60 protein-coding genes, 2 tRNA genes and 1 riboswitch (2 of these 63 cut by a window edge) are annotated in these 56,141 nt (G+C 61.4%); of the genes, 49 read left to right on the top strand and 13 right to left on the bottom strand.

Translation table 11 applies throughout. From position 1 onward, the window contains the following. The 6 genes from HH303_RS17195 to HH303_RS17170 form a co-directional block, all read left to right on the top strand. Positions 1-1,326, top strand: partial view of a molybdopterin-dependent oxidoreductase gene (locus HH303_RS17195; protein ID WP_169626602.1) — the 3' portion only. 984 nt of this gene lie to the left of the window's left edge; 1,326 of the gene's 2,310 nt are visible here — the last part of the coding sequence; the start codon falls outside the window, past its left edge; its stop codon occupies positions 1,324-1,326. Positions 1,327-1,399: 73 nt separating this feature from the next. Beyond that, entirely contained in the window at positions 1,400-2,656 is a 1,257-nt protein-coding gene (locus tag HH303_RS17190; RefSeq protein WP_169626601.1) for a hypothetical protein, read from the top strand. A 21-nt stretch (positions 2,657-2,677) separates the two neighbouring features. Further along, complete coding sequence (gene recO / locus HH303_RS17185) at positions 2,678-3,412, top strand: DNA repair protein RecO (RefSeq protein ID WP_319637447.1); 735 nt, start codon at positions 2,678-2,680, stop codon at positions 3,410-3,412. Next, a complete protein-coding gene (locus tag HH303_RS17180; protein ID WP_169626600.1) occupies positions 3,409-4,032 on the top strand; it encodes a DUF1007 family protein in 624 nt (207 codons plus the stop codon). The genes recO and HH303_RS17180 overlap by 4 nt, the downstream gene beginning before the upstream one ends. A gap of 32 nt (positions 4,033-4,064) precedes the next feature. Then, positions 4,065-4,991, top strand: coding sequence for a nickel/cobalt transporter (locus HH303_RS17175; protein WP_169626599.1), 927 nt, complete (start codon positions 4,065-4,067; stop codon positions 4,989-4,991). A gap of 345 nt (positions 4,992-5,336) precedes the next feature. Further along, positions 5,337-7,424 (top strand): sodium-translocating pyrophosphatase, encoded by a 2,088-nt coding sequence (locus HH303_RS17170; protein WP_169626598.1) that lies wholly within the window; start codon positions 5,337-5,339, stop codon positions 7,422-7,424. A gap of 74 nt (positions 7,425-7,498) precedes the next feature. Here HH303_RS17170 and HH303_RS17165 read toward each other — a convergent pair whose 3' ends face one another. Next, on the bottom strand, positions 7,499-7,945 hold the full coding sequence (locus HH303_RS17165; protein ID WP_169626597.1) for an outer membrane protein assembly factor BamE: 447 nt from the start codon (positions 7,943-7,945) through the stop codon (positions 7,499-7,501). 148 nt (positions 7,946-8,093) lie between these two features. Between HH303_RS17165 and HH303_RS17160 the strand changes: the two genes are divergently transcribed. The 23 genes from HH303_RS17160 (at position 8,094) to HH303_RS17050 (ending at position 26,427) form a co-directional block, all read left to right on the top strand. Then, positions 8,094-8,693: a ubiquinol-cytochrome C chaperone family protein gene (locus HH303_RS17160; protein ID WP_169626596.1), complete on the top strand. Its 600-nt coding sequence runs from the start codon at positions 8,094-8,096 to the stop codon at positions 8,691-8,693. After that, positions 8,690-9,250, top strand: coding sequence for a DUF177 domain-containing protein (locus tag HH303_RS17155; RefSeq protein ID WP_169626595.1), 561 nt, complete (start codon positions 8,690-8,692; stop codon positions 9,248-9,250). The genes HH303_RS17160 and HH303_RS17155 overlap by 4 nt, the downstream gene beginning before the upstream one ends. Before the next feature lie 108 nt (positions 9,251-9,358). Continuing rightward, positions 9,359-9,544: a 50S ribosomal protein L32 gene (rpmF, locus tag HH303_RS17150; RefSeq protein WP_169626594.1), complete on the top strand. Its 186-nt coding sequence runs from the start codon at positions 9,359-9,361 to the stop codon at positions 9,542-9,544. Between the two features lie 223 nt (positions 9,545-9,767). After that, the gene (plsX, locus tag HH303_RS17145; protein ID WP_169626593.1) at positions 9,768-10,829 is read left to right on the top strand and encodes a phosphate acyltransferase PlsX; all 1,062 of its coding nucleotides are present in this window, start codon (positions 9,768-9,770) and stop codon (positions 10,827-10,829) included. 21 nt (positions 10,830-10,850) lie between these two features. Beyond that, on the top strand, positions 10,851-11,825 hold the full coding sequence (locus HH303_RS17140; protein WP_169626592.1) for a beta-ketoacyl-ACP synthase III: 975 nt from the start codon (positions 10,851-10,853) through the stop codon (positions 11,823-11,825). Between the two features lie 105 nt (positions 11,826-11,930). After that, complete coding sequence (locus HH303_RS17135) at positions 11,931-12,221, top strand: integration host factor subunit alpha (protein WP_169626591.1); 291 nt, start codon at positions 11,931-11,933, stop codon at positions 12,219-12,221. A 37-nt stretch (positions 12,222-12,258) separates the two neighbouring features. After that, positions 12,259-12,714: a MerR family transcriptional regulator gene (locus HH303_RS17130; protein WP_319637445.1), complete on the top strand. Its 456-nt coding sequence runs from the start codon at positions 12,259-12,261 to the stop codon at positions 12,712-12,714. A gap of 52 nt (positions 12,715-12,766) precedes the next feature. Further along, positions 12,767-12,843, top strand: a tRNA-Pro gene (locus tag HH303_RS17125). A gap of 250 nt (positions 12,844-13,093) precedes the next feature. Continuing rightward, the gene (locus tag HH303_RS17120) at positions 13,094-13,696 is read left to right on the top strand and encodes a VOC family protein (protein ID WP_169626590.1); all 603 of its coding nucleotides are present in this window, start codon (positions 13,094-13,096) and stop codon (positions 13,694-13,696) included. Between the two features lie 191 nt (positions 13,697-13,887). Further along, positions 13,888-15,288, top strand: coding sequence for a vanillate/3-O-methylgallate O-demethylase (gene ligM / locus HH303_RS17115; protein ID WP_169626589.1), 1,401 nt, complete (start codon positions 13,888-13,890; stop codon positions 15,286-15,288). 63 nt (positions 15,289-15,351) lie between these two features. Next, positions 15,352-16,242, top strand: coding sequence for an NAD(P)-dependent oxidoreductase (locus HH303_RS17110; RefSeq protein WP_169626588.1), 891 nt, complete (start codon positions 15,352-15,354; stop codon positions 16,240-16,242). A gap of 233 nt (positions 16,243-16,475) precedes the next feature. Then, complete coding sequence (locus HH303_RS17105) at positions 16,476-17,507, top strand: TRAP transporter substrate-binding protein (protein WP_169626587.1); 1,032 nt, start codon at positions 16,476-16,478, stop codon at positions 17,505-17,507. 37 nt (positions 17,508-17,544) lie between these two features. Next, a complete protein-coding gene (locus tag HH303_RS17100; RefSeq protein WP_227421894.1) occupies positions 17,545-18,051 on the top strand; it encodes a TRAP transporter small permease in 507 nt (168 codons plus the stop codon). Further along, entirely contained in the window at positions 18,048-19,355 is a 1,308-nt protein-coding gene (locus HH303_RS17095; protein WP_169626586.1) for a TRAP transporter large permease, read from the top strand. The genes HH303_RS17100 and HH303_RS17095 overlap by 4 nt, the downstream gene beginning before the upstream one ends. Positions 19,356-19,357: 2 nt before the next feature. After that, complete coding sequence (locus HH303_RS17090; RefSeq protein ID WP_169626585.1) at positions 19,358-20,068, top strand: alpha/beta fold hydrolase; 711 nt, start codon at positions 19,358-19,360, stop codon at positions 20,066-20,068. A gap of 9 nt (positions 20,069-20,077) precedes the next feature. Then, the gene (locus HH303_RS17085) at positions 20,078-20,422 is read left to right on the top strand and encodes an extradiol ring-cleavage dioxygenase (protein ID WP_169626584.1); all 345 of its coding nucleotides are present in this window, start codon (positions 20,078-20,080) and stop codon (positions 20,420-20,422) included. Next, positions 20,415-21,263, top strand: coding sequence for a class III extradiol dioxygenase family protein (locus HH303_RS17080; RefSeq protein ID WP_169626583.1), 849 nt, complete (start codon positions 20,415-20,417; stop codon positions 21,261-21,263). The genes HH303_RS17085 and HH303_RS17080 overlap by 8 nt, the downstream gene beginning before the upstream one ends. Then, the gene (locus HH303_RS17075) at positions 21,263-21,577 is read left to right on the top strand and encodes a YciI family protein (protein WP_169626582.1); all 315 of its coding nucleotides are present in this window, start codon (positions 21,263-21,265) and stop codon (positions 21,575-21,577) included. Before HH303_RS17080 ends, HH303_RS17075 begins: the two co-directional genes overlap by 1 nt. Positions 21,578-21,609: 32 nt before the next feature. Continuing rightward, on the top strand, positions 21,610-22,344 hold the full coding sequence (locus tag HH303_RS17070; protein ID WP_169626581.1) for a PIG-L deacetylase family protein: 735 nt from the start codon (positions 21,610-21,612) through the stop codon (positions 22,342-22,344). A gap of 10 nt (positions 22,345-22,354) precedes the next feature. Next, positions 22,355-23,029 carry a 4-carboxy-4-hydroxy-2-oxoadipate aldolase/oxaloacetate decarboxylase gene (locus HH303_RS17065; protein ID WP_169626580.1) on the top strand — a complete coding sequence of 225 codons (675 nt, stop codon included), beginning with the start codon at positions 22,355-22,357 and terminating at the stop codon, positions 23,027-23,029. Beyond that, positions 23,022-24,077 carry a 4-oxalomesaconate tautomerase gene (locus tag HH303_RS17060; protein WP_169626579.1) on the top strand — a complete coding sequence of 352 codons (1,056 nt, stop codon included), beginning with the start codon at positions 23,022-23,024 and terminating at the stop codon, positions 24,075-24,077. The genes HH303_RS17065 and HH303_RS17060 overlap by 8 nt, the downstream gene beginning before the upstream one ends. Next, complete coding sequence (locus HH303_RS17055; RefSeq protein WP_169626578.1) at positions 24,058-25,362, top strand: LysR family transcriptional regulator; 1,305 nt, start codon at positions 24,058-24,060, stop codon at positions 25,360-25,362. Before HH303_RS17060 ends, HH303_RS17055 begins: the two co-directional genes overlap by 20 nt. Before the next feature lie 219 nt (positions 25,363-25,581). Next, positions 25,582-26,427 (top strand): hypothetical protein, encoded by an 846-nt coding sequence (locus HH303_RS17050; protein WP_169626577.1) that lies wholly within the window; start codon positions 25,582-25,584, stop codon positions 26,425-26,427. Here the strand turns inward: HH303_RS17050 and ggt are convergent. The 3 genes from ggt to HH303_RS17035 all read right to left on the bottom strand — a co-directional run bounded on the left by ggt (position 26,424) and on the right by HH303_RS17035 (position 29,526). Next, on the bottom strand, positions 26,424-28,295 hold the full coding sequence (gene ggt, locus HH303_RS17045) for a gamma-glutamyltransferase (protein WP_169626576.1): 1,872 nt from the start codon (positions 28,293-28,295) through the stop codon (positions 26,424-26,426). The two genes, HH303_RS17050 and ggt, sit on opposite strands and share 4 nt — an antisense overlap. Continuing rightward, positions 28,279-28,599 (bottom strand): hypothetical protein, encoded by a 321-nt coding sequence (locus HH303_RS17040; RefSeq protein WP_406611456.1) that lies wholly within the window; start codon positions 28,597-28,599, stop codon positions 28,279-28,281. The genes ggt and HH303_RS17040 overlap by 17 nt, the downstream gene beginning before the upstream one ends. Before the next feature lie 72 nt (positions 28,600-28,671). After that, the gene (locus tag HH303_RS17035; RefSeq protein WP_169626575.1) at positions 28,672-29,526 is read right to left on the bottom strand and encodes an ATP-binding protein; all 855 of its coding nucleotides are present in this window, start codon (positions 29,524-29,526) and stop codon (positions 28,672-28,674) included. Between the two features lie 195 nt (positions 29,527-29,721). Here HH303_RS17035 and yajC point away from each other — a divergent pair, with 195 nt between their 5' ends. Genes yajC through HH303_RS17005 form a run of 6 tightly spaced genes read left to right on the top strand, consistent with a single transcriptional unit; the run spans position 29,722 to position 34,958 of the window. Next, on the top strand, positions 29,722-30,138 hold the full coding sequence (yajC, locus tag HH303_RS17030; RefSeq protein ID WP_169626574.1) for a preprotein translocase subunit YajC: 417 nt from the start codon (positions 29,722-29,724) through the stop codon (positions 30,136-30,138). 15 nt (positions 30,139-30,153) lie between these two features. After that, the gene (gene secD / locus HH303_RS17025; RefSeq protein WP_169626573.1) at positions 30,154-31,776 is read left to right on the top strand and encodes a protein translocase subunit SecD; all 1,623 of its coding nucleotides are present in this window, start codon (positions 30,154-30,156) and stop codon (positions 31,774-31,776) included. A 3-nt stretch (positions 31,777-31,779) separates the two neighbouring features. Next, a complete protein-coding gene (gene secF / locus HH303_RS17020) occupies positions 31,780-32,706 on the top strand; it encodes a protein translocase subunit SecF (protein ID WP_169626572.1) in 927 nt (308 codons plus the stop codon). A gap of 39 nt (positions 32,707-32,745) precedes the next feature. Then, positions 32,746-33,120 (top strand): Mth938-like domain-containing protein, encoded by a 375-nt coding sequence (locus HH303_RS17015; protein ID WP_169626571.1) that lies wholly within the window; start codon positions 32,746-32,748, stop codon positions 33,118-33,120. A 51-nt stretch (positions 33,121-33,171) separates the two neighbouring features. After that, a complete protein-coding gene (locus HH303_RS17010; protein ID WP_169626570.1) occupies positions 33,172-34,107 on the top strand; it encodes a squalene/phytoene synthase family protein in 936 nt (311 codons plus the stop codon). Then, entirely contained in the window at positions 34,104-34,958 is an 855-nt protein-coding gene (locus HH303_RS17005; protein ID WP_169626569.1) for a phytoene/squalene synthase family protein, read from the top strand. The genes HH303_RS17010 and HH303_RS17005 overlap by 4 nt, the downstream gene beginning before the upstream one ends. On the opposite strand, the gene trmFO is transcribed toward HH303_RS17005, so the two are convergent. Next, positions 34,955-36,337 carry a methylenetetrahydrofolate--tRNA-(uracil(54)-C(5))-methyltransferase (FADH(2)-oxidizing) TrmFO gene (trmFO, locus tag HH303_RS17000; RefSeq protein ID WP_169626568.1) on the bottom strand — a complete coding sequence of 461 codons (1,383 nt, stop codon included), beginning with the start codon at positions 36,335-36,337 and terminating at the stop codon, positions 34,955-34,957. The two genes, HH303_RS17005 and trmFO, sit on opposite strands and share 4 nt — an antisense overlap. Before the next feature lie 131 nt (positions 36,338-36,468). Continuing rightward, on the bottom strand, positions 36,469-37,131 hold the full coding sequence (locus HH303_RS16995; RefSeq protein ID WP_169626567.1) for a peroxiredoxin: 663 nt from the start codon (positions 37,129-37,131) through the stop codon (positions 36,469-36,471). Positions 37,132-37,232: 101 nt separating this feature from the next. Between HH303_RS16995 and HH303_RS16990 the strand changes: the two genes are divergently transcribed. The 8 genes from HH303_RS16990 to HH303_RS16955 all read left to right on the top strand — a co-directional run bounded on the left by HH303_RS16990 (position 37,233) and on the right by HH303_RS16955 (position 44,882). Beyond that, complete coding sequence (locus tag HH303_RS16990; RefSeq protein ID WP_169626566.1) at positions 37,233-38,342, top strand: acetoin utilization protein AcuC; 1,110 nt, start codon at positions 37,233-37,235, stop codon at positions 38,340-38,342. Between the two features lie 21 nt (positions 38,343-38,363). Continuing rightward, on the top strand, positions 38,364-38,831 hold the full coding sequence (locus HH303_RS16985) for a DUF192 domain-containing protein (RefSeq protein ID WP_169626565.1): 468 nt from the start codon (positions 38,364-38,366) through the stop codon (positions 38,829-38,831). An 87-nt stretch (positions 38,832-38,918) separates the two neighbouring features. After that, positions 38,919-39,590: a hypothetical protein gene (locus tag HH303_RS16980; protein WP_169626564.1), complete on the top strand. Its 672-nt coding sequence runs from the start codon at positions 38,919-38,921 to the stop codon at positions 39,588-39,590. Between the two features lie 224 nt (positions 39,591-39,814). Beyond that, complete coding sequence (gene ccoG / locus HH303_RS16975; RefSeq protein ID WP_169626563.1) at positions 39,815-41,314, top strand: cytochrome c oxidase accessory protein CcoG; 1,500 nt, start codon at positions 39,815-39,817, stop codon at positions 41,312-41,314. Between the two features lie 23 nt (positions 41,315-41,337). Beyond that, positions 41,338-41,841, top strand: a complete 504-nt coding sequence (locus HH303_RS16970) for a FixH family protein (protein ID WP_169626562.1) — start codon at positions 41,338-41,340, stop codon at positions 41,839-41,841. After that, a complete protein-coding gene (locus HH303_RS16965; protein WP_169626561.1) occupies positions 41,841-44,228 on the top strand; it encodes a heavy metal translocating P-type ATPase in 2,388 nt (795 codons plus the stop codon). The genes HH303_RS16970 and HH303_RS16965 overlap by 1 nt, the downstream gene beginning before the upstream one ends. 50 nt (positions 44,229-44,278) lie before the next feature. Beyond that, positions 44,279-44,449: a cbb3-type cytochrome oxidase assembly protein CcoS gene (gene ccoS, locus HH303_RS16960; RefSeq protein ID WP_169626560.1), complete on the top strand. Its 171-nt coding sequence runs from the start codon at positions 44,279-44,281 to the stop codon at positions 44,447-44,449. A 70-nt stretch (positions 44,450-44,519) separates the two neighbouring features. Then, positions 44,520-44,882, top strand: a complete 363-nt coding sequence (locus tag HH303_RS16955; RefSeq protein WP_169626559.1) for a helix-turn-helix domain-containing protein — start codon at positions 44,520-44,522, stop codon at positions 44,880-44,882. Positions 44,883-44,957: 75 nt separating this feature from the next. Here HH303_RS16955 and HH303_RS16950 read toward each other — a convergent pair whose 3' ends face one another. Then, entirely contained in the window at positions 44,958-45,707 is a 750-nt protein-coding gene (locus tag HH303_RS16950; protein ID WP_169626558.1) for a protein phosphatase CheZ, read from the bottom strand. 271 nt (positions 45,708-45,978) lie between these two features. Between HH303_RS16950 and HH303_RS16945 the strand changes: the two genes are divergently transcribed. From HH303_RS16945 to HH303_RS16925, 5 genes are all read left to right on the top strand, one after another. Next, positions 45,979-46,053 (top strand) — tRNA-Asn (locus HH303_RS16945). Between the two features lie 146 nt (positions 46,054-46,199). Beyond that, on the top strand, positions 46,200-47,564 hold the full coding sequence (locus HH303_RS16940; RefSeq protein ID WP_169626557.1) for an MBL fold metallo-hydrolase RNA specificity domain-containing protein: 1,365 nt from the start codon (positions 46,200-46,202) through the stop codon (positions 47,562-47,564). 9 nt (positions 47,565-47,573) lie between these two features. Further along, positions 47,574-49,103 (top strand): thymidine phosphorylase family protein, encoded by a 1,530-nt coding sequence (locus HH303_RS16935; RefSeq protein WP_169626556.1) that lies wholly within the window; start codon positions 47,574-47,576, stop codon positions 49,101-49,103. Next, positions 49,100-49,987, top strand: a complete 888-nt coding sequence (locus HH303_RS16930; RefSeq protein WP_169626555.1) for a ribose-phosphate pyrophosphokinase — start codon at positions 49,100-49,102, stop codon at positions 49,985-49,987. The genes HH303_RS16935 and HH303_RS16930 overlap by 4 nt, the downstream gene beginning before the upstream one ends. Before the next feature lie 35 nt (positions 49,988-50,022). Then, a riboswitch (FMN riboswitch) is annotated at positions 50,023-50,181 on the top strand. Between the two features lie 74 nt (positions 50,182-50,255). Continuing rightward, entirely contained in the window at positions 50,256-50,690 is a 435-nt protein-coding gene (locus HH303_RS16925) for a 6,7-dimethyl-8-ribityllumazine synthase (RefSeq protein ID WP_169626554.1), read from the top strand. A gap of 2 nt (positions 50,691-50,692) precedes the next feature. Here HH303_RS16925 and HH303_RS16920 read toward each other — a convergent pair whose 3' ends face one another. Continuing rightward, positions 50,693-51,433 carry an SDR family oxidoreductase gene (locus HH303_RS16920; RefSeq protein WP_169626553.1) on the bottom strand — a complete coding sequence of 247 codons (741 nt, stop codon included), beginning with the start codon at positions 51,431-51,433 and terminating at the stop codon, positions 50,693-50,695. Between the two features lie 107 nt (positions 51,434-51,540). Between HH303_RS16920 and HH303_RS16915 the strand changes: the two genes are divergently transcribed. After that, positions 51,541-52,440, top strand: a complete 900-nt coding sequence (locus tag HH303_RS16915; protein ID WP_169626552.1) for an AraC family transcriptional regulator — start codon at positions 51,541-51,543, stop codon at positions 52,438-52,440. Here HH303_RS16915 and ureG read toward each other — a convergent pair. The 5 genes in view from ureG to HH303_RS16890 are tightly spaced (at most 9 nt apart) and all read right to left on the bottom strand, a layout consistent with a single transcriptional unit that may run on beyond the window. Beyond that, positions 52,432-53,067 (bottom strand): urease accessory protein UreG, encoded by a 636-nt coding sequence (ureG, locus tag HH303_RS16910; RefSeq protein ID WP_169626551.1) that lies wholly within the window; start codon positions 53,065-53,067, stop codon positions 52,432-52,434. The two genes, HH303_RS16915 and ureG, sit on opposite strands and share 9 nt — an antisense overlap. Next, positions 53,064-53,723, bottom strand: coding sequence for an urease accessory protein UreF (locus HH303_RS16905; RefSeq protein ID WP_169626550.1), 660 nt, complete (start codon positions 53,721-53,723; stop codon positions 53,064-53,066). Before HH303_RS16905 ends, ureG begins: the two co-directional genes overlap by 4 nt. Further along, the gene (locus HH303_RS16900) at positions 53,716-54,225 is read right to left on the bottom strand and encodes an urease accessory protein UreE (RefSeq protein ID WP_169626549.1); all 510 of its coding nucleotides are present in this window, start codon (positions 54,223-54,225) and stop codon (positions 53,716-53,718) included. The genes HH303_RS16905 and HH303_RS16900 overlap by 8 nt, the downstream gene beginning before the upstream one ends. Positions 54,226-54,234: 9 nt before the next feature. Continuing rightward, on the bottom strand, positions 54,235-55,947 hold the full coding sequence (ureC, locus tag HH303_RS16895) for an urease subunit alpha (RefSeq protein ID WP_169626548.1): 1,713 nt from the start codon (positions 55,945-55,947) through the stop codon (positions 54,235-54,237). A 2-nt stretch (positions 55,948-55,949) separates the two neighbouring features. Then, positions 55,950-56,141, bottom strand: the 3' portion of a protein-coding gene (locus HH303_RS16890) for an urease subunit beta (protein WP_169626547.1). The gene runs 114 nt beyond the window's last position; the window shows 192 of its 306 coding nt (coding positions 115-306); the start codon falls outside the window, past its right edge; the stop codon is at positions 55,950-55,952.

Here is a 56,141-nt window from a genome sequence, read left to right as displayed (position 1 = left end):
GAACAGCCTTATTGGATGGGCGTCGTGCTGGCCGCCATGCTGGGGCAGATGGGATTGCCGGGTGGTGGGCTTGCCATCGGGCTGGCGGCGGAACACGGCAACGGAAACCCAGATCCGCAGCTCAGTTGGGCCGCGGTTCCGCAGGGGCGCAGTAAGATCGATACCTTCATTCCCGTCGCGCGGATCGCGGATATGTTGCTGAATCCCGGCGGCCATTGCGACTATAACGGAAAGCGCATCACCTATCCGGACATCAAGATGGTCCACTGGGCGGGGGGCAACCCGTTCCATCATCATCAGGATATCAATCGCCTGAAAAAGGCTTGGGCGCGGCCCGACACGGTGGTGGTGCAGGAAATCTTCTGGAACGCGCTGGCCCGTCACGCGGATATCGTCCTGCCCGTCACCACGGTGATGGAACGCAACGACATCGCGGTCGCGCAGATGGATGGTTGGGCCGTGGCGATGAAGAAGTTGATCGAACCCGTCGGCGCGGCGCGCAACGATCATGACATCCTGGCCGATGTCGCCGAACGCCTGGGCTTCCGGGAGAGTTTCACCGAAGGGCGGACGGAAACCGAATGGCTGCGCGATCTGTGGGACCGCAGCCGCCAGGAGGCGGGCCGGGTCGGACGCGAGTTGCCCAGCTTCGATGAATTCTGGGAAAAAGGCAGCCTGCATCTGGAGGGAGGCCCGGAAATTCGCCGATTCCTCGGGGAATTTCGGGACGATCCTGACGCAAACCCGCTGCACACGCCGTCCGGTAAGATCGAGATTTACTCGGAGACCGTGGCCGGGTTCGGCTATGACGAAATCGCCGGACATCCGCGCTGGTGCGAACCTTATGAATGGCTCGGTTCGAAAGACCTGGGGCCCTATCCGCTGCACATCATTTCCAACCAGCCGAAATCCAGGCTGCATGGGCAGCTCGATTCCGGGGTGGGCAGCCGCAAGTCGAAGGTGAAGGGGCGCGAGCCGATGCGCATGCATCCCGACGATGCCACCGCGCGCGGCATTAAGAATGGCGATGTGGTGCGCGTATTCAACGGCCGCGGCGCCTGTCTGGCCGGGGTGATCCTGGATGAAGGATTGATGCCAGGTGTGCTGCAATTGTCCACCGGCGCCTGGTACGACCCGGCAGACCCGGAAATGGCAAACAGCCTCGACGTTCACGGCAATCCGAACATTCTGACGGCGGATCGCGGTACGTCGCGTCTGTCCCAGGGGCCCAGCGCCCATACCTGCATGGTGGAGGTTGAACGGTATGACGCGCCGATCCCGGCGATCAGTGTTTTCGATCCACCGCCATTCACGACGACCGGCTAGCCTTTCCTCTGTTCCCTGCGGGTCGGAACGGCTACGATAGACGCGTTGATTTTCCGTTGGAGATCCCCACGGCATGGCCGCGCATTACAGGAGCTTTCAGGATCGGGGCGTCTATGTCGGTTTCCTCGGCAGAACCGTCGAAATGGTTCGCTGCCGGACCCCACGCGATCCTGAAATGGACGATTTCGAAGCGATCGTGCCGAATTTCGGCGGCGACATGGGGCGTGTCTCCAATGATCTCGTCATGCCCTTTGCCGCGATTGCGGATTGGAGCGATCTTCTCGGCCGCGACAAGTTGCTATACGAGCGCATAGAGGCGTCTTATCACGAAAAGGAAGGGCATCTGGATCCGATCACGATCCGCGATATGCGCCTGTCCGCCGATTTGGAGGCGGGGGAGGAACGGGACAAACGGATCGCGGAAAACGAGATCGCCATCGCCAAAAGCGACGTGCAGAGCGCCTTTCTGGAAATCCTGGCCATGTTCGGGCGCAAATTCGCGGAACGCATGGGCGAACCGGAACTGCGCGGCGTCAGCCGGTCGGTGTTGCTGTCCCTGAACGAGGAAAGCCCCAAGGATATGCTGCGCCTTGTGCGGATCATCGTCGGGGCGGTCGTCGCGGGCACGTCGATTTCCCGGGATGAATTGCAGGGCCGCTTGGATATGTTGAGCGACTATGCCTCCCCCATCTGTTCGCTGGTAACGGAGGACAAGACGCGGTCGGTCGGGTTCCTGAGCCGCCAGATGCAACTTCTGGAGAAGCTGCGATCCGGCGTGTCGACCTATTGTTCGATTCAACGACCGGACGAGATCATGGAAGCGGGGCGCCTGATCGACTTCAACCTGACGACCTTCATCGATTATGCGATGGAACGGGCGAATACGATCAAATCCGCCGTGTTGGATTCCCGATATTATCTGAATGACGAGAAATACCAGACGTTGCTGAACCTGATCCGCCAGGAACGTATCAAGATATCGTTCGCGCTGGACGGTTGGGCGGGGCATGCGACGCGCTGGCTCAGCTGTGACGACGACGATATCGCGGCGCGGAATGCGGTCATGCTGTTCATCCTGCGTCAGATGCCCGCACCACCGAAGGAATTGGACGATTTCGTCGAACGCCGTTTCGGTGGGGAAAACCTGTTGTCGATGCGGGGCCGGGTGGTGAAGGAAATGCATTCCTGGTTCGACGATCGGATCGACCAGGAAATCTATCGCCGCGTCATGCAGGTCCGCACCGGCGTCGACCCCTATGCCGCGCTGTTGGAAGACGACGACCCGCAGGTGGCCAAGGCGGTCAAGAAGGCATTGCGGGCAAGCAAATGACCCGCCGGAGGGTGAAACCGGGTGATCGAGTGGCGTGACGACGCGATTCTGCTGTCGGCCCGTCGGCACGGCGAAAACGCGGCGGTCCTAAGTCTTCTGACGCGGGACCGTGGGCGGCATGCCGGGCTGGTTCGTGGCGGCCAATCGCGAAAGCTGAAAGGGGTCTTGCAGCCGGGCAATCGCATTGCGGTGACCTGGAAGGCGCGGCTGGAAGAACATCTGGGCACGTTGACCGTCGAACCGGTGCATGGCTATGCCGCGCATCTGATGGCCGATCCGGGTCGCCTTCTGGCCATGTCTTCCGCTTTGTCGCTGATCGAAAAGGCCTTCGCGGAACGCGAACCGCATCCCTACGCATTCGACGATCTGGACGCGTTGATGGTTGCCTTGGACGGGCCGGGATGGGCCGAAACCTATATCCGCTGGGAAGTCGGTTTGCTGGCTGAATTGGGATTCGGATTGGATTTGTCGGCCTGCGCGGCGACTGGCGTGACGGACGACCTGTGCTATGTCAGCCCGAAAACCGGGCGGGCCGTCTCGCGGGAAGCCGGGGCGATCTATAAGGATAAACTCCTGGCCTTGCCGGGTTTCCTGGTCACGCGGGGGGCGTCGGGGGACACGGCGGCGATTGGGGACGCTCTGCGCCTGACGCGGTATTTTCTGGACCGGCATGTCTTCTCGCATCTGGACGCGCCCTTGCCGGATGCCCGACTCAGGCTTCAGGATCGCTTCCGAAATTTGGAAACGGGTTCATGATCGGCAAATTCAAATGCGGTATCGCGGCGGCGTTCCTATCGTCCGTCGGGGCCGTCGCCGCGGGACCGGCGGCGGCGCATCCGCATGTCTGGGTGGACGCCGTGGCGGATCTCGGCATTCGGGAGGGCGCGTTGCAGGAAGTGCGTATGCGCTGGACCTTCGACGATTTTTTCAGCCTGGTCCTGTTTGAAGATTTCGATGTGAACGACAACAAGCGTTTCGAACCCAACGAGGTGGAAAAAATGCGCGACGGTGCATTCACCGGCCTGGGCGAAGTCGCTTTCTTCACCGATCTTCGCATCGACGGTGTGCGCGTCGATTGGTCCGGCGCGCGGGATTTCGGGGTTGAATTGGGGGAAGACGGCCGGGCGTCCTATCTGTTCACACTGGACCTGCCGCAACCGGTCGACCCGGTCGCCCATAAGGTATCCGTGACGCTTTACGACCCCGACTATTATGTCGATGTGCAATTTGCCGAAACGGGTGGCGTTTCTTTCACGGATCTGGACCCATCCTTGGAATGCGGCGCGCGTTACGAACCGGCCGAAGACACGCCGATCTATTTCGGCTCGGTGATCCCGAAGCGGGCCGTCGTGGAATGTTGGAGACTTGGATCGTGATCCTGAAACGATTGTTTGCTGCGTTATGCGTGATGGCTTCATTCTGCGCGGCGGCGCCCGTTCAGGCACAGGTTTTCGGTGAAAGGGGCGGATCGAGCGGTCTGAATTGGCTGCCGGACCCGATCCTGCATCTGCTTGCCTGGGTTGCCATTCAGCAGGCGGAATTCGGGGTAGCCCTGCGCGAATCGGTGATGGCCATGCGCACGGGGGAGGGCATCGGACCGGCATCGGCCTTGATTGGATTGTCGTTCCTGTACGGTATCTTTCATGCCGTGGGACCGGGGCATGGCAAGGCAGTCGTCGCCAGTTTCCTGATGGCGCGGGACAGTAAGATCCGGGACGGGATCATGCTGTCCTGGCTGATCGCGGCGGTGCAGGCGGTCGTTGCAATTGCCGCCGTTGCGATCCTGGGCTGGGTCCTCGATTTCGGACGGATTGCCCTGCTGGAAAGCATGCCTTTGGTGGAAACGGTGTCCTATGGCCTGATCGTGTTGCTGGGGGCCGGAATGATCTGGAACACGCTGCGCGGGCATGGATGCGATCACGACCATCACGGCATGGGGCATGACCACGATCACGACCACCATCATCATCATGACACGAGGGTCGAACGTCGGCGCAGCCGTTGGGAATTCATCGCGACCGGCGTTGCATCCGGACTGCGGCCTTGTACCGGGTCGTTGATCGTTCTGTTGTTCACACTGGCCGCCGGTATCTATTGGATCGGTGTCGTATCCGCCTTTGCAATGGCGGTCGGCGTGTCGATCACGGTTTCGACCATCGGCATTCTGTCGATCCTGGCGCGCCGGGGCATCGTGCATATCTCCCTGGAAAGCGGCCGTGCGGGGTTGGTGGAACGCGTGCCGCGCCTGCTCGCCCTGGCCGGTTCCATTGCGGTTTGCCTGATCGGGCTTGTCCTGTTGGCGAGCAGCCTTGCCAGCGGCGTGGCGGCTCTGTGATACCGGTAGACAGCGATTTCCGACTCGCCTAACGTGTGCGAACGTTTCGGGATGGGGGCCCGACCGTTTTCAATCCTATCGAGTGTTGCGTTACGTTCAGTACCGGCGCTCCCCTGTTTCCCGAAAAATAAGCCCAGTAAACGGGGCGCCCTTTGTGGTGACCCGTTGCGGTGGATTGAAACGGCGTTTTGAGCATCGTTCAGTCAACAGACCCGCCCCGTGGTTTTATGGGCCCGTGTTTTATGGGCTCGTGGTTTTAAGAATCCGTCGACGAGTCCGGTAAAAATGCCGGAACGGGAAATGACGGACGGCCGGGCGGGAAACAGAGAGGAAACGGAATAACCCATGGAATATTTGGTGATCGGATGCGGGATTCTGGCCGTGCTGTATGGCGCGGTCACGTCCAAGAGCATCCTGAGCATGAGCGCCGGTAACGCGCGCATGCAGGAAATCGCAGGCGCGATTCAAGAAGGGGCCACGGCCTATCTGAACCGCCAGTACACGACGATCGGCCTTGTCGGCGTGGTCGTCGCGATCATTCTCGGTCTCGCGCTCAGCTGGGTCAGTGCGATCGGCTTCGTTATCGGGGCCGTGCTGTCCGGCGCGGCGGGCTATATCGGCATGAACATTTCGGTTCGTTCGAACGTGCGCACGACCGAAGCCGCGCGCGAAAGCCTGGCAAAGGGCCTTTCCGTTTCCTTCAAGGCAGGGGCCGTGACCGGCATGCTGGTCGCCGGTTTGGCGCTGTTGGCCATCGCCGGGTATTATGTGGTCCTGTCGAACCAGTTCGACGTGAACGACCCGTCCCAGGCAAAAGCGGTCATCAACGGTTTGGTCGGCTTGGCCTTCGGTGCGTCGCTGATCTCCATCTTCGCGCGTCTCGGCGGCGGGATCTTCACCAAGGGTGCGGATGTCGGCGCGGACCTCGTCGGCAAGGTTGAGGCCGGTATCCCCGAGGACGATCCCCGGAATCCCGGCGTGATCGCGGACAATGTCGGCGACAATGTCGGCGACTGCGCCGGTATGGCGGCGGACCTTTTCGAAACCTATGTCGTTACCGTCGGGGCGACCATGGTCCTGGCCCTGATCTATGGGATCACCGGGATCGGCATGGACCAGTTCCTGCTTTATCCGATGGCGATTTGCGGGGTTTGCCTCGTCGCCTCCATTGTCGCGACCTATTTCGTGCGCCTCGGCAGCTCCAAGAACATCATGGGAGCGCTGTATAAGGGATTCTTCGGATCGGCGATCATTTCCGCGGTACTGTTGTATCCCATCACGGAAAACGTCATTGGCATGGATACGCAGATGGTGGTCAACGGCCAGGCCTTCACCGGCATGGATCTGTTCCTCTGCGGGATCATCGGCCTTGTGCTGACGGGCCTGATTGTTTGGGTGACGGAATATTACACCTCGACAGCGTTCCGTCCGGTGCGCTCCGTTGCCCAGGCGTCGGAAACCGGTCACGCGACCAACGTCATCCAAGGATTGGCCGTTTCCATGGAAGCGACCGCTATCCCGGCGATCTTGATCTGCGTTGCCATCGTCGCGACCTATATGGTCGCGGGCCTGTTCGGGATCGCGATCGCGGTGACCACGATGCTGGCGCTTGCCGGAATGGTCGTCGCGCTGGATGCCTATGGTCCCGTGACGGACAATGCGGGCGGTATCGCGGAAATGGCGGAACTGGACGACAGCGTCCGCAACACAACAGACGCCCTGGATGCCGTCGGCAACACGACCAAGGCGGTGACCAAGGGCTATGCCATCGGTTCCGCCGGTTTGGGGGCGCTGGTTCTGTTCTCAGCCTATACGGCGGATCTCAGCCGGTTCTTCTCAGATACTCCGGTCGATTTCTCTCTGTCCAATCCGTTCGTCGTGGTCGGGTTGCTGATCGGGGGGCTGCTGCCCTATCTGTTCGGCGCCATGGGCATGACCGCGGTGGGCCGGGCAGGGGCCGCCGTCGTCGTGGAGGTCCGCCGCCAGTTCAAGGAAATGCCGGGCATCATGGAAGGCACGACCAAGCCGGAATACGGTCATTGCGTCGACATGCTGACCAAGCGGGCGATCAAGGAAATGATCGTGCCGTCATTACTGCCGGTGTTGAGCCCGATCGTGCTTTACTTCCTGATCAACGCAGTCGCCGGTCAGGCCAATGCCTTTGCGGCGGTCGGTGCGATGCTGCTGGGCGTGATCGTGACGGGTCTGTTCGTCGCGATCTCCATGACAGCGGGCGGCGGTGCCTGGGACAACGCCAAGAAGTATATCGAGGACGGCAATCACGGCGGGAAGGGATCGGAAGCTCACAAGGCGTCCGTGACCGGCGATACCGTCGGCGATCCGTACAAGGATACGGCGGGTCCGGCGGTGAACCCGATGATTAAGATCACCAACATCGTGGCCTTGCTGCTATTGGCCGCGCTGGCGCATTGATCTGATCGACGCCAAACGAAAAACCCCCGATGCTTTGGCGTCGGGGGTTTTTTGCGTGTTCGGGGTAGGGCGCGTTAACTGCCGAACTTCCCAAGGTTGCCGAACAACTGTTCCATGATCGACATCGTGCGGCCCGTCGTCGGGGTAACCTTGCTTCGATACGACACTTCCGTCAGGGCGGATTTGTCGAAATCCTCGATTTCGGACAGGGTGCCGTTCTCGTCGAAATGGAAAGCGAGAACCTGGTTCTCGACGATTTCCGGCTTATAGAACGCCCAGCTTTCTTTGGTCTGGCTCATATAATACCAGACATTGTCGTCGAAGGTTCCGACGGTGGACGGCGAACCGATCGCGGCGACGACGTCGCGCTTGCTCGACTGGCCGACCTTGATCTGTTCCAGCTTGCTTTCCAGCGGCGCATTGCCCCGCAAGGCGACCTTTGATTCACAAGCGCTCAATCCGGTGGCGGCCAAGGTAATCAGAAGACCGGCGGCGATCCGTTTTTTTGCAGCGCGTTGCATCGGGCAACCCTTTCGAAGGATACTGTTGTGCGTCCTTGAGGACACCGGTCGCAATCTGGGCCGAACCGCCGGATTTTTCAAGGTGCCTTGCGGAAACCGGCCCGGGGCGGTAAGCCGCCGCGTCTGATTGGAAGGAGCAACGACGGCCATGCTGGACATGATCAAGGGATTCTTCAGGACGCGCCTGACGAAGGAACAGCGTATCGCACTGGACCTGCATGAATGCATCGTTCAGGCAGCCCGTGCGCCGGACCTGTATCTGCGCGCCGGCATTCCGGATACCTTGGATGGGCGGGTGGAAAGCATCGCGCTGCACGCCTTCCTGCTGTTCCATCGCATGACCGGCCGGCCGGGCTGGGATACCGTCGGCGGGGCGCTATCGGATGAGATCGTGGCCGATATCGACCGATCCCTGCGCGAAATGGGATATGGCGACATGAAAATCGGCAAGCATGTTAAGAAGATGTCCCAGGTCTTTTTCGGTCGTTTCGATACGTATTGGGGCGCCCTGTCCAATGCGGAAGGCGCAAAGCCCCTGGATGCCATGTTGAAACGCGGTCCCTTGCAGGACCGTGAGGTTGACCCGGCGCGTCTGGCGGCATTGGTGGCTTACGTTCACGCGCAGATCGATCACCTGCGCGGCCAATCGGACGCCGATATTCTGATCGGCAAGGTTGTTTTCGCCCCGGCGGCGCCGCTTTTCGCCGCATTGCCGCCGATCGAATTCGAAACGGAAGGTGTGGCATGACAGACGCGCCGCGGGAATTCAGCAGACTGGTCGAGGCCGACCGGATTCCGACTAAGGGACGGCGGGAGACGATCGAGCCGACGGACCAGGAACGTACCGCGCTGGCCGCGCGGTTCGGGCTGGTGTCACTGCCGTCGCTGGTGGCGAAAGTCTTCCTGAAACCCCTGGCTGGAGGGCCGATGATTCGCGTCGAATTGATGCTTTCGGCGGATGTGGAGCAGGAATGCGTGATTTCCGGGGCGCCGGTGCCCGCCAAAATCGACGTGGATGCGGAACTGGATTTCGCGCCGCCGAAAATGGTGGATGAGAACCTGGAGCTGACCCTGTCGGATGCCGATCCGCCGGAGGCGTTCGAGGACGGCATGATCGACCTGGGAGAAGTTGCGGCGCAGCAGCTCGCGCTGGCGCTGGACCCCTATCCTCGGGCCGCCGATGTGGATTTCGATTCTGTCCTAGACGACCTGCCGGCGGGGCGAAAGAAACTGATCGATCGTAGCGAACCCGAGAACCCCTTTGCGAAGCCTGCAATGCTTCGTCAGGATGGACGGAAGGACTGAAACCCGTCCATAAACCCGGAAGTGGTGGGAAAACCTGTTGCCCATTGGGGGTAAATTCGGTATGTAACGCGCCGCTTTGCACGAAATCCCAGTTAGGAAGTCAAAAAAATGGCGGTTCCGAAGAGAAAAGTCACGAAATCCCGTCGCGGTAATCGCCGGTCGCACGACGCGCTGTCGCAGCCGACCTACCGCGAAGACCAGACCACCGGTGAAATGGTGCGCCCGCACCACGTCGACCTGAAGACCGGCATGTACCGCGGTCGCCAGGTTGTCGAGCCGAAGAGCGGCTTCTAATCGCCGTATATCGCGTCGCCCGCCGTTTGGTGGGCGGCCGCGCGCGATGCGTCTGATCGGGCCCTATTGGGCCCGATTGGTGTTGTCAGGGCCGCCTTTTGTCTATTTCCTGACAACGATTCGACGCGACAGGGTGTCGAATATCACGTTGAGCAGGCTTGGCAGGGATTCCGTCTTCAAGAATGAAGACCAGGAGCGTCCCGCCTTGGGAGGGATTTAGGTCTTGTCTGATCCGTTGATCATCGCATTGGACGGAATGGGCGGCGACGGCGCCCCGGATATCGTCGTGCGGGGGGCGGCCATAGCCCGCGAACGCTTGCCGCAGGCGCGTTTCCTTCTATTCGGAAAATCGGAACTGCTCGAACCCTTGGTGGCCAAGGAAGAGATTCTGAAGGACTGTCTGGAAATCCGGCATACGGATCAGGTGGTCACCGGCGACGACAAACCGTCCTATGCGCTGCGCTACCTCAAAGAATCCAGCATGCGCAAGGCAATCGACGCGGTGCACGACAAGGAAGCGCACTGCTGCGTTTCCGCGGGCAATACGGGCGCATTGATGGCGCTGGCCATGTTCGGGTTGCGCACGCTGCCGGGCGTCAGCCGTCCGGCGATCTGCTCCTTCTTCCCGACGCGCAAGGGCGAGACATGCATGCTCGATCTCGGCGCCAATGTGGAATGCGGCGCGGACAATCTGGTGCAATTCGCGGTGATGGGGGAAGTATTCGCCCGTACCGTCATGGGGATCGCGAAGCCGACGGTCGGGTTGCTGAATATCGGCACCGAAGACCTGAAGGGACGCGACGAAATCCGGCTGGCCGCCGCCATGCTGCGCCAAAGCGCGCTGCCGATCAATTTCGCGGGCTTTGTCGAAGGCGACGGGATCACCGCCGGAGTTGTCGATGTGGTGGTTACGGACGGTTTCACCGGCAACGTCGCCCTGAAGACGGCGGAAGGCATGTCCCGCCTGATCAGCGGCTTTCTGCGGGAGGCGTTCCAGTCCAGCCTGCCCGCGAAGATCGGCTATCTGTTCGCGCGCCGGGCCGTGGCGAAATTGCGCTATCGCGTTGATCCGCGCCGCTACAATGGTGCGGTCCTTCTTGGCCTGAATGGAATCGCGGTAAAGAGTCATGGCGGCACCGACGACATCGGATTTGCGAACGCGATCAGTGTTGCGGCGGACATGTATCTTCAAGGCTTCATCGAAAAGATGAAGGTGGATTTCGAAACCCTCGCCGGGGAAGGCACTGCGGTCGACGCGTCTGCGACGACCGGCGTGGCGTCTTAGGCGATTTATTCCGGGACGGTTATGAATATGCGAAGTGTCATTCGCGGGGTCGGCGCGTATCTGCCGGAAAAGGTTGTCACCAACGACGATCTTTCGAAAACGGTGGACACGTCCGATGAATGGATCCGGCAACGCACCGGGATCGCCCGCCGCCATATCGCCGCGCCGGAAGAAACCACGACCGATCTGGCTTGTGCCGCCGCCCGGCGCGCCATGGAACATGCCGGTGTGGCGGTTGAGGAAATCGATCTGGTCATCCTGGCGACGACCACCCCGGACAATACCTTTCCGGCGACGGCGACACGCGTTCAGGCGCGCCTCGGTGTGCGCAACGGCCCGGCGTTTGATATCCAGGCGGTTTGCTCCGGCTTCGTCTATGCTCTGACGCAGGCCGACAACATGATCCGCCTGGGGCAGGCGAAATGCGCCCTGGTGATCGGGGCGGAGATTTACAGCCGTATCCTGGATTGGGAAGATCGGGGCACCTGCGTTCTGTTCGGCGATGGGGCAGGGGCAGTCGTCCTGCGGGGCGAGGCCTCGAACGGGGCGGAAATTCCACGCGGTATCCTGGCGACGAAGCTGGGGGCCGACGGGCGGTACTATGACAGCCTCTATGTCGACGGCGGACCGGCGACGACCGGCACGGCCGGCTTTGTGCGCATGCAGGGGAAGGAAGTTTTCAAATACGCGGTGGAACGTATGTCCTCCCTGGTCGCCGACCTGCTGGCGCAGCAGGGGTTGACGACGGAAGACCTGGACTGGCTTGTCCCACATCAGGCAAATGTCCGTATTATCAATAAGGTCGGCGAAAGATTGAATTTGCCGTCTGAGCGGGTCGTGGTGTCCGTGGAGGAGCATGCGAATACCTCCGCCGCGACGATCCCACTGGCGATGAACCATGCGGTGGAGCGGCAGCTGTTCAAGCCGGGCGACCTGATCGGCCTGACCGCGATGGGCGGCGGTTTCACATGGGGCGCCGCGCTTCTTCGCTGGTGATCCCAACGATTCGTGCCGACTTTCCGTCTGACCGATTGACGCGATCCTCAGACAGGGATACGCTTTCCCCTGATAAAACTTTGAAATTCTTGGGGGAGTTGGGGCATGGCGGCTAAAACCGTGACCCGCGCAGAATTGGCCGAAGCGGTATACCAGGAAGTCGGCCTGTCCCGAATCGAATCGGCTGCGCTTGTGGAAGCCATTCTCGCGGAGATGGCCGACGCTCTCGTGACGGGAGAAGCGGTGAAAATATCCTCTTTTGGCAGCTTTTCCGTTCGTCAAAAGGGAGAGCGCGTGGGCCGCAACCCGAAAACGGGTGAGGAAGTACCCATCCTGCCTCGCCGCGTTCTGGTGTTCCGTCCCAGCCATGTGTTGAAAGACCGGATCAATAAGTGATCGGCATCGCTCCTCGGGTCATTATTAGGAAGCCTTGGTGATCGACGTGACCGAGCTATCGGATCAGCCGCGCCCGGAAAAGTCCGCAGACGCGTTCAGAACCATTACGGAAGTCGCGGACCTTCTCGATATCCAGCAGCATGTCCTGCGTTTCTGGGAAACGAAGTTTTCGCATATCAAACCGATGAAACGCGCGGGCGGGCGGCGGTACTACCGCCCGGAGGATGTGCGCCTGCTTCAGGTCATTCGGCGCCTGCTGCACGAAGAAGGATACACAATCCGCGGCGTGCAAAAGCTGCTGCGGGAAAACGGCATAAAGACGGTCCTCGATTGGGGAGAAGAGGGCACGCCCTTGCCCGCCCCCGAACAGGACGTCCCGGTTGTGGCCGCCGGGTTGAAGCAGTCCGACCTGGAAGCCTTGAAAGCGTTGCGCAACGATCTCGCCGCCGCGCGCGCGTTGCTGGCGGAACCGCTGAACGGCGACATTTCCTAAATCTGGATTTGCCAGACGCCGCCGAAGGCCTTATTTAGGGCCGTCGTGTTAACGGAGCGTAGCGCAGCCTGGTAGCGCACTATACTGGGGGTGTAGGGGTCGTAGGTTCGAATCCTGCCGCTCCGACCAACGACATCAAGGGGTTAGCTGGGTATTCCGGCTAACCCCTTTTTCTTACTCGACAGTAACTCGACAGCAGACGCTTTGTCTGTTTTTGAATTTCCCTGACAAGGTCACATTCCCGGATTTGTGCGGGCTTGCACTGATTTACAGTAGCTATTTCGATAAGCCGAATTCCCAGAACTTATTTGATCGCGGCGAAACAGCGCCCTTATCCTGACGCCAATAAAGGAAATCAATCCGTCGGGAGGATATGACCATGGCACGCGGTATCGTGGATTTCGATGCGTTGAAAGGTCCGGAAATCCAGAAACTGAAATCGGTGAAAGGCAAGGACACGCCCTTCGTGCTGACGAAGATCGGCCATGTCGTGTTGAAAGTGTCCGACATCGACCGGTCCGTCGACTTCTATTCGCGGGTTCTGGGGATGACCGTATCGGATGCCTATCCAGAAAGCATGATGCCGGGGAAAATGGTGTTCATGCGCTTTTCCAGCGATCACCACGGCGTCGCGCTGATCGGTGGCGCGTCCGACGGTGCGAAGATGCAGGAAATGCATCATATGGCGTTCGAGGTCGACACGATCGACGAAGTCTTCCGCGCACGCGATCATCTGACGCGGGAAGGGGTGAAAATCTTCTTCCAGGGCCGACGACGGGCAGGGGCGCAGATCGCGGTCGAATTTCAGGACCCGGACGGGCATTGCCTGGAAATATATTGGGGCCTGGACCAACTGACCAAGGACGAAGCCGCGCGACCGCCGGAAGAATGGCGGGAGGTGTTTTCCCTGGAAGACGCGGTCGATAATGCGCCGCCCGGCCAGGACACCGCTTTAGCCGATCCGTCGCTTCGGAAAGAATGAGACGCATCCGGTTTTGAATGAAGGCTATTGGGTGAAATTCCGTAAAAGTGCCAGAAAACAGGCAGTCTATACAGGTTTAGAATAGCTAAAACAGTAATTCCTGTGCGGAAAACTTATTTGCGGTGGAGGGCGCCGACCCGATACGCTTTGCCCAACAACAAACCTATAGATCCTAGTGGGAGGATACCAAGATGTCAGAGAACAGCCTCGCTTCCGTTCTCAAGGAAAGCGGCAATACCGTCGAACTTCTGCGCAACTCCAAAATCGGCATGTATGTTTATCCGGTCGTTGCGCCGGAATTTTCCAATTGGCGGGAAGAACAGCGCGCCTGGCGCGATTCCGCGGTTCTGTTCGATCAATCGCACCATATGGACGAATTGATCGTCGAAGGCCCGGACGCCGCAGCGTTCCTGGAAAGCCTGTCGATCAACAGCTTCGCCAATTTCGGCCTGAACCGCGCGAAACACTATGTTCCAGTCTCGCCCAGCGGTCACGTGATCGGCGACGTCATCGCCTTCCGGGAGCGGGAGGACAAATTCATCCTCGTCGGCCGCGCCCCGACCTGCAACTGGGTCAAATATAACGGCACGCTGGGCAAGTTTAACGTCTCCATCGTGCACGATCCGCGCTCTCCGTCGCGCCCGGACGGGAAGGAAGTGACGCGCGTTCACTACCGTTTCCAGATCCAGGGACCGAATGCGCCGAAAATCTTCGAACGGATGAACGGCGGTCCGATTCCGGACATCAAGTTCTTCCATGTCGATTGGATCAATGTCGGGGGCCGCAAGGTCCAGGCGCTGCGTCACGGCATGGCCGGTGCGCCGGGCCTGGAAATCTGGGGACCGTATGAAGAAAAGGACGAGATTCGCGATGCGATCCTGAAGGCGGCGGAAGGGCTGGACCTGTATCAGGTCGGGGCGCGCGCCTATTCGACCAACACTTTGGAGTCCGGCTGGATTCCGTCGCCGCTGCCCGCGATCTACACGCATCCGGACATGCAGGGATATCGCGAATGGCTGCCGGCGGCGGGCTACGAGGCGACGGGGTCGATCGGCGGGTCCTACGTTTCCGACAATATCGAGGACTACTACGTCACGCCGTTCGAGCTCGGCTACGACTTCTATATCAAATACGATCACGACTTTATCGGCCGGTCGGCACTGGAAGCGATGCAGGGCAAGACCCATCGCAAGAAGGTGACCTTCGAATGGAACGCCGAAGACGTCATGAAGGTCATCGCCTCCAACTTCGTGCCGGGCGGCGATAACTACAAATGGATCGACTTCCCGCAGCCGAACTATGCCTCCACCAGCGCCGATATGGTGATGCACGACGGCAAGATGGTCGGCATGTCGATGTTCAACGGTTACAGCTTCAACGAACGCTGCATGCTGTCGCTGGGTATCGTCGATGCGGATATCCAGGAAGGTGATGTGTTGACCCTAGTCTGGGGGGAACCGAACGGCGGGTCGGGGAAAACCTCCACGGAACGGCATAAGCAGGCGGAAATCCGCGTGCGCGTCTCACCGACCCCCTATGCCCGCGAAGCCCGCGAAAACTATGCGGAAAGCTGGCGCACCAAAGGGTCCTGATTCAGGAAGCGGAACCGCCGGTTCGGGGCAAAATCCGGATCGGCGCGTTTCGGGAGCCGATCAATGAATCTCTCCTTCATCGGATTTGGGGAGGCCGCGCGTGCCTTCACCGACAGCCTGAAGCCGATGGAAATCGGCGCGATCAGGGCATATGACATCCTGCAAGCCGGCTCGTCGCGTGGCGATATCGGTATGGCGGCGTCTACGCGTGACGTCGCTTTGGCGGATGGGCCGATTGCGGCGGTTGAAGGTGCCGATATCGTCTTTTCGGCGGTGACGGCGGCAGACAGCCTGGATGCGGCCAAATCCGTGCTTGCCGGTCTCCGTGCCGGGCAGACCTTCATTGACATAAATTCCGTTTCCGGCGATCGAAAGCGCGAAACCGCCGACTTGGTGCGGTCGACGGGGGCGGCCTATATCGACATGGCGGTAATGGCGCCGGTGCATCCGCGCGGGCATCGCACGCCGGTCCTCGTTGCCGGGGATATTGCCGACGATGTTCGGGATTTCCTGATCCGGTTCGATTTCGACTTTCAGGAAGTCGACGGTGGGGTCGGTACGGCGACGTCGATTAAAATGGTCCGGTCCTTGTTTGTGAAGGGGCTGGAGGCCGTGACGGTGCAGAGCCTGATGGCGGCGGAGGCCGCCGGTTGCTACGACCGTGTCTACGGGTCGCTGGCGGCGTCCTTCACGAAGCTCGGTTGGCCAGAATTCCCGAACTATCAATTCGAACGCGTGACCCGGCATGGCCGACGACGGGCCGCGGAAATGCGGGAATCGGCGGTGGAGATGCGAAATCTGGGATTTCCGGCGGGCGGAGATCTGGCCGATGCCATTGCGGCGGTGCAGGACATGGTGGCGTTCCACGGTGCTGCCGTTCCTGCGGATGCCAAGTCCGCCACCGCAGTGCAACATATTCTGCATAGCCTGAGAGTGACGAAACCCCAAGGATGACGGGCGTTTCAGGTGGATGTACACTGATTCGCCAGTTTTTTGAGTAGGAAAAACTTATATCCCTGCCGGGGGTCGAATTGGACGCCGCTTCAGTAGGTTTTTATTGTTTAATCGACTGCATCCATGCAGCGGCAAGCATTCGTCAAGCAATGCACCGATAAGAACATCGTTCACCGATTGTCCAAAGAAAGCGGCGGCACGGATCGCCGACGAGGGAGGAAACCAAAATGAAGATGTCCACGATTAGCCATGCGTTTTCCACGCGCGCGGCCGCCATTGCGGTTGGTGCCGTGCTGTCCGTTGCGGCCTTCGCGCCGGGTGCCGCCAGTGCGGAAACACTGAAATTTGCGCATTTCGTCCCGCCGCAACACACCTTCACCGGCGCCATTGTCGAACCGTTCAAGACCGGTGTCGAAAAAGACACGGGCGGGGAGCTTGAGGTTCAGGTTTTCCCGGGCGGGGAGCTGGGCAAAGGGCCGGTCGAACAGTATGTCCGTGCCGTCAGCGGTGTCGCCGATCTCGTTTGGGGCTTGGCGGGCTACACATCCTCGCAGTTTCCGCTGTCGATGATTGCGGAAATGCCGGGCGTCGTGGATAGCACCGGCCTCGGCTACGAGAAGGTCTGGAGCGTTTATGACGAGTATCTGAAAGGCGAGTTCCCCGGGACACGTCCGATCGCCTTGTGGGTCAGCGAACCGAACGTCCTGATCATGAAAAGCAAGGAAATCCGCACGGTCGCCGATATGCAGGGTTTGAAGATCCGTGTGTCCGGCTCTGTTCCGGGTCAGCTGATCGAGGCCCTGGGCGCGATCCCGGTGCAGATGCCCGCGCCGCAGATGTATAACGCGCTCGATACCGGGCTGATCGACGGGATCCTGACCGGCTCCAGCGCCATCCGCGATTTCCGCCTGAACGAGGTGGCGAATGTCTATACCGAAGGCGCCAATCTCGGGAACATCCTGTTCTACGTCGTGATGAACGAAGCCAAGTACCAGTCGCTGAGCGACGCGGAAAAGGCGGCTGTCGATGCGCATAGCGGCATTGGCCTGTCCAAGTCCGGTGAAGACAACTGGAACGCCGTGGCCAAAAAGATGATGGAAGACTTGAAGGCCGACCCGAACAAGACGGTGATCTCCTTGAGTGAGGAGGAAGCCGCGCCGTTCAACGAGATCACCTATGCGGTGACCGACAAGGCGATTGCCGCGTTGGACGCGCAGGGGCTGCCGGCCTCCGCCGTGAAGAAGGCGATGCAGGGCGGCATGTAAGCCGCCGGGTCGCGGCATCGGTTGGGAGACACGGGACATGATCATGCTGTTGCGAAAGGCGATCGACGGATTGGTGGACCTGTCCGCAATCCTGGGGGGCCTCGCGCTGGTATTCGTGACCGGGGTGATCCTGACCGATGTCGTGGGCCGCGCCTTGGGCAGCCCTCTTTACGGCGTGCAGGACTTGGTGGAGATGTCCGCGCTGCTCGTCGTCTTCGGGGGCATGGCCTTTGTCGACCGGCGGGGCGGCCATGTGACGGTCGATCTGCTGGAACATTTCTATTCGCCGCGCCTGAACAAGATTTTCGTGGTTCTGGGATGCCTGACGGGGGCCTTAATATTCGGTCTGATTGCGTGGCAGACATGGGAAGCGTCGAAGCTGTCCGTCATGTTGAACCGTGCAACAAACATCCTTTTCCTGCCGCGTGCGCCCTTCCAATACGGGGTGGTCGTGCTCAGCGCCATCACAAGTATTGCGATGTTCGCGCGCGGTTTACGCGCCGCCCTGAATAATGGCGCCGCTTCTGAAAGCGCCCATACATGAGCACCGTTGCCATCGGTTTTCTGGGATTGGCCGTATTGCTGGTTCTGTTGGCCATCCGCATCCCCGTGGCTTTCGCCATGTTTGCGGTCGGTCTCGGCGGGTTGATGATCTTGAACGGGCCCGCACAGGCATTGTCTGTTCTGTCGTCCGAAACGTTCAGCCTTGCGTCGAATGCGGAACTGGTCGTCATCCCCTTGTTCATCCTGATGGGGAATATCGCGACGGAATCCAGGATGAGCCGCGCACTCTATGATGCGGCCTATGCCTGGATCGGGTCGATCCGTGGCGGTTTGGCCTCCGCGACCGTTGTCGGTTGTGCCGGTTTCGCCGCCTTGTCCGGGTCTTCCGTCGCCTCCGCCCTGACCATGGGGCGGGTGTCGCTGTCGGAAATGGACCGGTTCAACTATGCGCCGCGCCTGTCGACGGGGGCCGTCGCCGCCGGGGGAACGCTGGGTATCCTGATCCCGCCATCCACCGGTTTCGTGCTCTACGCCATCCTGACGCGGGAATCCATCGGGCGGTTGTTCCTGGCGGGTGTGCTGCCGGGGTTGATGCTGACGGTGCTGTTCGTCATCGCGATTTCCATTCTAACGACCGTCAAGCCCTCCCTGGGTCCGAAGGGGCCGAAAACCACGTGGCGGCGCAAGGCGGAATCCATCGTCGGTGCCTTGCCGATCCTGTCGATCATCGTCCTGACCATCGGCGGTATCTATTTCGGCCTGTTTTCGCCGGTCGAAGCCGCGGCGGTCGGGGCGGGACTGGCCATCCTGGGGGGCGTTATCGGGCGCACCTTGACGCTGAAAGGCTTCCTGACGGCGGTGAAGGATTCCATCGCGACGACGGCGACGGTGATGTTGATTCTGATCGCGGCACATGTGATCGGGCCGTTTCTGGCGCTCAGCCATCTGCCGACCTTCGTCGGGGAGGCGCTGACCAACCTGGATATCGGGCGCTACGGAATTCTGGCGCTGATCTTGTGCGCCTATCTGGTTCTGGGATGCTTCCTGGAAGGGTTCGCGATGCTGGTGCTGACCATGCCGATCTTCTTCCCGGTTATCACGGCATTGGGTTTCGATCCGGTCTGGTTCGGCGTCGTCGTTGTCCTGACGTTGGAGATGGGGCTGATTACACCGCCGGTCGGGGTCAATGTCTTCATCGTGAAATCCGTCGCACCGAATGTCCCGATCGGGGAAATCTTCCGTGGGGTGGCGCCGTTCATGCTGGCCATGGTGGTCGCGGTGCTGATCCTGACGCTGTTCCCGTCCATCGCGTTGTTCCTGCCCAATACCATGATCGGATCGTAATCATGACGAAGCCGACCCTGATCCTAATTCCCGGCCTGTTGTGCGACGGCATCGTCTGGCAGGCCGTTGTTCAGCGGCTGTCGGGGAGTTTTGACCTGCATGTCGCGGACCTGTCCAAGGGGGACAACCTGACGCGCATGGCGGAAGACCTGCTGGATCGGCATCCGGGGATGTTGCTTGTCGCGGGGCATTCCATGGGCGCGCGGGTCGCGATGGAAATGGCGCGGATCGCGCCGGACCGGGTGCGCAGCATGGCCTTACTGGACACCGGCATGCATCCGTTAAAAGAAGGCGAGCCCGCCCGCCGTCAGGAAATTGTCGATTTTGCCCATCGCGAGGGCATGACCGCGCTGGCCGCCCGGTGGCTGCCGGGCATGGTGAACGAGGCACGCCACGGCGATACGGCGCTGATGGCGGAATTGACGGCGATGGTGGAACGGATGGATGCCGATCTGCACGAACGCCAAATCAAGGCCTTGGTCGATCGACCGGACGCGTCCTCCTACATCGCCACGCTGCAGTGCCCGGTGCTGCTGATCGTCGGGCGACAGGATCAGTGGAGCCCGGTGTCCCAGCATGAAGACATGTTGCGCTTGCTGCCGCATGCGGAACTGCGGATCGTTGAGGATGCCGGCCATTTCGCGCCGGTCGAACGGCCGGAGGTCGTCGCGGAACTCCTGGCCGAATGGGCCGAAAAGGCAAAAGTGGCTTAAGGGCGGATCATGAGCGACCAAATTCCAGAAACGCCGCTATTCGTCCGTTCCCATGGCGATATCGGCTATCCGCTGAACAAGATGGCCATGTCCCTGTGCCAAGCGGAAAACAGGGAAGCGTTCAAGGCCGATGAGGAAGCCTTCCTGGATCGCTATGGCCTGAGCGCCGACCAGAAGCGCGCCGTCATGGACCGCGACTGGGAAGCCATGGTGCGGCTGGGCGGCAATCTGTTCTTCATCCTGAAGATTTCCGCCATCGACCCGGTGCCGATAACGGCGATCGGCGCGGCCCAGGCCGGGATGTCTCATGACGACTTCGTCTACGGACGCTTGGGGAAGGTGCGCCATGGCTGAATTGATCGGCGGATTGGGGACCAGCCATGTCCCGTCCATCGGCGTCGCCCTGGATAGGGGGCTGCGCGACACGCCGGATTGGAAGCCGTTCTTCGACGGCTATATCCCGGCGCAGAAATGGATGGCGGATCACAAGCCGGATATTGCCGTCGTCATCTTCAACGATCACGGCAACGCCTTCTTCCTGGATCGCGTGCCGACATTGGCCGTCGGCGTCGCGGATCGCTATAAGCCGATCGACGAAGGCTGGGGCCCGCGCGCGGTGCCGGATTTCGAAGGCGCATCCGCCTTTTCCTGGCATTTCGTGGATCAACTGGTGGAAAACCATTTCGACCCGCTGGTCTGTCGGGAAATCGATGTCGACCACGGATTGCAAGTTCCTATGGAACTGTTCTTCGGCCGCCCGGATGCTTGGCCGGTCAAGATCGTGCCGATCTTCGTCAACACCATCCAATATCCGATCCCGACGCCGCAGCGTATGTGGGATTTGGGTCGCGTCTTGCGCCGGAGCATCGAAAGCTGGCTGACGGACGACCGCATCGTGATCCTGGGCACCGGCGGCCTGTCGCATCAACTGCAAGGGACGCGGGCGGGTTTTCTGAACCGGGAGGCGGACCGGGCCTGGTTGGATGAAATCGGTCCCAATCCGGAAAAGTACCGATCCATGTCGCGCGAGGATTACGTCGAAACCTTCGGGTCGGAAGGCGCGGAATTGATCATGTGGCTGGTCATGCGCGGTGCCATGGATGCGCGTGTGAAGACGCTGCATAAGCACTATTTCGCCCCGGCATCGATGACCGGCGCGGGCATGATCGTTCTGGAGAATGAGGACGCAGCCTGATGTTTTTTCTGATGATTTGCCATCACAACGCGGATGTCGACGCCCTGCGTGACGAACTGCGCCCCAAGCACCGCGACTGGGTCAAGTCCGGTGGCGACGGCTTGGCGACGGTCCTGACCGGTAGTGCACTGTGGGACGGTGACGGCACGGGTATCGGCAATTTCGGCATCTTGGAAGCGGATAGTCTGGAGAAGGCGGAAGCCTTTGCGAACAATGACCCATTTGCACTGGGTGGCATCGTTCGATCGGTCGAATTCACACGGTTGGCGGACGGGTTTCAGGCGGGTCGGATCGACCCGATGACGCAGCGTTGAGCAAACGGATTTATCGAGAGAGGAGCCATATCATGGCGAACAAGACGGCATTGGTGATCAGCGCGCATTCCGCCGATTTCGTCTGGCGGTGCGGCGGGGCGATCGCCCTGCATCAGGAACAGGGATATGACGTTACCATCGTCTGCCTATCCTATGGCGAACGTGGCGAAAGCGCGAAACTGTGGAAGCAGGAAGGTATGACGCTGGACGGCGTCAAATCCGCCCGCCGCAAGGAGGCCGAAACCGCGGCGGAGGCCCTGAACGCGCATGACATCCGCTTCATGGATTTGGGCGATTATCCGCTTGAGATGGACAAGGACGCGAAATTCGCCCTGGTCGATATTATTCGGGAGGTCCAACCGGATTTCATGTTCAGCCATTCGCATTACGATCCCTACAATACGGATCATGCCTATGCGACCAAGATGGCGATGGAATGCCGAATGATCGCGCAGGCTTGGGGCCACAATCCGGGGCAGAAAGTTTTGGGCGCACCGCAGTTGTACCTGTTCGAACCGCATCAGACGGAACAGATGCAATGGAAACCGGATGTCTTCCTCGACATTACCCCGGTTTGGGAAAAGAAATGGGCGGCGATCCAGGCGATGCAGGGGCAGGAGCATCTGTGGGCCTACTACAAGAATGTCGCCGAAAACCGGGGCAACCATTTCCGCCGCAATTCAGGCGGGCAGGCGGGCGGGCGCGACTGCCGCTATGCCGAAGGGTTCCAGTCGGTCTTCCCGCGCACCGTTGACACGCTGGGCTGAGGAAACGGTTATGGCAGGCGTCGTCGTCCAGAATATTGAGCGAGCCGACCCGGCGGTCGTAAAGGCGTTGGGCGAATGCGGTGTCGCGACCGTGCATGAGGCACAAGGCCGAAAGGGGCTGTTGGCGTCCTATATGCGGCCGATCTATGCCGGGGCGCAGGTCGGGGCCTCCGCCGTCACGATATCCGCGCCGCCGGGCGACAATTGGATGGTCCATGTGGCCATCGAACAGGTCCGGGCGGGGGATATCCTCGTCCTCGCCCCGACATCGCCGTGCGAGGACGGCTATTTCGGCGATCTGCTGGCGACGTCGATGACGGCACGGGGTGGGCTGGGCCTGATTATCGATGCCGGGGTGCGCGATGTGCGCGACTTGACGGCAATGGACTTCCCTGTCTGGTCCAAGGCCGTGTTCGCGCAGGGCACGGTGAAGGAAACCGTCGGGTCCGTGAACGTGCCTGTCGTCTGTGCCGGGGCCTACATTCGGCCCGGCGATATCATCGTCGCCGACGATGACGGCGTCTGCGTCGTCGCGCGGGAGGAGGCGGAAAGCGTCCTTGCCGCCGCCCAATCCCGCCTGGAGAAGGAAGAGGAGAAGCGCAAGCGCCTCGCCGCTGGGGAATTGGGTCTCGATATTTATGACATGCGCGGTCGTCTGGCCGAAAAGGGACTGAAATATGTCTGATGGTGTGCGCGCGATGTGGATGCGGGGCGGAACGTCGAAAGGAGGATATTTCCTTGCCGACGATTTACCGTCGGACCCCGTCGCGCGTGACGCCTTCCTGCTGCGGGTCATGGGATCCCCGGACCCCCGCCAGATCGACGGTATGGGCGGGGCGGACCCGCTGACCTCCAAAATCGCGGTGGTGCGAAAGTCTGACCGCCCCGGCATCGATGTGGATTACCTGTTCCTTCAGGTTTTCGTGGATCAGCCCGTGGTGACGGACTCCCAGAATTGCGGGAATCTGTTGGCCGGGGTCGGGCCCTTCGCCATAGAACGGGGCCTGATCGCACCGGCTGGCGATGAAACGCCGGTCCGTATCTTCATGGAAAATACCAGACAGATTGCCGTCGCGACGGTGGCGACGCCGGGAGGCATCGTTCGCTATGACGGTGAGGCCCGGATCGACGGCGTGCCGGGAACCGGGGCCGGGATCCCCATTGTCTTTCGCGAAACAGCGGGGTCGACATGCGGTGCCCTGCTGCCGACGGGGCGGGCGATGGAACGGATCGACGGGTATCGGGTGACGCTGATCGACAACGGCATGCCCTGCGTACTCTTGGCCGCGTCCGATTTCGGCCTGACCGGCGCGGAAACACCCAATGCGTTGGACGAGAACACGGCATTGAAAGCAAAGCTGGAGGCGATCCGCCTGAAAGCCGGGCCTTTGATGAATTTAGGCGATGTGACGACAAAATCGGTTCCGAAAATGACGCTGGTCAGTCCGGCGCGGCAGGGCGGGGCGATTTCGACGCGCAGTTTCATTCCCCATCATTGTCACAAGGCGATCGGCGTTCTGGGCGCTGTTACGGTCGGCACCGCCTGCCTGTTGCCCGAAGGCCCGGCGGCGGAGATCTGCGAGGTTCCGGACGGTAACCCGAAAACCCTGTCGATCGAACATCCGACGGGAGAATTTTCGGTGATAGCGCGGATCGACCCGTCCGGTGCCGTTGAGGAAGCCGGGGTTCTACGAACCGCCAGGAAGTTGATGGATGGCACTGTCTTCGCCTGACGAACCGGGGGACGCCCCCGGCTATCCCAATCTTCGGCATATCCGTCTTCTGGAGGCCGCGGTACGGCTTCAGTCCATCTCCCTGGGGGCCGATGCCGTCCATATTTCCCAACCGGCGGCGTCCCAGGCATTGGCGAAGCTGGAGCGCATATTCGGCGTGAAACTGTTGGAACGGCAGGGCAACGGTATCTGCGCAACGCCGGAAGGGGAAATCGTCAACCGACGGGGCCAGCGGGCGTTGGACCATATCCGGGAAGCGACGCAACGGATTTCCGCGAAATCGCGCATGGCGCGGGGGCTCGCCTACGACCGTCTTGAAAGCCGGGCGACGATCACGCATCTGCGCGCCTTGCAGGCCTTTTCGGAAACGGGAAGTTTCACCGCCGCCGCGTCCTATCTGTCGCAAACCGAACCGTCCGTACAACGTGCGGCCCGGGAAATAGAACGGATCGGCGGCGTTCCGCTGTTTGAGGGCAGTCATCGCAATATCTTCCTGACGCCGGAAGGCAGCCTCGTTGCCGCGAAGGCGAGCCTTGCCTTGCGCGAAATCGATACGGCGCATGAAGAATTGCGCGAGCATGCCGGTCTGTTCGACGGACGGCTTCTGATCGGCACCTTGCCTTTGGCGCGAACCAGCATCGTCCCTACGGCGGTGGTCGACGCCGTCGCGTCCTATCCCAGGGCGCGGGTCGAAATATTGGATGGGTCCTACGATACCTTGGCACATCTGCTGTCCATTGGTCGCATCGACATGCTGATCGGGGCCTTACGCGAGGAGGAGCTGCCGAAGGGCCTGCGGCAATTGCCGTTGTTCGAGGATGAATTGTCGATCATAGCGCGCGCGGATCATCCTTTGGTGCGTGTCGGCCGACCGACGACCGAGGACCTGACAGCCTTTCCGTGGGTTGTGGCTCGCGCCGGTACGCCGAACCGTGCGATCTTCGACCGGTTGTCCGAAAGCATGCGATTGAACCGAGGCGGGGAGGGCTATATCGAAACAGGCTCTCTGGTCGCGCTCCGCGGTATCCTGAAGGAGTCAAACTACCTGACCCTGCTGTCGAAACATCAGGTGTCCTGGGAATTGGAAAGCGGCGCCCTGGCCGTGGTCGAGTTTCCCGTGCCCGATACGGCCCGTACAATCGGCCTGACGACCCGAAAAGGGTGGGAGGAAACCCGATTGCAGAAGGATTTCATCGCGGCCTTACGTCGGTCCGTTGCGAAAAGGGTCGATCCCCGGTTCATCGTCCCGACGCACGCCCCGGTGCACGCCTTGGCGAAGAGATAGCCACATCACGCAGTCTTCATATTCCCGACCGATTTTCGTCACGAGAGTCCGGCACAAGGCGGGCGGCAACCGGGCAGTACTGGCCGCGGCCCGGATCCCCCACCGACCCCGCCGGGACAGTCCGTATCGGCGGGGTCGGACCATTTCGGACAAATGTATGCCCAAGGGTAGCGTGGAAACGGCTCCTCCGTCATGATGAGGGGCAGGAGGTGACGCCCCGTGTCCGACAATCCGACCCATTGGACCCAGTTCGATCGGCTATACGATCTTCCCGATCCGCGCCCCTATTTTCGCGGCGTCGCGACAGGCGATTATCGCATGCCGGAGGTTATGGCCGGGTTGGTCGCGCAAATCCTGCCTCTTGTGTCCGAACGATCCGGTGGGTCTGTCCGTATCGTCGATTTTGCCTGCGGTTACGGCGCGGTCGGCATGTGCCTGCGCTACGGCTTGTCCATGGCGGAAATCTATCGCTATTTCGCAGCGCCAGGCGATGTCGCGCGGGACGCGGTCTATCTGCGGGAAAGACGGCGGCCGGGTCTTGTGCCGCATCGGATCGACGGGATCGATATTGCGGAAAACGCCTTGGCCTATGCCGAACGCGTCGGGGCCGTCGATATGGGGCATGCGCAGAATATCTTGTCCGGTACGATCCCCGACAATTTGGCGGCGGATATCGCCCATGCCGGGTTGATCCTGGAAAGCGGTGCCATCGGCGATTTGATCGCGCCCGCCATGGAACGTCTGCTGACCCTGTCCCGGCACGGCTCGACGCCCTGGGTTCTGATATGCCCCAGGCCGCGCGTCGATCTGCGGCCCTTGATCGAGGCACTGGATGGGGTGGATTACGACATGCACACGGTCCTGCCGCGCATCCGGTATCGAAAACCGTTTTCGGCGGCGGAGCGGGAAGAGGAAATCCGATCCGGCATCGCCAACGGCCTTTCGCCGGACGACTGTATGGTGGACGGATATTTCCGCGTCGATATGCGCCTGTTGGCGCCCAAGGGCGAACATGTGGACGCGGTCCTCGCGGCGGCGAGACGGTTCGCGGAAGGCTTGGTCTAGTCCACGGCCAGGAGGTCGTCGAACACAGCACCCAAGTCGCGGTTCAGGTTGCCTTCGCCGACGGCAAGGCCCTCGCGGCGCGGGTCGGCGCCGCCGACCAGCAGTCCGCCGGAAAATTCAACGCCATGCAGTCCGCTGGCCATGGCGCGGCGTTGCACCTCATATCCCCGGCCCGCCAGAACGGGTTCCAACCCGTCCAGATCGGGATGATCTTCCAATTCCATCGAGCCGTTGCGGTTCAGGAAGTGGGGCATGTCGATCGCTTCCTGCACCGACATGTTCCAGTCCAGCACCCCAACCAGCGATTGCGCGACGAAGCCGATGATCCGGCTGCCGCCGGGGGAGCCGATGGCGAGGCGCGGCTTGCCGTCCGGTCCCAGAACCAGGGTGGGGGCCATGGAACTGCGCGGCCGTTTCCCCGGTTCGTAGCGGTTGGCGAGCGGGTTTCCGTCCTTTTCGTCGCTCCACGCGAAATCGGTCAATTGATTGTTCAGCAGGAACCCGCCCACCATCAGGCGCGACCCGAATCCGGTTTCGATGGAACTGGTCATCGTCGCGACCGACCCGGTCCGGTCGACGGCAACCAGATGCGTGGTGGACGGCAATTCCGGGCTGTCGTCCAATATATCGGACCGGAACGCCTGATCGCCCAGCGGATTGCCGGGCGGTAGTTCCGATTTCTCGCTAGTGCCCAGATCCATCAACTTCGCGCGCGTCGACAGGTAGCCGGGGGTCAACATTTCCGTAACCGGCACGGATACGAAATCCGCATCGCCCAGGAAACGGGCCCGGTCGGCAAAGGCAAGCCGCATCGCCTCCCCGAAATACTGAATCGCTTCCGGCGACAGCGGGGGCAGGCTGCCGATCCGTTTCGCGCCGTATTCAAGATGTCCGAGGATTTGCAGAACCGTCGTTGCGCCGGAAGATGGCGGTCCCATGCCGCACACTTGGTTCAAATGATAGGCCATGCAAACCGGATCGCGCCGCACCGCCTTGTATCCCGTCATATCATCGACGGACAGCATGCCGGGGTTGCGGGCGGCGTTGCGCACGGTATCGACGATCGCTTCCGCCATCGGTCCGCTATAGAAGGCGTCGGCCCCATTTTGCGCGATCGCGTCCAGACTTTCCGCCAATTCCGGGTTCTTCAGTATATGGCCGATAGGATAGGGTTCCCCCGTTTCCGGGTCGTAGAAATAGCTGGCCGCCGGTTCCATGTCGCTGAGGAATTTCGCGTTTTGCAGCAATCCGTGCAGGCGCGGGCTGATCGGGAAGCCCTTTTGCGCCAGATCGATGGTCGGCTGAAACAGATCGGCCCAGTCCAGGCGGCCGCTGTCTTTATGGGCCATTTCCAGCATGCGCAGGACACCCGGCACCCCGACGGAACGACCGCCGGTCACGACCTCCATAAACGGGCGGGGCTTGCCGGATTCGTCCCGGACATAGCCACCGTTGCTGTCGGCGGGCGCCGTTTCGCGCCCATCGTAGCTCACCAATTTCTGCGTTTCCGCATCCCAGACCAAAAGGAACGCGCCGCCCCCGATCCCCGAGCTTTGCGGTTCGACGAGGTTCAGGGCCATCTGCGCGGCGATGATCGCATCTACGGCGGACCCGCCGTCGTCCAGAATGGCGGCCCCGATCTGCGCCGCGACGGGATGCGCCGCGACCATCATGAAATCGTTTGCGTAAACGGCGGTACGATCGGATCGGTCGATCAGGGCTTCCGGCGCGACGGCTTCCACATCCGGCCGCGTCGGACCGGGACTGCCTAGAACGGCTTCCAGTACGATCCCGCCGAAAACAGCGCCACCGACCAGGATCAGTGCACCGAGACCGGCATTCAGAACGGGACTACGGGTGAGTTTCATCGCTTCCTTCATCATCGCCGGTATCGGCGACCATCCGTCCGGCATCCGTCAATTTACAGACGAGCCAGTCGGGCTTCAGGGGGTTGTTGAACCATGGTTCCGCCCAGCCTTGTTCGATGCAACTGCGCACCGTGCGATCGCTGATCCGCTGACCGGCGGCATCGAACAGCGGCAGTTTTCCGCCCGGTTGTTCCAACCCGCGGCGCAGATAGGCCATTTGCACGCGCGACGGACGCGCCCCGCCGCGAATGGCGGCCGGTTTAACGTCCTGTAAATTGGTGACGACGTCGCGTGCGGTACCCATGCTGGTTCGTTCCCCCGTTAGTCCGGGAATGGTAAGGGGAAGCACGGGAAGAGGGCAAGCCTTTGAAAGAGTTCAGGAGAGCGGTTTACCCAGCCGGCCAGCCAATTCTTGGATGAACTGCCATGCCACGCGGCCGGATCGCGACCCGCGCGTGACGGTCCATTCGATGGCCATCGGGCGCCATTCTTCTTCGGAAATCGGCAGTTTATAGGCCTCCACATAAGCGCCGATCATCTCCAACCAAGTTTGCTGATCGCAGGAATGGAAGCCGAGCCACAGACCGAAACGGTCTGACAGGGAAACCTTTTCCTCAACGGCCTCGGACGGGTTCACCGCCGTGGAGCGTTCGTTTTCTATCATATCGCGCGGCATCAGGTGGCGGCGGTTCGACGTCGCGTAGAAGACAACATTGTCGGGTCGGCCCTCAATTCCGCCTTCCAGCACGGCCTTAAGCGATTTATAGGCCGCGTCCTGACCGTCGAAGGACAGGTCGTCACAGAACAGGATGAACCGCCGGTCCTCGATATCGCGCAGATGGGTCAGCAGCCGGGGCAGGGTGGGGATGTCCTCCCTATGCAATTCGATCAGCGCCAGGGTGCCGCCGACTTCCGCATTAACGGCGGCGTGCGCGGATTTGACGAGGGAGCTTTTCCCCGCGCCGCGCGCGCCCCACAGCAAGGCGTTGTTCGCCGGAAGGCCTTTCGCGAAACGGCGCGTGTTTTCCACCATCTGGTCGCGCTGCAAATCGACGCCGCGCAGCAGGTCGATGTCGATCCGGTTCACCTTCTTCACCGGGTCCAGGCTGTCTTCTTCCGGATGCCAGACAAACGCGTCGGCCTTGCCGAGTTTAAGGCCTTCTCGCTTCGGCGGGGCGAGGCGGTCGAGCGCATCGGCAATACGGGTCAGGGTCTTTTCAAACTTCGACATGTTCTTATATCCAGGGCGGCCCAAATTGGGCGGGAGCCTAGCCACGCCCCGGATGCCGGTCAATTCCGGGGTTTCGGAACGGACGGCATTGCACTTTCGCCCGTGGTCCGTATAGTCCCCGGCGTGTTTCTCGTGGGCCGGTTTTCTTAAGGGATACGGTCCGAAAATCTCCTCACTAAGATTCAGGAGTTTCCTATGCTGATTTCCACGGCATTCGCGCAAGACGGCGCGGCCGGTGCGCCCGCAGGCGGCATGCTTGAAATGTTCCTGCCGCTGATCCTGATCTTCGGGGTCTTCTACTTCCTTCTGATCCGTCCGCAGCAGAAGCGGCAGAAGGAACACCAGGCGAAACTGGGCGGTGCGCGGCGCGGCGACAAGGTCGTCCTGGGCGGCGGCATGATGGGCACGGTGACCAAGGTCGTCGACGATGCCGAACTGCAGGTGAAAATCGCCGAAGGCGTCGAAGTCCGCGTGCTGAAATCCACCCTGATGGATGTCGTCAGCAAGACGGAACCGGCCAAGGACGACGCGAAACCGTCCGGCGACAAGCCCGCCAATGACGGCGCGGAGCCGAAGAAAAGCCTGATCGGCTCGCTGTTCGGCAAGAAGTAAGATCGGAAGACCTCCATGCTGCAATTCCCCGTCTGGAAAAAGGTTCTGATCGCGGTCATCGCGGTGTTGGGCGTGCTCTACGCCCTGCCCAACGTGACCGGGAAATGGGCACCGTCGGACGACTATCCGACCTGGGCGCCCGGCAAGCCGATGAGCTTGGGCCTCGATCTGCGCGGGGGCGCGCATATGCTGGTCCAGGTTCGGACCCAGGATGTGGTGAAAGAGCGGCTGGGGGCGACCGCCGACGGCCTTCGGATCGAACTGCGAAACGCCAAGGTGCGCGCAAGCAGCTTCGAATCCGATCCGGATACACTGACGATCTCCTTCTCCATTCGAAATGTGGAGGATGCCGACGCGACCCGTCAGGCGATCCGCGATGCAGCGCCCGAATACGATCTGACCCCGTTGGGCGACACGCGCTTCCGGCTGACTTTGCCGGAAGACGAGGTGCGGGCGCTGAACGATCGCACCATGGCACAGTCGTTGGAAGTCGTAACCCGCCGCGTCAACGCGATGGGCCTGACCGAACCGACGATTCAGCGTCAGGGGCTGGATCGTATTCTGATCCAGGTCCCAGGTCTTGAGGACACGGCGGCGTTGAAGCAGATCCTGAATGCCCAGGCGCGTCTGACCTTCCATTTGGTCGACTTCGACAAATTGCCGTCCGCTATTCAGACGAACCGCGCCCCGCCCGGTTATGAGCTGATGCCGTCCATTGAAGAAAATGCCGACGGGACCCCGGAACGGATGTATCTGGTGACGAAGCAGGTCTTCGTGTCCGGTGAAAATCTGACCAATGCCCAGGCGACGTTCCAGCAGGGGCAGCCGGTTATCTCCTTCTCCTTCGATTCCGTCGGAGCACAACGCTTCGGCAAGGTGACGCAGGAAAATGTCGGCGGTTTCCTGGCGGCGGTTCTGGACGGAAAGGTCGTCAGCGCGCCGCGTATCCAGACGGCCATTCTGGGCGGGAACGGTGTCATCACCGGCAGCTTCACCCTGATGAAGGCGCAGGAAACGGCGCTGCTGCTGCGCGCCGGGGCCTTGCCCGCGCAGATGGACACGATCGAGGAACGCACCGTCGGTCCGGGCCTTGGGCAGGATTCCATCGATGCGGGTAGCCTTGCCAGCCTGATCGGCCTGATCGCGGTCGTCGTCTTCATGGCGGCGTATTACGGGCGCTTCGGTATTTACGCGAATATCGCGCTGCTCTTGAACCTGACCCTCATCATCGGTCTATTGTCGGCCCTGGGCGCGACGCTGACGCTGCCGGGGATTGCCGGGATCGTGCTGACCGTCGGCATGGCGGTCGATGCCAACGTGCTGATTTTCGAACGTATCCGGGAAGAAACCGGCCTGGGCCGGACGGTGATGAACGCGGTGGAAGCGGGTTATTCCCGCGCGCTGACGACCATCGTCGACTCCAACCTGACGACGCTGATTGCCGCCGTGTTGCTCTATTCCTTCGGGGCCGGTCCGATCCGCGGATTTGCCGTGACGCTGGCCATCGGTATCGTGACATCGATGTTCACCGCGATCATGGTGACGCGCCTGTTCGTCGTCATGTATATCCGGTCCAAGCGACCGGACGTTCTTCCCATCGCGGCAAAGCCCGCCAAATCCACTTCCGGGGAGGCCTGATCCATGGCGTTCCGTTTCATTCCCGACGACGTCAATCTGGACTTCATCGGCAAGCGTAAGCTGGCCTTCGTCTTCTCCATCCTGCTGGTCGCGGCCTCCATCGGTCTGTTCGCGACGCGCGGTCTGAACCTGGGAATCGATTTCCTGGGCGGAACGATGATCGAGGTGAAAACCGAGGACGGGAAGGGCGTCAGCGACTTCCGCGACGCGCTCGGTTCGCTCGGTCTCGGCGATGTGCAAATTCAGGAATTCGGCGCGGCAAACGATCTTCTGATCCGTATCCAGCGTCAGCCCGGCGACGATGTCGCGCAGCAGGACGCGCTGAACCGTGCCCAGGCCGCCATCGACGGCATGGTGGCCGAATATCGCCGCACCGAAGTTGTCGGCCCGACGGTCGGTAACGAGCTTCAGGAAGCCGCGATCTACGCCATCTGCTTCGCCATCGGGGCGATCCTGATTTACATCTGGTTCCGTTTCGAATGGCAGTTCGGTGTCTGCGCGGTGATCGCATTGCTGCATGACGTGTTGGCGACGATCGGCTTATTCTCGCTGTTGCAGCTTGAGTTCAATCTGGCGACCGTTGCGGCGGTGCTGACCATTGCGGGCTATTCGATCAACGATACTGTGGTGGTGTTCGACCGGGTGCGCGAAAGCATCCGAAAATACAAGACGATGCCGCTGCCTCAGTTGTTGAATCAGGCAATCAACCAGACCCTGTCGCGGACCCTGATGACGTCGCTTACGACGCTGATCGCGTTGGTTGCCCTGTTCATCTTCGGCGGTGAAGTCATCAGCGGATTCTCCATCGCGTTGATCTGGGGCATCGTGGTCGGGACCTATTCGTCGATCCTCGTCGCCGTGCCGCTGCTGCTGTCGCTGCAGCCGCACCGGGGCGAGGAAGCCGGGGCGTCCGCTGAGGTTTCGGCCTGACGCCGCCCCCTCTGTTGAGGGAACACTAAGAGGGCGGAGATGGATATCACCCCCGCCGTTCCGGACGGCAGACAACTCGTGGATTCGTACGGGCCGGGCCGCTTCAAGATTCGCGGCCAGTCCTATGAGGGGCCGGTAATCGTCTTTCCGAACCGAGTCCTTTCCTGGGATGTCGCCCATATCGACGAATTGACCCTCGACGCTGTCGCGGCAATCCGGGACGCCGATCCCAGTATCGAGATACTGTTGCTGGGCACCGGCGAGCGAATGGCGATGCCGCCGGGCGGCCTGCGTCGGGAAATGCGGGAAAAGGGAATCGGTGTCGACCTTATGGATACCGGCGCCGCTTGCCGTACCTTCAATATCCTGATGACGGAAGGCCGTTTGGCCGCTGCCGCCCTGATCCCGGTCTGACGGGCGGGCAGGGCCCTTGCGCTTCGACCGTCGATGGCGTTGAGTGCCCGCATGGATCGTTCCGCGACAGATACGGCCTCCCAGGCTACCTCCTTAGCCGCCGACCTGACACGGCGCAGTGCCTCCAACCTGTGGTTTGTCGGGCGGGCGCTGCCGTCACGGAAGCGTAAATTGTTTGAGGCCGCCTATGCGACGATGCGTGTGGTCGATGATTTCGTTGACGATACATTCCTGGCGCGCGGTCCTGTCGAACGGGCGGAAACCCGACAGGCGGCACTTTCCTACATCGATCAATGGGAACAGGCGGCGGTCGCGGCCTTGGATGGATACATCGCGGAAACGGGCGACCCGCGCGACGACGCGCTGTTTGATGCGCTGCGCATCGCCGCCGTAGGATCGGATATACCGTGTCGGCCCTGGAACGCCCTGGCCGAAGCCATGCGCTTCGACGTGACCGAAGGGCGTCTGACAACGTGGCAGGATTTTGAGGCCTATTGCGACGGTGCGACGGTCGCCCCGGCGGCGGTGTTCCTGCATGTCCTGCACGCGGATGCGACCACGCTGCACGCCGATTTGACCGCGGCTGCGCTGTTCGATAAGGCGCGAGCCATGGCGACCTTCTGCTATCTGGTTCATATCCAGCGGGACTTCGCGAAGGATCACGCACGGGGCGGACAATTGCTGACCGTGCCGCAGGAATGCGCAGGCGGGCCGCCGCTGCCGGGATCGGGGCCGGACGCCTGCTTGCCCGTATTGACGGCATTGGCGGAACGGGCGGCAGTCTATCGGGAAATGGCGAAGGTCGACCTTGCCGCGATGTCCCCCGATCTGGCGGTCCGGGAACGGGGCATTCTGGAAGCCCTGTTCGGCATCTACGAAGGCCTGCAAGACGATCTGAACCGCGACCCGATGCCTTGCGAAGAAGGCCGCCGCCGTGTAACCGCGCGGCTGCGCGAAACGCTGTTGGATCGGTTGGGACTGGCATGAACCGGGAAGACCTGGACTACTGCGCCGGTCAGGTTCGGGAGGGCGACCCCGACCGGTTTGCGACCGCCATGCTGGCCCCGCCGGACGGCCGCGCCCGGCTGATGGCCTTGTACGCCTTCAATCTCGAAATCGCCCGTTTGCGGGAATCCGTCAGCGATATCCTGCTTGGCGAAATCCGACTGCAATGGTGGCGGGACGCCTTGGCCGAATGTCGCGCCGGGTCGCCGCGACGACATCAGGTCGTCCATCCGCTGTCGCATGCCATCACCGAGGCCGCCTTGCCGGAAGGGCCGTTCCTGGAAGCGATTGATGCCCGTGCCCGTGATTTGGACGAAATGCCGCCCGAGGACGATGCGGCGCTTGCGGCCTATATCGACGCGACGGGCGGGGCGATTGGGGAATTGGCGGTGCGATGCCTGGTCGGACGCGAGGCGGCTGAAGCCGATATCGAAGCGGGGCGGGCCGCCGGTCGTGCCTGGGGCTGGGTCGGGTTGGTAAGAGGCCTGCACGTTCACAAACGCCAGGGCCGCCAGACCGTGCCCGCCGATAGATTGCGTGCCGCGCCGACCCTGGCTGACGACATCGAGATGGCAACGGTCAGCGACGCGGTGCGCGATTGGACGCGAATGTTGCTGGAGCGTGGCCGGGAAGAGACGGCCAGGGTGCAGGCGTTGAAGGGGCAAGTTGCGAAGGCCGCCTTGCCCGCGCTCGGCCCCATCCGTTTGGCGCGGCGCTATGACCGCGGCATTACCGCCAGCGGTTACGACCCGTTTCGCGTCGATATGGTCCAGATGGGGCAGGCCCGGCGGGCAGCTTGTCTGCTGCCGCTCGCCCTGTTCGGAAGGCTTTAGGCGGCCGCCGCGCGGCTGCTGCCGTCCAGCCAGACGCCCAGTTCTTCCAAAGCACGAGCCGACAGGGCGGCCTTGCGGTCGCGGCCGCGTTTGCGGGTCTTTTTCGTCTCGTCGCCGGGCAGGCCGGGGAACAGCCCGAAATTGACGTTCATGGGCTGGAAGGTTTCTTCCGCCGCGCCGCCGGTGATGTGTTCCAGCAACCCGCCAAGCGCCGTCGTGACCGGCGGACGGGACGGCGTTAGCCCCAGGCGTTCTTCCGCCGCGAACCGTCCGGCCAAAAGGCCGATGGCCGCGGATTCGATATAGCCTTCGACGCCCGTTACCTGACCGGCGAAACGGATGGAGGACCGCGCCTTCAACCGCAGGACCGGGTCGAGCAGCCGGGGGCTGTTCAGGAAGGTATTGCGATGAATGCCGCCCAACCGTGCGAATTCGGCGTTTTCAAGTCCGGGGATCGACCGGAAAACCTCCGTCTGCGCGCCGTATTTCAGTTTCGTCTGGAACCCGACGATGTTGTACAGCGTGCCCAATTTGTTGTCCTGGCGAAGTTGCACGACGGCATAGGGGCGCGCATCCGAATGCGGGTCGGTCAGGCCGACCGGTTTCATGGGGCCGAAGCGCAGCGTCTCGCGTCCGCGCTCCGCCATGACCTCGATCGGCAGGCAGCCCTCGAAATAGGGGGTGTTCTTTTCCCATTCCTTGAATTCGGTCTTTTCGCCGTTGATCAGGGCGTCGATGAAGGCGTTGTACTGTGCCTCGTCCATCGGGCAGTTGATGTAGTCCTTACCGTCGCCCCCATCGGTGGATTTGTCGTAACGGGATTGGAACCAGGCGCGCTCCAGATTGATGCTGTCGAAGTGTACGATCGGCGCGATGGCGTCGAAGAAGGCGAGTTGCGCCTCCCCGGTCACATCCAGGATGGATTGGGTCAGCGCGGCGGAGGTCAGCGGCCCCGTGGCGGCGATAACACTGTCCCAGTCGTCGGGGTCGGGCAGGGCCTCGACCTCGGTACGTTCGATGGTGATCAGCGGATGGTCGGTCAGCGCCTTTGTCACTAGGCCGGAAAATTCGTCCCGGTCGACGGCGAGCGCGCCGCCCGCCGGAACCTTCGCCCGGTCGCCCATGGTCAGGATCAACGATCCCGCACGGCGCATTTCTTCATGCAGCAACCCGACCGCGTTGCCTTCCGGGTCGTCGGACCGGAAGGAATTGGAACAAACGAGTTCGGCAAATCCGTCGGTATGGTGGGCATCGGTTTTCCGGGTCGGGCGCATTTCGATCAACGTCACGGGCACGCCGCGTTGCGCCAATTGCCAGCAGGCCTCGCTGCCCGCCAAGCCGCCACCAATCACCAGAACCGGTTTGTCGCGCGTCGTCATGGTATTCGCCCTTCCACCTGCATCCGATCCGGCCCCCGGTTAATCCGACGCCGTGACAGGGGTGGACTTCTATCGAAACCGGGCTTTTCGCGCAAACCCCGGTTGCGGGGCAGTGTCACTGATCTCCCGGATCAGGCTTCGGGATCGGGGATCATGCTGATATAGGAATTCAGCCTATCCGACGTATCGCCGAAGCGGCGCTCGATTTCCGCATCCGACAGGTCAGGGCCGACCATGACCTTGTCGCCGCGCTTCCAATTGGCCGGGGTGGCGACCGGATGACGTTCGGTCAATTGTAACGCGTCCAGACAGCGCAGAACCTCATCGAAATTCCGACCGACGAGGAGGGGATAGACCTGAATCATCTGGATCGTCTTGTCCGGTGCAATGACGAAGACGTTACGGACCGTCATATTGTCGCCGGCATTCCGGGCGCCCGCCGGGCCCTGCGCACTTGCTGGCAGCATACCGTAGGCCTTGGAAATATTCAGATCCGGGTCGGAAATCATCGGGAAGGACGGGCGGTGTCCCTGTGTCTGCTCGATATCCTGCATCCATTTGACGTATGAATGCTGCGTATCGACCGACAGGGACGCGATCTTCGTGTCACGCTTTGCGAATTCCGGTTCGAGTCGCGCGACCGCACCCAGTTCGGATGTGCAAACCGATGTGAACGCTTTCGGGTGAGCAAACAGGATACACCAGGAATCGCCGACCCAATTGTGGAAATCAATTTCACCCTGTGTAGACTCAGCCCGAAAATTCGGCGCTAGCGACCCGATGCTAAGCGGCATAACTTCCCCAATACCAAACTTGTTCCGCACGGTTCGTTGGGCCGCCCCGTCGAAACCGATCACGGCATGTAGTACAGAACAAAATCCATCCTGAAAGCAACATGAACGATCGGCCTTACTTCATCTCATCGGAAATTTACCGCCATTCGCGATATGGCGCGAAACACCCGCTGTCGATCTCGCGCGTTGCGGCGGTGACCGATCTGGTGGCGGCACTGGGATGGTTGCCGGAAGACCGGTTCCGGGATGGGCCGGTGGCGACACGCGATCAATTGCTGCGCTTTCATGATCCGGACTATATCGACGCGCTGATACGTGCGGAAAGGCAGGGATTGTCCGACGAGGAAAAGGCGCGTTGGAACATCGGTCGCAATGGAAACCCGATCTATGGCGAGGTATTCCGCAGACCCGCTACGGCGGCGGGGTCGTCCATTCTCGCCGCCTCCCTGATCGCGGAAGGCGGGACGGTCTACAGCCCCGCTGGCGGCACCCATCACGGTCGACGCGACCGGGCCAGCGGGTTCTGTTATCTGAACGATCCGGTGCTGGGCATTCTGACCCTGTTGGATAAGGGGATCGCGCCGATTGCCTATGTCGATTTGGACGCGCATCACGGCGACGGCGTGGAAGACGCGTTTCGCGACGATCTCCGGGTTACGACAATTTCTCTTCATCAAGCAGACCTTTGGCCGCGCAGCGGGCCCGCCGCGCATGACCTCGGTTCGTCGGTGATGAATTTGCCGGTCGAGGCCGGGTTCAACGATGACGAATTCCAATATGTCCTGGAAACGGCGATCCTGCCCAAAGTGTCGGCCGTCGCCCCGCAGGCCCTGGTGATCCAATGCGGGGTCGATGGGTTGGAAGACGATCCCTTGTCGAAACTATCCCTGTCGAACGGCGTTTACCGAATGGCGGTCGCCCATTTGCTGCCGCTTGCGCCGCGCCGGATCGTGTTGGGTGGGGGCGGGTATAACCCCTATGCCGTGGCGCGTGCCTGGGCTGGGATATGGGCGGTGTTGGACGGTCATTCGGTACCGGACGCCCTGCCGGACGCGGCGGAATCCGTGTTGCGGGCGCTCGATTGGAAGCACAGCCGCGCCCGGACGCCGCCGGACCGCTGGTTCCGAACATTGCTGGACCCCTCGAACCACGGTCCGGTGCGCGACAGCACGCGGGAAACGGTCCGTGCGTCGCTGCTTGCCTCGCGTTGATCGCGTTGCTATGTGCGAAGGATGAAACGCGCGCTCCTTACCGTCTTTATTTGTGTCTTCTGCCTCACCGGCTTGGCGCGGGCCCAGTCGGAAGGTCAGGACCTGCCGACGGAACCGCTGACCATCGTCACGCAGGACGGGGCGGAGCATGTCTTCGAGGTGGAGGTCGCGACCAGCCCGGAAGAACGTCAGGTCGGCCTGATGTATCGGAACGAATTGGCGCCGGATCACGGGATGATCTTCATCTATCCGTATGACAAGCGTGTCAGCATGTGGATGAAGAACACGTTCATCCCGCTGGATATGCTGTTCCTCGAATCCGACGGTACCGTGGAAAGCATTCGGGAACGGGCGGTACCGCATTCCCTGACGCCGATCCCGTCGAAAGGGCGCGTGCGCGCCGTTTTGGAGCTGCCGGGGGGAAGCATCGACCGTTTCGGCATACGTTCCGGCGATAAAGTCCGCTTTTCCGCTTTCGAAAATAACTAGAATCGTCCTATCAGCGAATGGTGCGGGGGCGGCATGCATTGCCGCGCCGACCGCGCGTGGGATGTACCGGAAGGCAGGAGTGGGCATATGCGGTGCGGGTTCAAAAGGGCAGCGGTGTTCGTCGCGGGCGGGCTGATGCTGGCGGGTTGTTCCATCAATCCGGATGAACCAGAGGCCTATCCGAAGGTTTCCGGCAACACATTCGACCTGCAAAACGAGTTGAGTGTCGTCCTGCCGGTGGCGGAACGCATCAACGTTTCCTATGAATTCGTTCAGTCCGATTCAGCGGAAGACTACATTTCCGCCCCTGGCATGTTCGACGGCCCGATCTGGTGGTTCCAGGAACGGACAGCGGAAGAGCCGGAACAATTCTTGGGTATCCACCTTCTGAAGCGGGACGGCGACGACTTCGAAGAGGCGCCTGGTGCCCTGGTCCGTCTGTCGCGCACGAACTATGACGTGCAGACCTATTGCTTCGATCTGTCCAAGGATACGATCCCGCCGGAAATCCAGCCTTATCTCGACAGTTTCCGGAATCTTGATCAGGAAATTTCGACGGATATCTATTTCCGCCGCTTTATCCTGCGTAAGGAACGCGAGGGCGGGGAACGCACGGACCTCGTCTATATCCGGGACATCGTGCGTTTGGGCTATACCTGCGAGGCGATCGGCGATCTGACCGAACCGAAGCCGGGCAACGACGAGATCGTCCAGCAATTGCAGACCGATTCCCAGGCTGCCTTCGAGGTCATGAGCTGACCTTACCCGTCTTGCAGGTTTGATCGTCGCGATACCGATGCGGCCCCGCGACGATCCGTTACAGGGCTCCATCCTAGCGATACGTCCTCTTCGTCGCTAAGATATCCATCGCATTCAGATAGTTTGATCCATCGCAAAGACGGTCGACCGGACTGTCGGATAGGTGATGCATCATACCGTTGACTCGCCACGATGCGACGCAAGCCCGATTGGGATGAGGACACATGACCGACACCACCCAAACGCTGATCGAACCGAATCCGGGTCCGATCGAACCTGAGTTCGACCCGGAAAATCAGCCGCTTTATGCCGCGCGGAAGAAGATTCATCCGAAATCGGTCTCCGGTATTTATCGCAAACTGAAATGGGCTGCCGTCATCGTCCTGCTGGCGATTTACTACATTGCGCCCTGGCTGCGCTGGGATCGGGGATTGAGCGCGCCGGACCAAGCCTTCCTGATCGATATGCCCAATCGCCGGGCCTATTTCCTGTGGATCGAAATTTGGCCGCAGGAGGTTTACTACATCGCCGGGCTGCTGATCATGGGGGCGGTCGGGCTGTTCTTCGCGACAGCGCTGCTGGGCCGGGTCTGGTGCGGCTTTTCCTGCCCGCAGACGGTATGGACAGACTTGTTCATGTGGGTGGAACGCCTGATTGAAGGCGATCGCGGCGCGCGTATCCGCCTGGACAAGGCCGGTTTCAGTTTTGAAAAGCTGTGGAAGCGGACGGCGAAACACGCGTCTTGGATTTTGATCTCGCTGCTGACCGGCGGGGCTTGGGTCATGTATTTCAACGATGCGCCGACCCTGGTGCGCGACGTGATCCATTTCGATCTGACCGGGAACCAACTGTTCTTCATCGGTCTGTTCACCGCGACGACCTACGCCCTGGCCGGGTTCGCGCGCGAACAGGTCTGCACCTATATGTGTCCGTGGCCGCGTTTCCAGGCATCGATGCTGGACGAGGACACGATGATCGTGACCTACGAGAAATGGCGGGGCGAACCGCGCGCGAAACCGGCGCGGGACGGGAACTACGAAGATCGCGGGCATTGCATCGATTGCGGGCAATGCGTGGCGGTCTGCCCGACCGGGATCGATATCCGCAACGGGAACCAGTTGGAATGTATCGGCTGTGCGCTCTGTATCGACGCGTGTAACGCGGTGATGGAGAAGGTCGGCCTGCCGAAAGATCTGATCACCTACGACTCGGTCAACCGCCAGAATGCCCGGGCCGAAGGAAAACCGGTGAAGCGTCGGTTCTTCCGGCCGCGCACCTTCATCTATATGGCCGTTATGGCGATCGTCGCCGGGGCCTTCTTCTTTACCTTGGCGACCCGGTCGCATCTGGACATGTCCGTCATTCCGGATCGGAACCCGATCTTCGTGAAGCTGAAGGACGGGTCCATCCGCAACGGGTTTACCCTGCGCATCCTGAACAAGACACTGCGTCCGCGCTATTTCATCCTGACGGTGAACGGCCTGCCGGACTTCAAGATCGCGTTGCAAGGCCAGGATACCGAAGGGCAGCAAACCGATCTGGTCGTTGCCGAAGACAGCGTTAGAACCGTCAAGGCCTTCGTGACCATTCCAGAATCGGCCTTGAGCGATACGACGATGGATTTCAATTTCGTTCTGATCGAAAATGTCGCCGACGATGGCTCCGTTTTCGGCGGACCCGTGGAAAGCGACTTCGAAGCCCGCTTCCGCGGACCTGAAAAGTAAGGGGCCGAATGATGAGCATGTCCATGACGGAACCGACACAACCGACGCGGCGCAGCCGTATCCCGTTGATCTTCTTTGCATTCTTTGGCGTTGTTCTGATCGCGAACGGGATCATGATCTACATCGCGCTGTCCACGTGGACGGGATTGGAAACGCCGAATTCCTATCTGAAAGGGTTGGACTACAATAAAACCCTGGAAGAGGTCAGCACGCAGAACGCCCTGCATTGGACGGTAGACAGCTCGATCGCGCCGGTGGGACAACCCGGTCGCTTCGCCGTGTCGATCCGCATTTCCGACAAGGCGGGCGAACCGTTGCGCGCCGCGCGTGTGGTGGCGTCGTTCGAACGGCCGACACATTACGGCATCGATTCCCGCGCGGAACTGTCGGAGGTTGAGCCGGGGCTTTATGTCGGAACCGTCGATCTGGCGGAGGCGGGGGCCTGGAATCTGCGCCGTCTCGTCTGGCACGGCGAGGAAACCCATCAAACGGTCGAACGTGTATTCCTGAAGCCGGAGAATTTCTGATGGGAACTCTGGTCGGCGGAGGATGCTGCGCGCCGCTGGTCGAAGGACCGGACGCAGACGCCACCGACGCCGTGCGCGGTCGTCTGGGACCGCTGGACCCTTACCTGATCGCCGAACCCGACGGCCATATAACCCTCAACATGATGGTGGAGGGGATCACCTGCGGCGGCTGCATTTCCACGATAGAGCGTTCCCTTTTGAAGGAAGAGGCGGTCTCCAAGGCGCGGGTCAACCTGTCCACCGGGCGATTGAAGGTCACCTACGATCCGGAACGGGTCGCGCCGGAACATCTGATTGCGACACTCGACCTCCTCGGTTATCGGGCTGTGCCGTACGATCCTGCGGCGTTGCAGGAAGGCCGGGATCAGGAAGACAAGCAATTGCTGCGCGCCATGGCGGTGGCCGGCTTCGCGGCCGCGAATGTCATGTTGCTGTCGGTCGCGGTCTGGGCCGGAACATATCAGGATATGGGCCCGGCGACGCGCACGCTGCTGCATTGGATATCCGCGTTGGTCGCGGTTCCGGCGGTCTTTTACGCCGGACGTCCGTTCTTCGACAGCGCGTTGACCGCGATCCGCGCGGGGCGAACGAATATGGACGTGCCGATTTCCCTCGCCGTGTTGCTGGCGACGGGGATGAGCGTGTTTCAAACCCTGCGCGCGGCGGAACATGCCTATTTCGATTCAGCGGTGACCCTGCTGTTCTTCCTTCTGATCGGTCGCTTCCTGGATCGCCGTGCCCGCAGCAAGGCGCGTTCCGCCGCCGAACAGATGACCGGCCTGTCGGCGACGGCGGTAACGGTGTTACTGCCGGACGGCAGCTTGCAGGCCATGGCGCCGTCGTCGGTGGAAGCGGGCATGACCGTGTTCGTTCCCGCCGGAAGCCGTATCCCGGTCGACGGCACGGTGCTGCAGGGACAATCGGATGTCGATGCGCAACTGATCACGGGGGAAAGCCTGCCGGAAGCGGTGCGTCCCGGCATTTCGGTCTTCGCCGGCGCGATGAACGTGTCGGCGCCGTTGAAGATCCGCGTGGATGCGGCGGGTGAGGGGACCTTGCTGGCCGAAATCGCGCGCCTGATGGAAGCCGCCGAACAGCGCCGCGCCCGCTATGTCGGGATCGCGGATGCGGTGGCGCGGTGGTATGCGCCGGTGGTCCACACCATGGCGTTGGCAGCGTTTATCTTCTGGTTCTTCGGGATGGGGCTGATCTGGCAGGATTCCCTGATGATTTCCATTGCGGTCCTGATCATCACCTGCCCCTGCGCGTTGGGGCTCGCCGTACCCGTGGTGCAGGTCATCGCCTGTTCGCGCTTAATGCGGCAAGGCATTTTGCTGAAAAGCGGATCGGCGCTGGAAAGGCTGGCGGATATCGACACGCTGGTCTTCGACAAGACGGGCACCCTGACCAAGGGACAGCCGGTTCTAGTACCGAACCAAGACGCCGATCCGGACGATATCCGGCGTGCGGCGGGCATCGCCGCCGCCAGCCTGCACCCGCTGTCGCGGGCATTGGTCGCGGCGGCCGGGCCGGGGGTCGCCCCGCTGGACGACGTGCGCGAAGTGCCCGGCGCGGGACTGGAATGGCAAGGTCGCGACGGTCTGCATCGACTGGGCAGCCGCGCCTTCCTGAAGCTTGCGGAGGATGCCGTCCCGTCAGGCGGTGGGGACAGCACATCCGGTCCGGAAATCTGGTATGCGCGTCCCGGTCAGGCACCAATCCGGTTCGCCTTTATGGATGCCCTGCGCGACGACGCGGCGGCTGTTGTCGCCGAATTCAAGCGCCTGGGCATGGATATCCACCTTCTGTCCGGCGATCGGGACGATGTGGTCGCACAGACGGCGTCGGCGCTGGGCATCGACGCCTGGGAAGCGCGGATCACGCCGGACGGCAAGCTGCGGTACCTGGAAGACCTGCGGGCGGCGGGACGAAAGCCCGCTATGGTCGGGGACGGTCTGAACGACGCCCCGGCGCTTGCCGCCGCACTGGTATCTCTGTCGCCCGCGTCGGGGGCGGATATCAGCCGCACCGCCGCCGATGTCGTATTCCAGGGTAGCCATCTTGCGCCGGTGTTGGAGGCGTATCACACGGCCCGGGACGCGGAACGGCTGGTGAAGCAGAATTTCGCGCTCGCTTTCCTGTACAATGCCGTAACGGTGCCGCTGGCCTTTGCGGGATTCGTCACGCCGTTGCTGGCGGCGGTCGCCATGTCGTCGTCTTCCATCGTCGTGATCGGCAATGCGCTGCGTCTCGGCTGGCGGCGGGGCGGAAACTCTCCCGGCGGTAAATCTTCGGGTCGGGGCTGGACGGACTCGGCGGGGTCCGCTAGGCTTAAAGCCACACCGGTTTCGATGGGGAGTGACCCGTCCGGCTCCCGTTCTGCGTAATTGCGGGGCGACGGCCCGGGCGAAATAGAACCGAAAAGGTTGGTCGCGTTATGAGCGGATTGCTCTATCTCATTCCCATCGCGTTGCTCTTGGGCGCCCTTGGTTTGGCGGCCTTCCTCTGGGCGATGCGGTCTGGGCAATTCGAGGATTTGGACGGTGCGGCGCATCGTGTGCTCTTCGAGGACGACACGCCCGACGATCGAAACCACGATAATCACTGACGTTCGGCCTGTCCGGATCGTTCGATCCGGGTGGGGCGGCAGCGCGACTTTCAGAAAGGAATATCGGCGCATGCAGCAGGCTACTGCCACGAAAGAAGATCAGGATACGGGGATCAACCAGCGCATCAAGGAAGCGCGGGAAGCCCTCGACTGGTCCCAGGAAGACCTCGCCTATCGTTTGGGCGTGACGGTCGAAACGATCGACGAATGGGAAACCGGCGTGCGCGACCCGCGTTCCAACCGGATCGTGACGCTCGCGGGCATCCTGGGTGTCAGCGCCCATTGGCTGTTGGACGGTAGCGGCGAGTTCGGCCCGACCGATACGGCAAACCCGGCGGAGGCGGCCAAGGCGCAACTCGATTCCGTTCGATTGAAGTTGAATGAGCTGAAACTGCTGTTGAACGATATCGAAACGCAGTTGGACGCCCTTTAAGCGACGATTCGAAGTAAAGAAAAACCCCTCTCCGGATCTCCGGGGAGGGGTTTTGTGTTCAGTATGTGTATCCGGTCAGTCGAACAGGGCGTCGATATCCGCCTGGGAAATCCCCTGGTTTTCCAACTGCGGCCCGTTCAGTAGGTCGTCGTCCGTTCCGCCTGCTCCGCCGGAAATCGGTAACGGTAGGGCTTCGAACGCTTCCACGCCCCAAATGTCGATCATGGCCAGCACACGCTGTTCGATGAATCGAACGGTTTGCACGACCTTGTTGATCCGCTGTCCGGTAATGTCCTGGAAGTTACTGGCTTCCAACACGCGGACGACTTGGCCAACGATTCGTTCCGTGGCAGCGATGACATCCTGATCCTCATGGCAGAGACCGGCCAGGTTTGCTGCTTCCTTCTCGATATTCTCGGCGGCTTCCAGGATATTGTGGGTCGCCATCTCGGTTGCCTGAACAATGGCATCCAGTTCGTTGGAGGCGTCGAGAAGCCTGTCGCCTTCCGACATGGGGTGTTTGATCGCCGCGATTTCGGCCTTTGCCTTGGCAATGGATTTCACCAATTGCGCGATTTCAATCTGGACCGCCACAATTTCCGATCCGTCTCCCGACGGCGAGGGGGCCGTCGGTTTCACACCGGTTTCCATCTGGGTCCGCATCGCCGCCATCTCGCTGCGCAGCGCGGCGATTTCGCTCACCAACGTGGCGACATCCCCTACCGGCGCGGTTGTATCGACGGGATATGCGCGTCCGTTACCTCCTGCGGGAAGACCGGCGCGGCGTTCGGCGGAAAAGGGACGACGTGATTGCGGATTGCTCATGGCCAATGCTCATACTCTCAGCTTTGTTTATCCGGGACACGACAGCTTCGCAGCGACGCCAACGGCATTCTCCCGCCCGAACACAACCGTAATCCCACCCCGCAGGCGACTATCCGCTAAATTCCTTAACGAAGCCTAACCGGGAATATGAAATAAATATTTCCCGGTCGATTTTCCGGTCTTGGCAAGCTCCGGCGCGATTGCTATAAGCCCGCTCACCGACGCGGAGCCGCCAATTCGGGGGCTCGGCACGGCGAAAAGAACAGGCTAATCCGCGGTAGCTCAACGGTAGAGCAATCGGCTGTTAACCGATCGGCTGTAGGTTCGAATCCTACCCGCGGAGCCATTTTCGAAGCAGCGCTTGGGCGCTGCTTTTTTGATTCCCGCCACTGTTCCAAACTCTTATGCGACTTCGCCGCAGCGATATCCCTTGCAGGATACCGGCAAAGCGGGGACCCTGTCGTTAAAACAATGATATGGCGGGTAAAACGCATGGCGGTTGATCTGACTTTCCTGGGCGCCGTGGGGACGGTGACCGGGTCCAAATACCTTCTGGATACGGGCGATCGGCGCATCTTGATCGATTGCGGCCTGTTTCAGGGATTCAAGCAGTTGCGGCGGCGGAACTGGGCGCCGTTGCCCGTCGATCTGAAATCGATCGACGCGGTGCTTTTGACCCATGCGCATGTCGATCATTCGGGTTATTTGCCCGCCCTTGTGCGCGACGGCTATTCCGGGCCGATCTATGCCACGCCGCCGACCTGCGAATTGTGCGATGTGCTCCTGCATGACAGCGGCCATTTGATGGAGCGGGAGGCGGAGCAGGCAAACCGCTACGGCTATTCGAAGCACAAGCCCGCCGTGCCGCTCTATACCGAAGAAGACGCAGAACTGGCGTTGGAGCACTTCCGGGCCCAGAAATTCGAGGAAGACCTGAGACTCGGCGACGGTCTGCGCGTCCGCTTTCTGCCCGCCGGGCATATTCTGGGCGCGTCGATGATCGAGGTTTATACGCCGCAGGCGAAAATCCTGCTTTCCGGCGATTTGGGGCGGCCGGGCTCCGCCACCATGGTCGACCCGACACCGGTGAAACAGGCGGATTACCTTGTGGTGGAGTCCACCTATGGCAACCGTTTGCACGACAAGGCCGACGCGGAAGAACGCATCGCGGAAATCGTGAACAAGGTCGCACAGCGCGGTGGTACGGTCCTGATTCCGTCCTTCGCTGTCGGCCGGTCGCAGATGCTGCTCTATCATATCTCCCGGCTGAAGAAGGAAGGGCGCATTCCCGATCTGCCGGTCTATCTGGACAGTCCGATGGCCATCGACGCCAGCGAGCTGTTCTGGAAGTACCGCAAGGATCATCGGTTGACGGAGGAGGAAAGCCGGGAGACCTGTCAGGTCGCGACCTATGTCCGGTCGCCGGAGGAATCGAAGCGGTTGGACGAGAATATCGTGCCGAAGATCATCGTGTCGGCCAGCGGCATGGCGACCGGCGGGCGTATCCTGCACCATCTGAAACGCTATCTGCCCGATCGCCGGAACTTCGTGCTGTTCGCGGGGTTCCAGGCGGGCGGCACGCGGGGTCGGGCCCTGGTTACCGGCGCGCAGAAGATAAAGATCCATGGCAGCTATCATGCCGTCCGGGCGGATGTGGACAATTTGGACATGCTGTCCGCCCATGCGGATGCGGACGAAATTCTGGGCTGGTTGAAGAATTTCGAGGCACCGCCGCGCATGACCTTCATCACCCACGGCGAACCGGAGGCGTCGGACGCCCTTCGCCTGCGGATTGAGGAAGAATTGGGCTGGGAGTGCACGGTTCCCGAATTCCGTGATGGTTACGATCTGGTTTAATGCACCGCCATGACTTCACACGGTTCCAAAACTGCGCGTAACGGGTTGAGGCTGAAACGTCTGGGGATCGATACCCATGATGAGGCGGTCATCTATATGCGCAAGGATTGCCATATCTGCCGAGCGGAGGGGTTCACCGCCCATGCCCGTGTTCGCGTGCGGGCCAACGGCAATTCGATCATCGCGACGTTGAACACGACGACGGACGGCATGTTGGCGCAGGGGCAGGCGAGCCTGTCCGAATCGGCCTGGATACGGCTGGGTGTGGCGGAAGGCGACCCAATCTACGTCGAACATCCCAGCCCGGTGGATTCGCTGGGCCACGTTCGGGCAAAAATCTACGGCCACACGCTGACCGACCCGGAAATGAACGAAATTCTGACGGATATCGTGGCAGGCCGGTATTCGGATATCCAACTGTCGTCCTTCATCACCGCCTGTTCCGCGCGGGGACTGAACCAGACGGAAGTCATCGGCCTGACCCGCGCCATGGTGGATGTCGGCAAACGGTTGGACTGGGGCGTGTCACCCATCGTCGATAAGCATTGCGTCGGCGGATTGCCCGGCAATCGGACGACGCCGATCATTGTGCCTATCGTCGCCTGTTGCGGGTTGATGATGCCGAAAACCTCGTCGCGGGCCATCACATCGCCTGCCGGGACGGCGGATACGATGGAAACCCTGGCCCCGGTCGAACTCAGCCTCGCCGATCTGCGCCGCGTGGTAGAAAAGGAAGGTGGCTGCATCGCCTGGGGCGGCGCGGCGGATCTCAGCCCCGTGGACGATATCCTGATCCGCGTCGAACGCGCCCTCGATATCGACAGCGAGGGACAGATGGTGGCCTCCGTTCTGTCCAAGAAGGCGGCGGCGGGCGCCACGCATTTGGTGCTCGACCTGCCCATCGGTCCGACAGCGAAGGTGCGCAGCCGTCAGGACGCGGCCTCCCTGGGCGAAAGCCTGCTGACCACGGCGGCGGCTCTGGACATCAACGCCCATGTCGTTGAAACGGACGGGACGCAGCCCGTTGGACGCGGCATCGGCCCGGCCCTGGAAGCCTGGAACGTGCTGGCCGTCTTGCAGAACGAGGCGGATGCGCCGCAGGATCTGCGCGAACGGGCCGTCCTGCTGGCCGGGTCCTTGCTGGAATCCGCCGGACGCGCGGCTGCGGGCGAGGGGAGCGCGATGGCGGGAGAAGTCTTGAGCAGTGGGCGGGCCTGGGCGAAGTTTCAGGCGATCTGCGACGCCCAGGGCGGCATGCGGACGCCGCCGCGATCGAAGTTTCAGGAAATTATCCCCGCCCCGGCGAGCGGATCGGTCGTTCGTATCGACAATCGACGGCTCAGTCGGGCCGCGAAACTGGCCGGTGCGCCGGAAGACAAGGCAGCCGGTCTCGTCATGGCCTGTCGATTGGGGCAACGCGTGACGAAAGGGGAGCCCCTGGTCACGCTGCACGCGGATTCGAAGGGGGAGTTGAACTATGCCCTCGACTATTTCCGCAATCATCCGCAAACGATCGAAATAGGGACGGAAGACGCATGAAGCCGTTGATCCTGCCGATGCCGGAAAACGAGGCCTTGGCGCATTCCCTCGCCGACCAACTGGACGGGGAAGTCGGCGCGGTCGAAACACGGCAATTTCCGGACGGCGAAAGCTATATCCGGCTCGCCACGCCGGTTGCCGGGCGGTCGGTCGTTTTCGTCTGCACGTTGGACAGGCCGGACGGGAAGCTTCTGCCGTTGATTTTCGCGGCAGGGGCGGCAAAGGAGTTGCGTGCCGAAAGGATCGGGCTCGTCGCCCCCTATCTGGCCTATATGCGTCAAGATAAGCGGTTTCAGGAGGGAGAGGCGGTAACCTCCACCCATTTCGCATCGGTCCTGAACGGGTGGTTCGATTGGATGGCGACGGTCGACCCGCATCTTCATCGCCGGACGAGCCTGTCCGAAATCTACACCATGCCGACCGCGACGCTGCATGCGGCCGGCGCCATCGCGGATTGGATTCGAGAAGAAGTGGAGAATCCCGTCTTGGTCGGTCCCGACGGCGAAAGCGAACAATGGGTCGCCGCGGTGGCGGAGGAAGTCGGCTGTCCGCATACGGTCCTGCTGAAAACAAGGCACGGCGACCGGGACGTGGACGTCTCCGTCCCCGATGTCGATGCGTGGCGCGACCATACGCCGATCCTGATCGACGATATCATCTCCACCGCGCGCACGATGATCGAAACAGTCGGCCATCTGAAACGGGCGGGCATGGCGCCGCCAATCTGCGTCGGCGTGCATGCGGTCTTCGCGGGGGACGCCTACCGCGCCCTGTCCAATGCGGGGACCGGGCAGATCGTGACCTGCAACACGATCCCGCATGCCAGCAATGGGATCGACCTGACCGGCCTTTTAGCCGCTGGCATAGGGGATCTCCTGTCATAAGGCTTGCCCCGCCTGTGCAGCATCGGTCATAGTGCCGCCGTTCTCAGGGCGGGGTGGAAATCCCCACCGGCGGTAAGCAGCGAAATCTGTAAGCCCGCGAGCGCCTTCTCCGTTGTTCATCAAAGGGGAAGGGTCCAGCAGACCGAGTGAGAGTCTCGGGCCGACGGTCATAGTCCGGATGAAAGAGAACCAACGCACGACCCGCGACCGGCGGGCCGTGACGTTTGGGATCGCCTTGGGTGACGTGTCGCTAACCGAGGAGTCCCAAATGACACACACCCGATATGCCTTCATTAAAGCCAACTGGCATGCCGATATCGTCAATCAGGCACTGGTCGGATTTCAGCAAATTATCCCGTCGGAACAGGTCGACGTCTTCGATGTGCCCGGTGCCTTCGAAATGCCCCTGCTGGCCAAGAAACTGGCGCAGACCGGTCGATATGCGGCGGTCGCGGCGGCGGCCCTTGTCGTCGACGGCGGCATCTACCGGCATGACTTCGTCGCCCAAGCCGTGGTCAGCGGATTGATGCAGGCCGGTTTGGAGACGGAAGTTCCGATCCTGTCCGTCTCGCTGACCCCGCATCATTTCCAGGAAACCGACCACCATATCGGCATCTTCAAGCAACATTTCGTCCAGAAAGGCCGGGAAGCCGCGCAGGCGGCCCTGGCGGTTTCCGACCTATCCGTCGAAATGGCGGCCTGACTCTAGTCGCGGATCAGCGCGGCGGCATCGGCACCGGCGGCATATAGCAGCCGATCGCCGGTGTCCGTCGCCGCTGTCCAGACGGCCTCCGCCACATCGGTTTCCGTCGTGATCAGTCCGGGTTTCGCAAAACTCTCGAAAATCGGTTTGGCGAAGGCGGCGTAGGATTCCGGGATGAGGTCCTCGACCGAGATATCCAAATTATGAGCGAATTGGGTCGACGGTGCGTAGCCGGGGGCGACGAGCCGCACCTGTACCCCGAATGCCGCCAATTCATGCGCCAAGGATCCGGTGAAGCCCGCGATGGCGGTCTTGCTGGCCGTATACGCCGCGGCCAAAGGCATGGCGGCCAGGGTTACGCTGGAAGTCACATTGACGATGGTGCCGGATCGACGGGCACGGAATCGCGGGATCACCGCTTGCGTCATCGCCATGACGCCGAATGTGTTGGTTTCGAAGACCTTGCGAATGTAGTCCATTGGCGTCGCTTCGAAGGCACCGACGATACCGATCCCCGCATTGTTGACCAGAACGTCGACGTCACCGGCGGCCTGGACGGCTTCTGCAATGCTGGCTGGATTGGTTACATCCAGGGGCAGTATGCGCATGCGGCCGGATTCCGGCAGTATTCCTTCCTTCGGATTCCGCATGGTGGCGATGACATTCCATCCTTGAGTATGGAAGTGGCGGGCTGTTTCCAGGCCGAAGCCCGACGAGCAGCCGGTAATGAGGACGGTTTTCATGATGGGGTCCTTCTTCCCTATCGGTTCAGTTGACGACGGGAAGATAGCGGCGATAGACTGGACTAACATCAATCATAAGTCCGAATAATATTGGAGATAGTCCGAAATTGTCCGATCCACTTGTCGAAATCATCCAGCTTCTGCGTCCGCAGGCCATCTTCGCGAAAGGAGTCAGCGGCGCGGGCCGGTGGGCTGTCAGTTATTCCGCGTTTGGCCATCCCGGATTCTGCGCCGTTGTTGAAGGGCAGTGCCGCCTTTCCGTGGAGGGGGAACGGCCCGTCGTTCTATCCAAGGGGGATTTCGTCCTCCTGCCGGCGACACCGGCCTTCACAATGTCCAGCCTGGATCCGGCGCAACCCAAGCATTTGGACGCGATGCAAGCAGCGCGGGATCATAAGGATGAGGTACGCCACGGACGGGCCGACGGACCGCCGGATGTGCGCCTGCGCGGCGGCTATTTCACGTTTGAGTCTCCCGATGCCGATCTCCTGGTGTCGCTGCTGCCCACTATGATTCATATTCACGGCCTCGACAGGCTGACCGCGCTCGTATCGATGTTTGGCGCAGAAGCGGAAGAAGACCGTGCAGGGCGCGATCTAGTTCTGTCGCGTCTGGTGGAAATCCTGCTGATAGAAGCATTGCGGGCCGCACCGGGGCAGGACATGCCGCCGTGCCTGTTGCGCGGTCTTTCAGACCCGCGAGTCGCCAAGGCATTGCACGGCATGCATGGCGATACTGAAAGGGCCTGGACGGTTTCAGATTTGGCGGCTGTCGCGGGATTGTCGCGGTCTGCCTTTTTCGATCGCTTTTCGCGCATCGTCGGAATGCGGCCTATGGAATACCTTCACGCCTGGCGTATGGCGGTGGCGAAGGATTTGCTCCGCTCCGGTCAGGTGGCGTTGGACGAGGTAGCCCGGCGAATTGGATATGGATCCGCCAGTACGTTCAGCACCGCTTTCAGCCGCCATGTCGGAATGCCGCCAGGCCGCTTCGCGCGGTCAGGCTGATTGCGCCTCGCGGGATTCCAAACCACCGGCCTCTTCAATGAAGGCGATGATGTCGTCGCGGCCGATTTCCTTCTTCAAATTGGTGAAGAGGAAGGGGCGGTCGCCGCGCATGCGTTTGGCGTCGCGGTCCATCACATCCAGATTGGCGCCGACCAGCGGGGCAAGGTCGATCTTGTTGATGATCAGTAGATCCGACCGGGTGATGCCCGGCCCGCCCTTGCGCGGGATTTTCTCGCCCGCCGATACGTCGATGACATAGATCGTGATATCCGCCAGTTCGGGGGAGAAAGTGGCGGCCAGATTGTCGCCGCCGGATTCGATCAGGATCAGGTCCAGATTGGGGAACTTTTCATTCATCGTATCGACAGCGGCGAGGTTGATCGACGCGTCTTCCCGGATGGCCGTATGCGGACAGCCGCCGGTTTCCACCCCCATGATACGCTCCGGGGGTAGCGCGCCCGTTTCCGTCAGGATACGGGCATCCTCCTTGGTATAGATATCGTTGGTGATGGCGCAGAGGTCGTATTTCTTCGACATGGCGCGGGACAGTACCTCCATCAGCGCGGTTTTGCCGGAGCCGACCGGGCCACCGATACCGACGCGAAGGGGACCGTGGGTTTTCGTCATGATCTGAACAACCTCGTATACTGTGTTTCGTGTTTCATGGAGGCGATGTCGCTGAGCGGGGAGAAGGACCAGAGGTCGTCCATCGTCGCCCCGCAGGCCCATAGCGCCAATTTATCGATGGCGAGTTCCAGCGTGGCTAGGGCACGGACTCCGTCGCTTTGCCCCAAGGGAACCAGCCGGACCCCGGCGGAAATGATATTGGCCGCAAAGGCGTGCAGATAGGCGGCAAGCGCCTGCCGCGCCGGAATGCCGGAGGCCGCGGCCACCGATCCGACCGCCACGGGGTAAGGAAGGACAGTGCCGTTCGGCAGATCGGGTACAAGGTCCGGCCATCCGGATTTTACGGCCCGGATGAAGGCCTGACCCTGAGCTTCCGTTTCCAGCAGGCGTTCTTCCGTCGGGGACAGGGCGAGGCCGAGTTCCGCCAGTTCGACCAGATCGGCGTCCACTTGCATGGCCAACGCGCAGAGGACGGCATCGCTGCGCCCCGATCCGCTTTCCAGCAAATCGCCGATCCAGGCGGTCAGGTCGTCACCGTCCTTGATGTCGCCGGATTCGACGACCCATTCGATACCGTGGGAATAGGTATAGGCGCCAACCGGGAAACCCGGTGACATCCAGGTCATCAAACGCAAAAGGGCATTGCCGTCAGTCATGGTGATGGTGGTGGTGTCCCTGATCGTGAGAATGGTAATGATCGTGGCTGTGATCATGTCCCATCACGCGGCCCTGCCCGTAAGCGCCGCCTTCCGGTTGGAAGGGACGGTCGACCCGCGCGGTCAGGGCGCCCAGCCCGGCCAGCATCGCCTCGATCACATGGTCGTAGCGGATGAACAACCGGTCTTCCGCGATTTCCGTCGGTAAATGACGGTTGCCCAGATGCCACGCGATCCGGGTCATAAGAAACGGCGTCGGGGCGGATATTTCCAGCAAGGCCTCCGGTGCCGCGACAACGGCGACGTAGGTGCCGTCTTCCAACTTCAGTGCATCGCCCGCGGCGAGGGCCACCGGACGCGGCAAATCCATCAGGAATTTCAGGCCGTTCGTTCCGGTCATGGTGATCCGGCGACGGTGCCGGGAATCGAAATCCAGGCTGACCGTGTCGACCGGATCGCCCGCCCAGTCTCCCTTGGAGACGACTGTGTCCGCTCTCAACATCGTCCCACTCTAGAACAGGAAGTAACGCTGTGCCATGGGCAGAACCTCCGCCGGTTCGCAAGTCAGCAATTCCCCATCGGCCCGGACCTCGTAGGTTTCGGGATCGACCTCGATCTGCGGGGTGGCCGTATTGTGGATCATCGACGCCTTGGAAATGCCGGACCGCGTGTTTTCGACCGGCAGCAGCGTCTTTTCGACGCCCAGTCGGTCGGCCAGTCCATCGGCGATGGACGCGGCGGAAACGAAGGTCGCGCCGATCGCCCCGGTCGCCTTGCCGAAGGCCCCGAACATCGGGCGGTAATGCACCGGCTGCGGCGTCGGGATGGATGCATTGGGATCGCCCATCGGCGCGGCGGCAATCATTCCGCCGATCAGTACCATATCCGGCTTCACACCGAAGAAGGCGGGCGACCACAGGACCAGATCGGCACGCTTGCCGACCTCGACAGAGCCGATTTCCTTGGACATGCCATGCGCGATGGCAGGGTTGATCGTGTATTTCGCGATATAGCGTTTCACGCGGACATTGTCGTTCTGTCCGGTTTCGTCGGGCAGTCGGCCGCGCTGACGCCGCATCTTGTCGGCGGTCTGCCAGGTGCGGATCAGGACTTCCCCGACACGGCCCATGGCCTGACTGTCCGATGCGATGATGGAGAACGCGCCCAGATCGTGCAGGATGTCTTCCGCCGCGATGGTTTCCTTGCGGATACGCGATTCCGCGAAGGCCACATCCTCCGGAATACCGGAATCCAGATGATGGCAGACCATCAACATATCCAGATGTTCTTCCAGCGTATTGACCGTGTAAGGGCGCGTCGGATTGGTGGAGGAGGGGATGACGTTGGTTTCCCCGCAGACCTTGATGATGTCCGGTGCATGCCCGCCGCCCGCGCCTTCGGTATGGAAGGCATGGATGGTGCGGCCCTTGAAGGATGCAACGGTGTTTTCGACGAAACCGCTTTCGTTCAGCGTATCCGTATGGATCATGACCTGAACGTCGTAGTCGTCGGCGACGGCAAGGCAATTGTCGATTGCGCCCGGCGTTGTACCCCAATCTTCATGCAATTTCAGGGCGCAGGCCCCGGCCAGGATTTGTTCGACCAGCCCCTCCGGTTTCGCGCTGTTGCCCTTCCCCGACAGCGCCAGATTGACCGGGAAACCGTCCGCCGCCTGCAGCATGCGGGCGATATGCCAGGGGCCGGGCGTGCAGGTTGTGGCATTCGTGCCCGTCGCCGGGCCGGTGCCGCCGCCCAGCATGGTGGTCACGCCGGACATCAGCGCGTCCTCAATCTGCTGCGGGCAGATGAAGTGGATGTGGCAGTCGAACCCACCCGCCGTCAGGATCTTGCCTTCCCCGGCGATGGCTTCCGTGCCGGGGCCGACGATGATATCGACTCCCGGCTGGACATCCGGGTTCCCGGCCTTGCCGATGGCGACGACACGACCGTCCTTCAGCCCGACATCGGCCTTCACGATGCCCCAGTGGTCGACGATCAGGGCGTTGGTGATGACGGTATCGACGGCGCCTTGCGCGCGCGTCGTCTGGGCCTGGCCCATGCCGTCGCGCAGCACTTTTCCGCCGCCGAATTTCACTTCTTCCCCGTAGGTTGTGAAGTCTTTTTCAACCTCGATGACAAGTTCGGTATCGGCCAGTCGGACGCGGTCGCCCACGGTCGGACCATACATGTCGGCATAGGCGGCGCGGCTCAATTTCATCGGCATGATTAGAGCGCCCCCTGAATTTTCTGGTTGAAGCCATAGACCTCCCGAGCGCCGAGATAGGGCACCAGGGTCACGTCGCGGGTCTGTCCCGGTTCGAAGCGAACGGCGGTGCCGGACGGAATGTCCAGGCGCATGCCGCGCGCCTTGTCGCGGTCGAAGGACAGGCCCTCATTGGTTTCGAAGAAATGATAGTG

Origin of the sequence: Pacificispira spongiicola (assembly GCF_012926505.1) — a bacterium.
GTDB classification, from domain to species: domain Bacteria; phylum Pseudomonadota; class Alphaproteobacteria; order UBA8366; family Aestuariispiraceae; genus Pacificispira; species Pacificispira spongiicola.
This window is presented reverse-complemented; position numbering and strand designations above follow the sequence as displayed.

Coding starts and splice junctions, on each gene's coding strand:
- HH303_RS16900 (WP_169626549.1), bottom strand. CDS start 54,225: ATGTTGAGAGCGGACACAGTCGTCTCCAAGGGAGACTGGGCGGGCGAT.
- HH303_RS17065 (WP_169626580.1), top strand. CDS start 22,355: ATGGCAGGCGTCGTCGTCCAGAATATTGAGCGAGCCGACCCGGCGGTC.
- secD (WP_169626573.1), top strand. CDS start 30,154: ATGCTGCAATTCCCCGTCTGGAAAAAGGTTCTGATCGCGGTCATCGCG.
- HH303_RS17170 (WP_169626598.1), top strand. CDS start 5,337: ATGGAATATTTGGTGATCGGATGCGGGATTCTGGCCGTGCTGTATGGC.
- HH303_RS16955 (WP_169626559.1), top strand. CDS start 44,520: ATGCAGCAGGCTACTGCCACGAAAGAAGATCAGGATACGGGGATCAAC.
- ccoG (WP_169626563.1), top strand. CDS start 39,815: ATGACCGACACCACCCAAACGCTGATCGAACCGAATCCGGGTCCGATC.
- secF (WP_169626572.1), top strand. CDS start 31,780: ATGGCGTTCCGTTTCATTCCCGACGACGTCAATCTGGACTTCATCGGC.
- HH303_RS16930 (WP_169626555.1), top strand. CDS start 49,100: ATGAAGCCGTTGATCCTGCCGATGCCGGAAAACGAGGCCTTGGCGCAT.
- HH303_RS17010 (WP_169626570.1), top strand. CDS start 33,172: ATGGATCGTTCCGCGACAGATACGGCCTCCCAGGCTACCTCCTTAGCC.
- HH303_RS17070 (WP_169626581.1), top strand. CDS start 21,610: ATGGCGAACAAGACGGCATTGGTGATCAGCGCGCATTCCGCCGATTTC.
- ccoS (WP_169626560.1), top strand. CDS start 44,279: ATGAGCGGATTGCTCTATCTCATTCCCATCGCGTTGCTCTTGGGCGCC.
- HH303_RS16990 (WP_169626566.1), top strand. CDS start 37,233: ATGAACGATCGGCCTTACTTCATCTCATCGGAAATTTACCGCCATTCG.
- ligM (WP_169626589.1), top strand. CDS start 13,888: ATGTCAGAGAACAGCCTCGCTTCCGTTCTCAAGGAAAGCGGCAATACC.
- HH303_RS16925 (WP_169626554.1), top strand. CDS start 50,256: ATGACACACACCCGATATGCCTTCATTAAAGCCAACTGGCATGCCGAT.
- HH303_RS17175 (WP_169626599.1), top strand. CDS start 4,065: ATGGCTTCATTCTGCGCGGCGGCGCCCGTTCAGGCACAGGTTTTCGGT.
- ureC (WP_169626548.1), bottom strand. CDS start 55,947: ATGCCGATGAAATTGAGCCGCGCCGCCTATGCCGACATGTATGGTCCG.
- HH303_RS17160 (WP_169626596.1), top strand. CDS start 8,094: ATGCTGGACATGATCAAGGGATTCTTCAGGACGCGCCTGACGAAGGAA.
- HH303_RS16980 (WP_169626564.1), top strand. CDS start 38,919: ATGCGGTGCGGGTTCAAAAGGGCAGCGGTGTTCGTCGCGGGCGGGCTG.
- HH303_RS16950 (WP_169626558.1), bottom strand. CDS start 45,707: ATGAGCAATCCGCAATCACGTCGTCCCTTTTCCGCCGAACGCCGCGCC.
- HH303_RS17080 (WP_169626583.1), top strand. CDS start 20,415: ATGGCTGAATTGATCGGCGGATTGGGGACCAGCCATGTCCCGTCCATC.
- HH303_RS17075 (WP_169626582.1), top strand. CDS start 21,263: ATGTTTTTTCTGATGATTTGCCATCACAACGCGGATGTCGACGCCCTG.
- HH303_RS17040 (WP_406611456.1), bottom strand. CDS start 28,599: ATGGGTACCGCACGCGACGTCGTCACCAATTTACAGGACGTTAAACCG.
- HH303_RS17180 (WP_169626600.1), top strand. CDS start 3,409: ATGATCGGCAAATTCAAATGCGGTATCGCGGCGGCGTTCCTATCGTCC.
- HH303_RS17165 (WP_169626597.1), bottom strand. CDS start 7,945: ATGCAACGCGCTGCAAAAAAACGGATCGCCGCCGGTCTTCTGATTACC.
- HH303_RS17100 (WP_227421894.1), top strand. CDS start 17,545: ATGATCATGCTGTTGCGAAAGGCGATCGACGGATTGGTGGACCTGTCC.
- HH303_RS17110 (WP_169626588.1), top strand. CDS start 15,352: ATGAATCTCTCCTTCATCGGATTTGGGGAGGCCGCGCGTGCCTTCACC.
- HH303_RS17005 (WP_169626569.1), top strand. CDS start 34,104: ATGAACCGGGAAGACCTGGACTACTGCGCCGGTCAGGTTCGGGAGGGC.
- HH303_RS17085 (WP_169626584.1), top strand. CDS start 20,078: ATGAGCGACCAAATTCCAGAAACGCCGCTATTCGTCCGTTCCCATGGC.
- HH303_RS16995 (WP_169626567.1), bottom strand. CDS start 37,131: ATGCCGCTTAGCATCGGGTCGCTAGCGCCGAATTTTCGGGCTGAGTCT.
- rpmF (WP_169626594.1), top strand. CDS start 9,359: ATGGCGGTTCCGAAGAGAAAAGTCACGAAATCCCGTCGCGGTAATCGC.
- yajC (WP_169626574.1), top strand. CDS start 29,722: ATGCTGATTTCCACGGCATTCGCGCAAGACGGCGCGGCCGGTGCGCCC.
- HH303_RS16965 (WP_169626561.1), top strand. CDS start 41,841: ATGGGAACTCTGGTCGGCGGAGGATGCTGCGCGCCGCTGGTCGAAGGA.
- HH303_RS17015 (WP_169626571.1), top strand. CDS start 32,746: ATGGATATCACCCCCGCCGTTCCGGACGGCAGACAACTCGTGGATTCG.
- HH303_RS17095 (WP_169626586.1), top strand. CDS start 18,048: ATGAGCACCGTTGCCATCGGTTTTCTGGGATTGGCCGTATTGCTGGTT.
- HH303_RS17135 (WP_169626591.1), top strand. CDS start 11,931: ATGGCGGCTAAAACCGTGACCCGCGCAGAATTGGCCGAAGCGGTATAC.
- HH303_RS16905 (WP_169626550.1), bottom strand. CDS start 53,723: ATGACTGACGGCAATGCCCTTTTGCGTTTGATGACCTGGATGTCACCG.
- HH303_RS16970 (WP_169626562.1), top strand. CDS start 41,338: ATGACGGAACCGACACAACCGACGCGGCGCAGCCGTATCCCGTTGATC.
- HH303_RS17190 (WP_169626601.1), top strand. CDS start 1,400: ATGGCCGCGCATTACAGGAGCTTTCAGGATCGGGGCGTCTATGTCGGT.
- HH303_RS17140 (WP_169626592.1), top strand. CDS start 10,851: ATGAATATGCGAAGTGTCATTCGCGGGGTCGGCGCGTATCTGCCGGAA.
- HH303_RS17035 (WP_169626575.1), bottom strand. CDS start 29,526: ATGTCGAAGTTTGAAAAGACCCTGACCCGTATTGCCGATGCGCTCGAC.
- HH303_RS16985 (WP_169626565.1), top strand. CDS start 38,364: ATGAAACGCGCGCTCCTTACCGTCTTTATTTGTGTCTTCTGCCTCACC.
- HH303_RS17060 (WP_169626579.1), top strand. CDS start 23,022: ATGTCTGATGGTGTGCGCGCGATGTGGATGCGGGGCGGAACGTCGAAA.
- HH303_RS16940 (WP_169626557.1), top strand. CDS start 46,200: ATGGCGGTTGATCTGACTTTCCTGGGCGCCGTGGGGACGGTGACCGGG.
- HH303_RS16935 (WP_169626556.1), top strand. CDS start 47,574: ATGACTTCACACGGTTCCAAAACTGCGCGTAACGGGTTGAGGCTGAAA.
- ureG (WP_169626551.1), bottom strand. CDS start 53,067: ATGACGAAAACCCACGGTCCCCTTCGCGTCGGTATCGGTGGCCCGGTC.
- HH303_RS17120 (WP_169626590.1), top strand. CDS start 13,094: ATGGCACGCGGTATCGTGGATTTCGATGCGTTGAAAGGTCCGGAAATC.
- HH303_RS17155 (WP_169626595.1), top strand. CDS start 8,690: ATGACAGACGCGCCGCGGGAATTCAGCAGACTGGTCGAGGCCGACCGG.
- HH303_RS17055 (WP_169626578.1), top strand. CDS start 24,058: ATGGCACTGTCTTCGCCTGACGAACCGGGGGACGCCCCCGGCTATCCC.
- trmFO (WP_169626568.1), bottom strand. CDS start 36,337: ATGACGACGCGCGACAAACCGGTTCTGGTGATTGGTGGCGGCTTGGCG.
- HH303_RS17090 (WP_169626585.1), top strand. CDS start 19,358: ATGACGAAGCCGACCCTGATCCTAATTCCCGGCCTGTTGTGCGACGGC.
- HH303_RS17105 (WP_169626587.1), top strand. CDS start 16,476: ATGTCCACGATTAGCCATGCGTTTTCCACGCGCGCGGCCGCCATTGCG.
- HH303_RS16920 (WP_169626553.1), bottom strand. CDS start 51,433: ATGAAAACCGTCCTCATTACCGGCTGCTCGTCGGGCTTCGGCCTGGAA.
- ggt (WP_169626576.1), bottom strand. CDS start 28,295: ATGAAACTCACCCGTAGTCCCGTTCTGAATGCCGGTCTCGGTGCACTG.